The sequence below is a fragment of the Bradyrhizobium sp. USDA3010 genome (assembly GCF_056429065.1).
In genome coordinates, this window is sequence record NZ_JBWJZD010000026.1 from 55313 (window position 1) to 112733 (window position 57421).

50 protein-coding genes and 1 riboswitch (2 of these 51 cut by a window edge) are annotated in these 57421 nt (G+C 65.5%); of the genes, 28 read left to right on the plus strand and 22 right to left on the minus strand.

The annotated features are described in order from the left end of the window. From AC066Y_RS30755 to AC066Y_RS30770, 4 genes are all read left to right on the plus strand, one after another. Nucleotides 1–174 carry the 3' portion of a hypothetical protein gene (locus tag AC066Y_RS30755; protein ID WP_050404118.1) on the plus strand. 54 nt of this gene lie to the left of the window's left edge, so only the last 174 of its 228 coding nucleotides appear in the window; the start codon falls outside the window, past its left edge; it ends in the stop codon at nucleotides 172–174. 219 nt (nucleotides 175–393) lie between these two features. Next, nucleotides 394–1593, plus strand: a complete 1200-nt coding sequence (sorA, locus tag AC066Y_RS30760) for a SorA family sulfite dehydrogenase catalytic subunit (RefSeq protein ID WP_478277140.1) — start codon at nucleotides 394–396, stop codon at nucleotides 1591–1593. Nucleotides 1594–1604: 11 nt separating this feature from the next. Further along, nucleotides 1605–1916, plus strand: coding sequence for a SorB family sulfite dehydrogenase c-type cytochrome subunit (gene sorB / locus AC066Y_RS30765; RefSeq protein WP_478277141.1), 312 nt, complete (start codon nucleotides 1605–1607; stop codon nucleotides 1914–1916). A 287-nt stretch (nucleotides 1917–2203) separates the two neighbouring features. Then, nucleotides 2204–2404 carry a cold-shock protein gene (locus AC066Y_RS30770; RefSeq protein ID WP_021079749.1) on the plus strand — a complete coding sequence of 67 codons (201 nt, stop codon included), beginning with the start codon at nucleotides 2204–2206 and terminating at the stop codon, nucleotides 2402–2404. Between the two features lie 320 nt (nucleotides 2405–2724). On the opposite strand, the gene AC066Y_RS30775 is transcribed toward AC066Y_RS30770, so the two are convergent. Together AC066Y_RS30775 and AC066Y_RS30780 are read right to left on the minus strand one after the other, a co-directional pair. Further along, the gene (locus AC066Y_RS30775) at nucleotides 2725–3375 is read right to left on the minus strand and encodes a hypothetical protein (RefSeq protein WP_092116523.1); all 651 of its coding nucleotides are present in this window, start codon (nucleotides 3373–3375) and stop codon (nucleotides 2725–2727) included. A 113-nt stretch (nucleotides 3376–3488) separates the two neighbouring features. After that, entirely contained in the window at nucleotides 3489–3953 is a 465-nt protein-coding gene (locus AC066Y_RS30780; protein ID WP_478277189.1) for an Lrp/AsnC ligand binding domain-containing protein, read from the minus strand. A gap of 146 nt (nucleotides 3954–4099) precedes the next feature. Between AC066Y_RS30780 and putA the strand changes: the two genes are divergently transcribed. Together putA and AC066Y_RS30790 are read left to right on the plus strand one after the other, a co-directional pair. Then, complete coding sequence (gene putA / locus AC066Y_RS30785; RefSeq protein WP_478277142.1) at nucleotides 4100–7111, plus strand: bifunctional proline dehydrogenase/L-glutamate gamma-semialdehyde dehydrogenase PutA; 3012 nt, start codon at nucleotides 4100–4102, stop codon at nucleotides 7109–7111. Between the two features lie 214 nt (nucleotides 7112–7325). Further along, the gene (locus tag AC066Y_RS30790) at nucleotides 7326–8531 is read left to right on the plus strand and encodes a CaiB/BaiF CoA transferase family protein (protein ID WP_478277143.1); all 1206 of its coding nucleotides are present in this window, start codon (nucleotides 7326–7328) and stop codon (nucleotides 8529–8531) included. Between the two features lie 133 nt (nucleotides 8532–8664). On the opposite strand, the gene AC066Y_RS30795 is transcribed toward AC066Y_RS30790, so the two are convergent. The 3 genes from AC066Y_RS30795 to AC066Y_RS30805 form a co-directional block, all read right to left on the minus strand. Further along, on the minus strand, nucleotides 8665–8829 hold the full coding sequence (locus AC066Y_RS30795) for a hypothetical protein (RefSeq protein WP_171947719.1): 165 nt from the start codon (nucleotides 8827–8829) through the stop codon (nucleotides 8665–8667). A 100-nt stretch (nucleotides 8830–8929) separates the two neighbouring features. After that, nucleotides 8930–10477: a hypothetical protein gene (locus AC066Y_RS30800; RefSeq protein WP_478277144.1), complete on the minus strand. Its 1548-nt coding sequence runs from the start codon at nucleotides 10475–10477 to the stop codon at nucleotides 8930–8932. A 90-nt stretch (nucleotides 10478–10567) separates the two neighbouring features. Beyond that, nucleotides 10568–11626 carry a hypothetical protein gene (locus AC066Y_RS30805; protein ID WP_478277145.1) on the minus strand — a complete coding sequence of 353 codons (1059 nt, stop codon included), beginning with the start codon at nucleotides 11624–11626 and terminating at the stop codon, nucleotides 10568–10570. A 204-nt stretch (nucleotides 11627–11830) separates the two neighbouring features. Between AC066Y_RS30805 and AC066Y_RS30810 the strand changes: the two genes are divergently transcribed. From AC066Y_RS30810 to AC066Y_RS30825, 4 genes are all read left to right on the plus strand, one after another. Beyond that, entirely contained in the window at nucleotides 11831–12205 is a 375-nt protein-coding gene (locus AC066Y_RS30810) for a Crp/Fnr family transcriptional regulator (RefSeq protein WP_478277146.1), read from the plus strand. Further along, a complete protein-coding gene (locus tag AC066Y_RS30815; protein WP_456718623.1) occupies nucleotides 12202–13011 on the plus strand; it encodes an MBL fold metallo-hydrolase in 810 nt (269 codons plus the stop codon). Before AC066Y_RS30810 ends, AC066Y_RS30815 begins: the two co-directional genes overlap by 4 nt. Nucleotides 13012–13135: 124 nt before the next feature. After that, nucleotides 13136–14449 carry an MFS transporter gene (locus AC066Y_RS30820; RefSeq protein WP_478277147.1) on the plus strand — a complete coding sequence of 438 codons (1314 nt, stop codon included), beginning with the start codon at nucleotides 13136–13138 and terminating at the stop codon, nucleotides 14447–14449. A gap of 151 nt (nucleotides 14450–14600) precedes the next feature. Continuing rightward, nucleotides 14601–15215, plus strand: a complete 615-nt coding sequence (locus AC066Y_RS30825; RefSeq protein WP_478277148.1) for a glutathione S-transferase family protein — start codon at nucleotides 14601–14603, stop codon at nucleotides 15213–15215. Between the two features lie 205 nt (nucleotides 15216–15420). On the opposite strand, the gene AC066Y_RS30830 is transcribed toward AC066Y_RS30825, so the two are convergent. From AC066Y_RS30830 to AC066Y_RS30840, 3 genes are read right to left on the minus strand one after another with little or no spacing between them, the layout of a single operon-like run. Next, the gene (locus AC066Y_RS30830) at nucleotides 15421–15918 is read right to left on the minus strand and encodes a TPM domain-containing protein (RefSeq protein WP_478277149.1); all 498 of its coding nucleotides are present in this window, start codon (nucleotides 15916–15918) and stop codon (nucleotides 15421–15423) included. Between the two features lie 4 nt (nucleotides 15919–15922). Further along, complete coding sequence (locus AC066Y_RS30835) at nucleotides 15923–16819, minus strand: TPM domain-containing protein (protein ID WP_478277190.1); 897 nt, start codon at nucleotides 16817–16819, stop codon at nucleotides 15923–15925. Nucleotides 16820–16841: 22 nt separating this feature from the next. Further along, entirely contained in the window at nucleotides 16842–17456 is a 615-nt protein-coding gene (locus AC066Y_RS30840) for a LemA family protein (protein ID WP_375776764.1), read from the minus strand. 157 nt (nucleotides 17457–17613) lie between these two features. Here AC066Y_RS30840 and AC066Y_RS30845 point away from each other — a divergent pair, with 157 nt between their 5' ends. From AC066Y_RS30845 to AC066Y_RS30855, 3 genes are read left to right on the plus strand one after another with little or no spacing between them, the layout of a single operon-like run. Next, complete coding sequence (locus tag AC066Y_RS30845; RefSeq protein WP_478277150.1) at nucleotides 17614–18471, plus strand: enoyl-CoA hydratase; 858 nt, start codon at nucleotides 17614–17616, stop codon at nucleotides 18469–18471. 5 nt (nucleotides 18472–18476) lie between these two features. Further along, complete coding sequence (locus AC066Y_RS30850) at nucleotides 18477–19622, plus strand: acyl-CoA dehydrogenase family protein (RefSeq protein WP_478277151.1); 1146 nt, start codon at nucleotides 18477–18479, stop codon at nucleotides 19620–19622. Between the two features lie 14 nt (nucleotides 19623–19636). After that, nucleotides 19637–20833, plus strand: a complete 1197-nt coding sequence (locus tag AC066Y_RS30855; RefSeq protein ID WP_478277152.1) for an acyl-CoA dehydrogenase family protein — start codon at nucleotides 19637–19639, stop codon at nucleotides 20831–20833. A 246-nt stretch (nucleotides 20834–21079) separates the two neighbouring features. On the opposite strand, the gene AC066Y_RS30860 is transcribed toward AC066Y_RS30855, so the two are convergent. The 6 genes from AC066Y_RS30860 to AC066Y_RS30885 form a co-directional block, all read right to left on the minus strand. Next, nucleotides 21080–23404, minus strand: coding sequence for a xanthine dehydrogenase family protein molybdopterin-binding subunit (locus AC066Y_RS30860; RefSeq protein ID WP_478277153.1), 2325 nt, complete (start codon nucleotides 23402–23404; stop codon nucleotides 21080–21082). Between the two features lie 111 nt (nucleotides 23405–23515). Beyond that, nucleotides 23516–24391: a dihydrodipicolinate synthase family protein gene (locus AC066Y_RS30865; RefSeq protein WP_478277154.1), complete on the minus strand. Its 876-nt coding sequence runs from the start codon at nucleotides 24389–24391 to the stop codon at nucleotides 23516–23518. Continuing rightward, entirely contained in the window at nucleotides 24384–25340 is a 957-nt protein-coding gene (locus AC066Y_RS30870; RefSeq protein ID WP_478277155.1) for an NAD-dependent epimerase/dehydratase family protein, read from the minus strand. The genes AC066Y_RS30865 and AC066Y_RS30870 overlap by 8 nt, the downstream gene beginning before the upstream one ends. A gap of 23 nt (nucleotides 25341–25363) precedes the next feature. Further along, on the minus strand, nucleotides 25364–27004 hold the full coding sequence (gene pgm, locus AC066Y_RS30875; RefSeq protein WP_478277156.1) for a phosphoglucomutase (alpha-D-glucose-1,6-bisphosphate-dependent): 1641 nt from the start codon (nucleotides 27002–27004) through the stop codon (nucleotides 25364–25366). A 138-nt stretch (nucleotides 27005–27142) separates the two neighbouring features. Further along, nucleotides 27143–28795, minus strand: coding sequence for an acetolactate synthase large subunit (locus tag AC066Y_RS30880; RefSeq protein ID WP_478277157.1), 1653 nt, complete (start codon nucleotides 28793–28795; stop codon nucleotides 27143–27145). Nucleotides 28796–28873: 78 nt separating this feature from the next. Further along, nucleotides 28874–31645, minus strand: coding sequence for a M1 family metallopeptidase (locus AC066Y_RS30885; protein WP_478277158.1), 2772 nt, complete (start codon nucleotides 31643–31645; stop codon nucleotides 28874–28876). Between the two features lie 142 nt (nucleotides 31646–31787). On the opposite strand from AC066Y_RS30885, the gene AC066Y_RS30890 reads away from it, so the two are divergent. Next, nucleotides 31788–33242 carry a GH1 family beta-glucosidase gene (locus tag AC066Y_RS30890; RefSeq protein WP_478277159.1) on the plus strand — a complete coding sequence of 485 codons (1455 nt, stop codon included), beginning with the start codon at nucleotides 31788–31790 and terminating at the stop codon, nucleotides 33240–33242. Nucleotide 33243: 1 nt separating this feature from the next. Here AC066Y_RS30890 and AC066Y_RS30895 read toward each other — a convergent pair whose 3' ends face one another. Continuing rightward, entirely contained in the window at nucleotides 33244–34311 is a 1068-nt protein-coding gene (locus AC066Y_RS30895) for a maleylacetate reductase (RefSeq protein ID WP_478277160.1), read from the minus strand. Nucleotides 34312–34332: 21 nt separating this feature from the next. Next, a complete protein-coding gene (locus AC066Y_RS30900; protein WP_478277161.1) occupies nucleotides 34333–35313 on the minus strand; it encodes a helix-turn-helix domain-containing protein in 981 nt (326 codons plus the stop codon). 153 nt (nucleotides 35314–35466) lie between these two features. On the opposite strand from AC066Y_RS30900, the gene AC066Y_RS30905 reads away from it, so the two are divergent. After that, nucleotides 35467–36192 (plus strand): alpha/beta hydrolase, encoded by a 726-nt coding sequence (locus AC066Y_RS30905; RefSeq protein WP_478277162.1) that lies wholly within the window; start codon nucleotides 35467–35469, stop codon nucleotides 36190–36192. A 58-nt stretch (nucleotides 36193–36250) separates the two neighbouring features. Here AC066Y_RS30905 and AC066Y_RS30910 read toward each other — a convergent pair whose 3' ends face one another. Together AC066Y_RS30910 and AC066Y_RS30915 are read right to left on the minus strand one after the other, a co-directional pair. Beyond that, on the minus strand, nucleotides 36251–37744 hold the full coding sequence (locus AC066Y_RS30910; protein WP_478277163.1) for a flavin-containing monooxygenase: 1494 nt from the start codon (nucleotides 37742–37744) through the stop codon (nucleotides 36251–36253). A gap of 118 nt (nucleotides 37745–37862) precedes the next feature. Continuing rightward, nucleotides 37863–38312, minus strand: a complete 450-nt coding sequence (locus AC066Y_RS30915; protein ID WP_298366857.1) for a cupin domain-containing protein — start codon at nucleotides 38310–38312, stop codon at nucleotides 37863–37865. A 263-nt stretch (nucleotides 38313–38575) separates the two neighbouring features. Between AC066Y_RS30915 and AC066Y_RS30920 the strand changes: the two genes are divergently transcribed. The 4 genes from AC066Y_RS30920 (at nucleotide 38576) to AC066Y_RS30935 (ending at nucleotide 41495) form a co-directional block, all read left to right on the plus strand. After that, nucleotides 38576–39604, plus strand: a complete 1029-nt coding sequence (locus tag AC066Y_RS30920) for an AraC family transcriptional regulator (RefSeq protein ID WP_478277164.1) — start codon at nucleotides 38576–38578, stop codon at nucleotides 39602–39604. Nucleotides 39605–39701: 97 nt separating this feature from the next. Then, nucleotides 39702–40568 carry a S1C family serine protease gene (locus tag AC066Y_RS30925; protein ID WP_478277165.1) on the plus strand — a complete coding sequence of 289 codons (867 nt, stop codon included), beginning with the start codon at nucleotides 39702–39704 and terminating at the stop codon, nucleotides 40566–40568. Next, the gene (locus AC066Y_RS30930; RefSeq protein ID WP_478277166.1) at nucleotides 40565–40939 is read left to right on the plus strand and encodes a response regulator transcription factor; all 375 of its coding nucleotides are present in this window, start codon (nucleotides 40565–40567) and stop codon (nucleotides 40937–40939) included. Before AC066Y_RS30925 ends, AC066Y_RS30930 begins: the two co-directional genes overlap by 4 nt. Before the next feature lie 343 nt (nucleotides 40940–41282). Further along, nucleotides 41283–41495, plus strand: a complete 213-nt coding sequence (locus AC066Y_RS30935; protein WP_212319406.1) for a hypothetical protein — start codon at nucleotides 41283–41285, stop codon at nucleotides 41493–41495. Nucleotides 41496–41554: 59 nt separating this feature from the next. Here AC066Y_RS30935 and AC066Y_RS30940 read toward each other — a convergent pair whose 3' ends face one another. Further along, on the minus strand, nucleotides 41555–42916 hold the full coding sequence (locus AC066Y_RS30940; protein ID WP_478277167.1) for a metallophosphoesterase family protein: 1362 nt from the start codon (nucleotides 42914–42916) through the stop codon (nucleotides 41555–41557). Nucleotides 42917–43092: 176 nt separating this feature from the next. On the opposite strand from AC066Y_RS30940, the gene AC066Y_RS30945 reads away from it, so the two are divergent. The 6 genes from AC066Y_RS30945 (at nucleotide 43093) to AC066Y_RS30970 (ending at nucleotide 50738) form a co-directional block, all read left to right on the plus strand. Continuing rightward, the gene (locus AC066Y_RS30945) at nucleotides 43093–44511 is read left to right on the plus strand and encodes a M20 family metallopeptidase (protein WP_478277168.1); all 1419 of its coding nucleotides are present in this window, start codon (nucleotides 43093–43095) and stop codon (nucleotides 44509–44511) included. A 411-nt stretch (nucleotides 44512–44922) separates the two neighbouring features. Next, nucleotides 44923–46713, plus strand: coding sequence for a peptide ABC transporter substrate-binding protein (locus AC066Y_RS30950; protein ID WP_478277169.1), 1791 nt, complete (start codon nucleotides 44923–44925; stop codon nucleotides 46711–46713). 243 nt (nucleotides 46714–46956) lie between these two features. Further along, nucleotides 46957–47913, plus strand: a complete 957-nt coding sequence (locus AC066Y_RS30955; RefSeq protein WP_092116606.1) for an ABC transporter permease — start codon at nucleotides 46957–46959, stop codon at nucleotides 47911–47913. Further along, on the plus strand, nucleotides 47879–48796 hold the full coding sequence (locus tag AC066Y_RS30960) for an ABC transporter permease (RefSeq protein ID WP_478277170.1): 918 nt from the start codon (nucleotides 47879–47881) through the stop codon (nucleotides 48794–48796). The genes AC066Y_RS30955 and AC066Y_RS30960 overlap by 35 nt, the downstream gene beginning before the upstream one ends. Further along, complete coding sequence (locus AC066Y_RS30965; protein WP_092116610.1) at nucleotides 48793–49773, plus strand: ABC transporter ATP-binding protein; 981 nt, start codon at nucleotides 48793–48795, stop codon at nucleotides 49771–49773. The genes AC066Y_RS30960 and AC066Y_RS30965 overlap by 4 nt, the downstream gene beginning before the upstream one ends. Then, entirely contained in the window at nucleotides 49770–50738 is a 969-nt protein-coding gene (locus AC066Y_RS30970; protein WP_342709510.1) for an ABC transporter ATP-binding protein, read from the plus strand. The genes AC066Y_RS30965 and AC066Y_RS30970 overlap by 4 nt, the downstream gene beginning before the upstream one ends. A gap of 155 nt (nucleotides 50739–50893) precedes the next feature. On the opposite strand, the gene AC066Y_RS30975 is transcribed toward AC066Y_RS30970, so the two are convergent. Continuing rightward, complete coding sequence (locus AC066Y_RS30975) at nucleotides 50894–51868, minus strand: LysR substrate-binding domain-containing protein (protein ID WP_478277171.1); 975 nt, start codon at nucleotides 51866–51868, stop codon at nucleotides 50894–50896. A 99-nt stretch (nucleotides 51869–51967) separates the two neighbouring features. Between AC066Y_RS30975 and bla the strand changes: the two genes are divergently transcribed. The 3 genes from bla to AC066Y_RS30990 all read left to right on the plus strand — a co-directional run bounded on the left by bla (nucleotide 51968) and on the right by AC066Y_RS30990 (nucleotide 55585). Further along, a complete protein-coding gene (gene bla, locus AC066Y_RS30980) occupies nucleotides 51968–52885 on the plus strand; it encodes a class A beta-lactamase (protein WP_478277172.1) in 918 nt (305 codons plus the stop codon). A gap of 304 nt (nucleotides 52886–53189) precedes the next feature. Beyond that, nucleotides 53190–54104, plus strand: a complete 915-nt coding sequence (locus AC066Y_RS30985) for an ankyrin repeat domain-containing protein (protein ID WP_478277173.1) — start codon at nucleotides 53190–53192, stop codon at nucleotides 54102–54104. A gap of 83 nt (nucleotides 54105–54187) precedes the next feature. Continuing rightward, a riboswitch (ZMP/ZTP riboswitch) is annotated at nucleotides 54188–54273 on the plus strand. A 34-nt stretch (nucleotides 54274–54307) separates the two neighbouring features. Continuing rightward, a complete protein-coding gene (locus AC066Y_RS30990; RefSeq protein ID WP_478277174.1) occupies nucleotides 54308–55585 on the plus strand; it encodes a serine hydroxymethyltransferase in 1278 nt (425 codons plus the stop codon). A gap of 104 nt (nucleotides 55586–55689) precedes the next feature. Here AC066Y_RS30990 and AC066Y_RS30995 read toward each other — a convergent pair whose 3' ends face one another. Both AC066Y_RS30995 and AC066Y_RS31000 read right to left on the minus strand, forming a co-directional pair. Further along, nucleotides 55690–56256, minus strand: coding sequence for a c-type cytochrome (locus AC066Y_RS30995; protein ID WP_478277175.1), 567 nt, complete (start codon nucleotides 56254–56256; stop codon nucleotides 55690–55692). An 89-nt stretch (nucleotides 56257–56345) separates the two neighbouring features. Continuing rightward, a protein-coding gene (locus AC066Y_RS31000) for an outer membrane protein assembly factor BamB family protein (RefSeq protein ID WP_478277176.1) crosses the window boundary here: on the minus strand, nucleotides 56346–57421 show its 3' portion. It continues 634 nt past the right edge of the window; only the last 1076 of its 1710 coding nucleotides appear in the window; its start codon lies beyond the right edge, outside the window — the gene reads right to left on this strand; it ends in the stop codon at nucleotides 56346–56348.

Here is a 57421-nt window from a genome sequence, read left to right on the forward strand (position 1 = left end):
GCGCTGGCGCCGACCTCGGCTTCGGCCAAACCGTTCTTCTGGCATCCGTATCACCATCACTTCTGGGGCGGCCCGGGCATCTCCGTCGGCTTCGTCGATTCCGGCTGCTACGTCACCCGCCTGGTGCTGACGCCCTACGGCTATCGCTATCGCACCGTGAACGTCTGCTACTGATCGAACCTTCTTCTTGATGGAAATGCCCCGGTCGCCGCATGCGACCGGGGCTTTTCGTTGTTGCGACGCAGCGGCGGTGGACGCTGCGAAAGCTCAATTGACTTGCAGTTGCCCGATGCGACATTGATCGCCGCGCGCATTCCATGATGCGAGGGCGCGCAAGCCAAGGTGAGCCTGGTGATGACCAGTTCACGACAGAACAGCTTCGGAGGAAGCGGAATGCTCGATCGACGAGACTTGATGAAGCGCGCCGGCCTGGCCGCTTTGGTGACGGGGCTGGGATCAAGGGGCGCATTCGCCCTCGACACCGTGACGCTGCCCTTCGGCAACGGCGAACGGCCGCTGGTGCGCTACCCGCAGAAGCGCCCGATGATCGGCCTGACCGCCCGGCCGCCGCAGCTGGAAACACCGTTTGCGGTCTTCAACGACGGACCGCTCACGCCGAACAATGCGTTCTTCGTCCGCTACCACCTCGCCGGCATCCCCTACGATCTGGATCCGGACAAGTTCACGCTGGAGATCAAGGGCAAGGTCGACAAGCCCGTGAGGCTGTCGCTGAAGGAGATCCGGAAGCTGAAGGCTGTCGAGCTCGTCGCTGTCAACCAGTGCTCCGGCAACAGCCGCGGCTTCTTCAACCCGCGCGTCGCCGGCGGCCAGCTCGGCAACGGCGCGATGGGCTGTGCACGCTGGCACGGCGTGCCGCTGAAGACCGTGCTCGACATGGCCGGTGTGCAGGCCGGCGCCAAGCAGGTCACCTTCAATGGCATGGACGGTCCGGTGATGGACACCACGCCTGACTTCGTGAAGGCGCTTGACATCGACCATGCGCGCGACGGCGAGGTGATGCTGGCCTGGGGCATGAACGGCGAGGACCTGCCGTTCCTCAACGGCTTCCCGCTCCGCCTCGTGGTGCCCGGCTATTACGGCACCTATTGGGTGAAGCACCTCAACGAGATCACCGTGATCGACAGTGTGTTCGATGGCTTCTGGATGAAATCCGCCTACCGGATCCCGGATACGCCGAACAACGCGGTCGAGCCCGGCACCACACCAAAGGCGACGATCCCGATCAACCGCTTCACGGTGCGTTCATTCATCACCAGCGTTGCCGACGGCGAGAAGCTGAAGGCCGGCCGCACCATGCTGCGCGGCATCGCCTTCGACGGCGGCAAGGGCATCAAGGAGGTCGCGGTCTCGATCGACGGCGGCAAGAGCTGGACACCGGCCAAGCTCGGCAAGGACCTCGGCAAATACGCCTTCCGCGAATGGAAGCTGAAGGTAGCGCTCCCGGCCGGCGCCTCGGATCTGAAGGTGCGCGCCACCAACAATGCCGGCGACACCCAGCCGATGGATCCGTTGTGGAATCCCGCCGGCTATCTGCGCAACGTCGTCGAAACCGTGCGCGTCACCGCGGCGTGAGGAGAAGCATCATGACCAGCAAGCTGCTTCCCTCCCTCGCCGCGATCGCCATGCTGTCGATCGGCGCTACGATGGCCGCGCCAGTCAATTACACGCTTCCCGAGGAGACTGCGACCTTCAAGCCCGGTCCCAACCTCGACGTGGTGCAGAACAACTGCACCGCCTGCCACTCGGCCGACTACATCAAGACCCAGCCGCAGGGCGAGAAGTTCAAGAAGGACTTCTGGCAGGCCGAGGTGACCAAGATGATCAAGGTCTACGGCGCGCCGATCGACCAGGCCGACGTCGGCAAGATCGTCGAGTATCTTTCCGCGACCTATTGAGACGCGGCCGATCCATCCCCCCGCGCAATGGCAGAAAGCCCGCGCGCGGGGGGCCATTGATCCAATTTCGGTTCAGTGGAACCGATCTTTTTTGCAGCGCAACAATTGACCACGAAACAGGCAATCCGCCACCAAAACCCTGCAAAGCAGGTTGTTTCCGGGCAAAAACACACCGTGGTTTGATCTACCCAGCTTTTTTCAAACTGCTATCCTGTGCGGTACGGACAAGCCGGTTTGTGCGGGGACCGACTGGTCTGTTTTTGATTGATTCCGCGGAGACGACTGGAATGCCCAAAGGTACAGTGAAGTGGTTCAACCCGACCAAGGGTTATGGATTCATCCAGCCCGCTACAGGCGGCAAGGACATTTTCGTTCATATTTCAGCAGTTCAGAAGGCCGGTCTTCAGAGCCTCAACGAAGGCCAGTCTGTTGAATACGAAGAGATTGCCAATCGCGGCAAGACGTCAGCCGAGAACCTCAAGGTCTAGCGCACCGCGCGAGATCCAGCGGCGCACTCTCGGACAAGATCGATCCGGGAGTGAGGGCCGATCCAACATCACACGACGTGACGTTCGGCGGAGCGGGCACGGCGCCCGCGCGCCACGGCGCTGAACTTTTTTCGGCCGCCACCGATCGCGTGCCGCTATTGGCCATTTGACCGTTACATCCGGCACCGCCCAATTGCCGTGGCCCGCCGCACATCAGCCTCACCGACAATCGGGGGATATGTCTCTCTCCATCATGCCCGGGTCGTGACGGAAAATGCTGCGCCGTGAACGGAACGCGCGCGGCAGGAACGTTCAGCCTTTCAATCTTCCGTCACCCATTTGGCGACGGTCATGACGTCAGGCGGTTGCAGATAGCCGCGGGGCCAGAGATCGACGGCCCATTCCACCTTGGTGGCGCGTTCGAGCAGAACAGCGGTGTTGTGCGGCGTTTGTCCCAACGAAAACCCGCGGTAGTGGGGATCCCCGACGTCATGGAACTTGAACAGGTTCCACGATTGCATCACCAGCATCAGGCTGGTCGTGTTGCGCGTCGTGTCCCAGCAATCGTAATTGTGCTTGTCGTCGTTGGCGCGGAAGTCCGCTTTCGCCACGCGCTTGTCGGTGCCGAGGATCGGCCCCATCCGGCGGTCGAACCAGATCACGGCCTTCTGCACGGCCGCGCGTTCGGCGGCGGCGTTGGCGCGGCCCGTGGCCATGATCCTGGTCAGGGCCGCCCGGTCGGCTCCGCTGAAGTCGAGCATCTCGCGGCGCCGGCAGACGAAGCCGTAGCACACCGTCATCGCCGAGGCCGACGGCGGATAGATCGAAACCGATGTATAGAGTTGCATGATGCCTGAGCTGAACTCGGCCGCGCGAGACGGCGTCATCGCGAACAGCGACAAGACGGCTGCGCATAACGCGCCGGCAACCCCGGCTCGCTTCGCACCTATCGGCTGATTGGCATCGTCCATGTCGCGGCCCCCAAATGAGGGCAGAATTATCGCGGGTGCGTCGCGATGCCAAGACATCCTGGGTACATCCTGGGTACATCCTGCGCATGGCTGTGGATCAGATCCGGAGCCTATCAGCCGACCGGCAGCGGCGCGTCGCGCTTGACTTCCTCCATCACGGCGTAGGTTCGCGTCTCGCGCACGCCCGGCAGCGCCAGCAGGGTCTCGCCGAGAAACCTGCGATAGGCGCTCATGTTGGCGACGCGCGCCTTGACCAGGTAGTCGAAGCCGCCGGCCACCATGTGACACTCCAGCACTTCCGGCGCGATCTGGACTGCCTTGGCGAAGCGCTCGAACACATCGGGCGTCGTCTTGTCGAGCAGCACCTCGACGAACACCAGGAGGCCGAGCCCGAGCCGGTGCGGATTGAGCCGCGCGCCATAGCCCTCGACGAAGCCGTCACGCTGCAACCGCTTCAACCGCTCGCCGACCGAGGTCGGCGACAGGCCGATCCTCTCGGCCAGTTCCACATTGGCAATCCGGCCATCCCCTTGCAGGATCGAGAGGATTTTGCGGTCTGTCTTGTCTATCTCTGTCATATCCACGGCAATATCTGGAATAGTCCGGATTTTCTAAGGCAAATCTGCTAATTTGTCTATCGAACTACGGCGCGACCGCGCGTAGGTGTTCCGGTGCAACCCCAAGGAATCGCCAAGGAACCGACAAGGACCGCCAAGGAAACATCATGCCAGCCCCGTCCCCGCTCCCGCCCCCGTTCAGCGCGTCCTACGCCCCCGATGACACCGCGATCGCCGGCCGCCTGCGCCGGGATGCCAGGCTTGGCGCGGACCAGGAGGCCGGGGTCGACCGCACCGCGCGGCGCCTGATCGAGGCGATCAGGGCCAACGACGACCCGCTCGGCGGGGTCGAGGACATGCTGCGCGAGTTCGCGCTATCGACCAAGGAGGGCCTGGCGCTGATGGTGCTGGCGGAGGCGCTGCTGCGGGTGCCCGACGCGCGCACCGCCGACCAGTTCATCGAGGACAAGCTCGGCCAGGGCGACTTCGTCAACCACGAGACCAGATCGAGCGCGTTCATGGTCAACGCCTCGGCCTGGGCGCTCGGCATGTCGGCCCGCGTGATCCAGCCCGGTGAAACACCGCAAGGAACGATAGGCCGGCTGACCAAGCGGCTCGGCGCGCCGGCGGTGCGCGCCGCGACGCGGCAGGCGATGCGGCTGATGGGCAGCCATTTCGTGCTCGGCGAGACCATCGAGGCGGCGCTGGCGCGGGCGCAATCACATACGGCGCGCGGCTCGCGCTATTCCTTCGACATGCTTGGCGAGGGCGCGCGCACCGCCGACGACGCCCGCCGCTATTTCGAGTCCTACGCCCGCGCGATCGATGCGATCGGCAAGGCGGCCGGCGATCAGCCCCTGCCCGACCGGCCCGGCATCTCGGTGAAACTCTCCGCGCTGCATCCGCGCTTCGAGGCGGTCAGCCACGCCCGGGTGATGACCGAGTTGGTGCCGCAACTCATCGATCTGGCGCGCCGCGCCAAGGCGTTCGACCTCAACTTCACCGTCGATGCCGAGGAAGCCGACCGGCTGGAGCTGTCGCTCGACGTCATTGCCGCCGCGTTCGCCGACCCGTCGTTCGCCGGCTGGAGCGGTTTTGGGCTTGCGATCCAGGCCTATCAGAAGCGCGCCGCTGAGGTGATCGATTATATCGATGCACTCACGCGGGCGCTCGACCGCAGGATGATGGTGCGCCTGGTCAAGGGCGCCTATTGGGACACCGAAATCAAGCGTGCGCAGGAGCGCGGGCTCGACGGCTATCCGGTGTTCACCCGCAAGGCGATGACCGATCTGAACTATGTCGCCTGCGCGCGAAAGCTGCTCGCGCTGCGGCCGCGGCTGTTTCCGCAATTCGCCACCCACAACGCGCTGACGGTCGCGACCATCCTCGAACTGTCCGATGATCCCGCGAGCTTCGAATTCCAGCGGCTGCACGGCATGGGCGAAGCGCTCTACGCCCAGCTTGGCGACGACAGGCCGGAGATCGCCCACCGCACCTATGCCCCGGTCGGCAGCCACCGCGACCTGCTCGCCTATCTGGTGCGCCGGCTGCTCGAGAACGGCGCCAACTCGTCCTTCGTGGCGCTGGCGGCGGACAATCGCGTATCCATCGTGGGCCTGCTGCGCCGCCCGGCCGAGATCATCGGTGCCGACACCAACGCTGCGCATTCCGGAATTCCGTTGCCCGCCGATCTCTATCGGCCGCAGCGCGAGAATTCGCACGGCATCGAATTCGGCGAACGAAAGGCGCTCGACGCGCTGACGTCTTCGATTGCCATCGAACCCAAGGTCGCGTCCGGCATGGTCGCGACGTCGACGGTCGAACAGGCGAATGCCGCGGTCGCCGCCGCCCGCGGCGGCTTCAAGGCGTGGGATGGCACGCCGGCCACCCAGCGTGCGACGATCCTCGACAAGGCCGCGGACCTGCTCGAGCAGCGCCGCGCGCACTTCCTCGCCTTGCTGCAGAGCGAAGGCGGCAAGACGCTCGACGACGCACTCTCGGAGGTGCGCGAGGCGATCGACTTCTGCCGCTACTACGCGGCGCTCGGCCGGAGGTTGTTCGGGCAAGGCGAGGCGATGCCCGGGCCGACCGGCGAGAGCAACATGCTGGAGCTGCGCGGCCGCGGTGCATTCGTCGCGATCTCGCCATGGAATTTCCCGCTCGCGATCTTCCTCGGCCAGGTGACGGCGGCGCTGATGGCCGGCAATGCGGTGATCGCAAAGCCGGCCGAGCAGACCCCGCGGATCGCGGCCGAGGCCGTCGCGCTGCTGCACGAAGCGGGCGTGCCGGCATCGGCCCTGCATCTGGTGCAGGGCGATGGCACGGCCGGTGCCGCGCTGGTCAGTCATCCCGGCATCGCCGGCGTGGTCTTCACCGGCTCGACCGAGGTGGCGCGCGCGATCAACCGGACGCTGGCGGCCAAGGACGGGCCGATCGTGCCGTTGATCGCGGAGACCGGCGGCATCAATGCGATGATCGTCGATGCAACCGCACTGCCCGAGCAGGTCGCCGACGATGTCGTCACCTCGGCGTTCCGTTCCGCCGGCCAGCGCTGCTCCGCGCTCCGGCTGCTGTTCGTGCAGGACGACGTTGCCGACCGGATGATCGAGATGATCGCCGGCGCCGCGCGCGAACTGAAGATCGGCGATCCCTCCGCACCGTCGACGCATATCGGACCCGTGATCGATGCGGAGGCCAAGCAGCGGCTCGATGCGCATATCGCGCGGATGAAGCAGGAGGCGCGGGTGCATCTCGCCGGCGAGGCCCCGGCAGGCAATTTCGTCGCGCCACACATCTTCGAACTGGCGACGGCGAGCCAGCTGCGTGAGGAGGTGTTCGGCCCGATCCTGCATGTCGTGCGTTACCGCGCCGAACGGCTCGGCGACGTGCTGGCCGCGATCGAGGCAACTGGATTTGGGCTGACGCTCGGCATCCATTCCCGCATCGACGATACGATCGAGCACGTGATCGACCGTCTCCAGGTCGGCAACATCTACGTCAACCGCAACATGATCGGCGCGGTCGTCGGCGTGCAGCCGTTCGGCGGCAACGGCCTCTCCGGCACCGGCCCCAAGGCCGGCGGCCCGCACTACCTCACACGCTTCGCGACCGAGCAGACGGTGACGATCAACACCGCCGCCGCGGGCGGCAATGCCGCGCTGATGGCGGGGGTGGAGTAGCAGTCGCCGTCATTGCGAGGAGCGAAGCTATGAAGCAATCCATCTATCCCCGAGTTGAGGTATCGATTGCTTCGCTCCGCTCGCAATGACGTCCCAACAAGCCGTTGCATCGTGCCCCTGAGATGGGTCAAATGGCGGTCCGATCGGGATCATCGCACACGATAATTCCAGCTACCGGAAAAACACCAACAAGCGCCATGGGAGCGACGGCACGATGGAAAAAGGCATTTTTGACGGGCTCAAGGTCCTGGACTGCGCGAGCTTCATCGCAGCGCCCGCGGCCGCCACCGTGCTGTCCGACTTCGGCGCCGACGTCATCAAGATCGAGCCGCCGGGCGCCGGCGATCCCTACCGCAATCTGCCCAATTTGCCCGGCTATCCCGCAAGCGAGCACAATTTCGCGTGGATGCTCGAGGCCCGCAACAAGAAGAGCCTCGCGCTCGACCTCACCAAACCAGACGCGCAGCAGGTGCTCTACAAGCTGGTCGCCGAGGCCGACGTGTTCATCACCAACATGCCGCCGCAGGTGCGCCAGAAGCTCGGCATCACCTACGATCATCTTGCGCATCTCAACGACCGGCTGATCTATGCCTCCTTCACCGGCTATGGCGAGAAGGGCGAGGAAGCCAACAAGCCCGGCTTCGACTCCAACGCCTATTGGGCCCGCTCCGGCCTGATGGATCTGGTGCGCGCCGACGAGGACACCACGCCGGCCCGCTCGGTCGCCGGCATGGGCGATCACCCCTGTGCGATGGCGTTCTATGGCGCGATCGTCACCGCGCTGTTCCAGCGCGAGAAGACCGGCAAGGGCTCGCATGTCTCGACCAATTTGATGGCCAACGGGGTCTGGGCCAACGGCGTGCTGGCGCAGGCCAAGCTCGTCGGCGCCAAGTTCAAGAAGCGCAAGCCGCGCGAAGAGGCGCTGAACGCGGTCACCAACCACTACAAGTGCAAGGACGGCCGCTGGCTGATCCTGTCGCTGCTCAACGAAGACCGGCAGTGGCCAACGCTGGCGCGCTGCATGGGCCGCGAGGACCTCCTCGCCGACGCCCGCTTTGCCACCAAGGCGGACCGCCACGCGCGCTCGGTCGAGCTGATCAATATCTTCGACGAGGTGTTCGCCGGCAAGGATCTCGCCGAATGGCGCAATATCCTCGACGGCAACGGCCTGGTGTTCGGCGTCGTCGGCATCCTCGACGACATCCCGAACGACAAGCAGATGATCGAGAACGAGGTGCTGGTGCGCTTCGAGAACGACACCATGCTGACCGTCAACAGCCCGATCTTCATCGACGGCGCCAAGAAGGTGCAGCCGCGCAAGCCGCCCGAGGTCGGCGAGCACTCCGACGAGATCCTGCGCCAGGCCGGCTACGATGAGGCCACGATCCAGAAGCTGCGCGCCTCCGGCGCGGTGGCCTGAGGTCGAACTGATGCTGCTCCTCCCTCGCCGCGCTCTTGCGGGGAGACAGGCTTCCCCCGGGAGCACAGATGCAGGTGAAACCTGTACCCCTCACCCGGATCGCGGCCGCGGCTGAAGCATTACGTGTGAGTGACTATCTTTTCATCCAGGCCCAGACCAGGGCCACGGCGATGACGGCGACGATGACCGCGAGCCCGATCGCCCAGCTGCTGACGCGGACGGCGCTCACCGCCTGACGCTCGGCCTCGTTGGCCGCGATCTCGCGGTTGCGCTGCTTGTCCTGCTCGGGAGCACTCATCCGCCGGTCTCCGCTCAAGGGCTGGGCTGTTCGGGTCGTGGTCGCGAACCGCAATGTAGCATCAAATAATGACGCGCAGCCGCTTCGGTTCCGGCTGGAATTATCGCCCCTTCACGAAGCACATCCCCATCCGCGAGATCTTCCCCGCGACCTGGCAGGCGAGGCCTTCGGCGCAGGTCCAGCCGCGAAAGCTGCGGTCGGTCTCGGCCGGCCTGGCGCCCGGCAGATAGCAATGCGCACCCCAGCCATCGCTGTATTCGGTGCCGGCAAGCTCGGCGCTGGCGCGCAGTTGCGGCCGGTTGGAGAAGCCGCGCGAAAAATCCGGCGCCTTGCCGTCGCGGAAGCTTGCGAGTATGTCGCGGCGCCGAGGCTGGTCACCGAAGAACTGCGGCGAGGCCGGCACCACGGTGGAGTTCGACGGTCTTGCCGCCATCCAGTCGACGCCCGGGAAATGGAAGCCGCCGATGCCGCGGGTCTGGTGGCAGCCGGCGCAGGTAACGTCGTTCAGGCGCCGCTCGAAGCCGGCCAGCGACTGGATGTTTTGCAGTTTTGTTCCGCCCGCCGCGGCCTTCTGCAACGCGCCGACGACGTCACCTTCCGAGAACAGCGCATTGCCTGCCGCACCCTCGCCCTGCACCAGCCCGAACTCCGGCTCCAAGTCGCTGATATCAAAACCGATCGGCGTCGGCGCGACCGCACCGGTTGCGAGGAAGCGATCGGGGATCAGCAAAGTGCCGCGATCGAACTCGGCAAAATGCCTGGGATCGAGCAGCCATGTCTTGAAGTCACGCTTCAGCGCCTCGTCGGCCAGAATGCGATCGCGATCGATCTGGTTCTCCAGCGGCGCCTCGGCAAAGCGTTTCGCCGCGCCGTCATAGTCGAACACTTTCAGGAGATAGTCGGTGCGAAAGTCGCGCACCGCCGATTTCGGCGCGTGGGCGATCTGCAGATTGGTCTCGATCCGATCGATATTCTGTGCATCGATCAGGTCGAGCGGGCCGTCCTTGCCGAACAATTTCTCCATCGCGGGCGGTGCGCTGCCGGTCGCGAGCCAGCGCCGCGCGATCTCGCGGCAGGTCAGCGACGCATCGTTGCCGTCACCCTTCGCCTTCAGCACCAGGTTCAGCGTCATCGGCAGCCGCTGCGACACCGCGTTCTCGCCGATCAGCGGCACGTCGGTGCGGGTCAGCCGGTAGATCAGCCGGATCTCGCCGCAATCTTTCGGCGCCACATAGGCGCGATCCATGCGGTTGACGATGCCGGCCAGCACGAAGCGAACGTCAGGGGATTCAAACAGCGTGCGGTCGAACAGTTGAAACGCAAAGCCGTCGCCGACCCCGATGCTCTCGTTCGGCAGGCTTGCTCTGTGTTTTCCGACATAACGATCGAACTCGCGATCGAGCGCCTCGCGCACCGGCACCATCGCAGGCAATCCGAACAGATCGCGGTTCGACAGCGGCGTGTCGGTGGAGCGTTCCGGCGAGAGCATTCGGCCGAGACTGAGGCGGCCATGATCGAGTTCGCGCAGGATCGCGGGATCGATCACCGCCGTGCCGCGCTCGAGCGCGCGATCCTCCGCGGCGCGTGCATGCACGGCGCCACCGAGCAGAATGGACATCACCAGGAGGCATTTCAGCGCGCGGCTCATGCCCCACTAACACCGCACGGCAAACCCTATTCAAGAAAAAAGGCGCTTCACATCGCGGTGAAGCGCCTTGGTATCGTCGCGTTTGGTCGATCAGCGGGAGACGATCAGGCCCTTGCTGGTGATGACCACCCAACGGCCGTCCTGCTTCCGGATGGCGTCGACGCGGCCGAGACCCGGGACGGGATCGCCGGCATAAACCTCGTAGATGCCGCCGCGGCCCTCGATCAGTGCGCCGCCATTGCCGACGTCGCGCAGCGCCCAGCCGTCGACCACCGGCAGGCGGCCGACCTCGGGCCTCGGGGGGGCCGCAGGTGCTGCCGCGGCAGTCGCCGGCGGGACCGAACCGGTCACCTCGCGGGCCGGCATCGCAGCGGCGACGGTCGTCGGCGGGGCGCGGAGCTTGTCGACGGTCTCGCTGAGCTTGTTGAGCTTGGCAATCGGCTCGGCCTGGGCCTTCTCGACCTTCTCGATCCGGTCACTGGCCTTGCTGAACTGGGCCTGGCCGGCCTTGGCGGTCTGCTCCACATTGGCCTTGAGCGCGGCGATTTCGGATTCGATCCGGGCGAAGGAGGCATCCGCGACTTCCTTGGCGGCGGCGTCCTTTGCAGCATCCTGGGCAGCCACATCTCTGACGGAGGCAGCGGCGGGGGCGGCGAGATGGCCAAGCCCGGCGGTCGCGAGCGCGCCACCGATGGCTCCTGCCACGGTCGCCAGCGCAATTACGGCGGCCATGGCACCGAACCGGCGCGTGCCGGCCGGTTTGGCGGCCTGCTCGGCGCCCGGCTTGGAGGCGGATGCCTCGTGGTCCCAGGTCCGGTCACCGGGCGCCATGATCATCAGCTTGCCCGGGAAACGCGGCTCTTCACGCTTGCCGGTCTCGACCTTGGGCACGTCCATGTTGGTGGGCTCGATCTTCGCGTCGATCTTGGCCTCAATCATGGGATCGAGCCGGGACGGCTCAATCTTCGGGGATTCAACCTTCGCCGCGTCCATCCTGGGCGCGTCGGCCTTTGGCGACGTCTCTTCCTGCTCGGGCGCAAGCCTGACAGCCTCGACACCGGCCGCGGCCATCACGGGCTCGCTCTTCGCCGCCGTCTCGGCGCCGGCTTGACCGTTGACCGGCTCGCTCTGCTGCTCACTCACGTTCAAAGTCTCCAGACTGGGTTGACAATTCGGTAACTTTTATTGCTTGCGAAATGGTTACCCCGCTCCGCCATTACCTAAATTTTAGGGAGTTTTCCGGGCCGGATTTAGGCGATGTTGCCATGCGGCAATCTGCGTCAGCTCCGTTTGCGCGCGGCGGTTTCCCGATTAACATACCGGTGTCTTCCAGCCAGAAGGCAGGAGAGCGCCATGACGATCGAGAAATGCATCAATGAATTTGATGTCGATGACGTCATTTTTGAGGAAGGCTCGACCGGCCGCGAGCTGTTTGTCGTGCTCGACGGCACCGTCGACATCGCCAAGATCAATGGCGGAAACAAGACGGTCATCGTCAGCCTCGGCAAGGGCGAGTTCTTCGGCGAGATGGCCGTGATCGACGGCTCGGCGCGCTCCGCAACCGCGATCGCCTCCGCGCCCGCGACGCGGGTGATGCGGATCAACCACGCCCGCTTCGTCTATCTGGTCAGCCAGCAGCCGGCCTTCGCGCTGATGGTGATGGATGCGCTCTCGAAACGCCTGCGCGCGTCCAACGCCGTCACCTACCGGACGGCGGCCACCCCATGAGCGAGCGCAAGCCAAGCCCGTTCAAGACACTGTTCGAGGCCGACGTCGCCACGCTGATCCAGGCGGCCGACGACGTCTACCAGATCCGCTTCAAGAACCGCGCGGCGAATGCCTATCTCGTGCGCGGCAGCAAGCGGACCATCATGATCGACGTCGGGCTGTCGACCAACTATCCATCGCTGGTCGCCTGTCTGAACCATCTCGGCATCACGCCCGCGATGATCGACATGGTGGTGCTGAGCCACGAGCATCTTGATCATATCGGCGCGGCCTATCATTTCCACGGCAGCGCCTACATGGCGGCGCACCGGCTCGCCGCCAACAAGATCATGCTGCGCGACGACTTCTCGATGCTGCGCAAGATGTTCAACGAACCGAACGTGCCGATCGACATCGACATCTGGCTCGAGGAAGGCAATCTGATCGACCTCGGCAATTTCCGCCTCAACGTGATGTACACGCCGGGCCATACCTCGGCCTGCATCTCGCTGTTCGATCAGGACAAGGGGCTGTTGTTCGCCGCCGACACGCTGATGCCCGGCGGCGTGATGGGCGGCGTGTTCGGCTCCGGCTCGATCGCCGACTACATCCAGTCGCTGGAACGGCTGAAGGGCCTCAATTCGAAGATCCTGCTGTCGGGTCATGGCCGGCTGTCCGACACGCCGCAGGACGACGTGCGGATCGCGCTGCAACGCTCGCATGCCCTGCTCGAGGACACCGCGCAATTGTTCGACGCGCTCGACGCGCGCTCGAATTTTGAGCCGATCATGCAGTCGGTGCGTGACCTCAACAAGCTCGATGACTGACGCACGGACCCAGCCGAGGCGCCCGTTGTGGCCTGCCATGGCTTTGCATTAGGATCGGCGCGCAACGATAAGAATCACGGACTCGGCGATGCAAGCCGTTGCCGACAGCGGGGAGACGAAACGAATGCAGGTTGACACGATGGCGCAGATGCGCCGCCGGGTGGTGATCTCCTCCACGATCGGCAATGCGCTCGAATGGTTCGACTTCACTGTCTTTGGCCTGTTCGCCGGCATCCTGAGCAAGCTGTTCTTTCCGGCGGACAATCCGCATTCCTCGCTGCTGCTGACCTTTGCGACATTCGGGATCGCCTTTGCGGCCCGGCCATTGGGTGGCCTGGTGTTCGGGCTCTATTCCGACAAGCACGGCCGCAAGAAGGCGCTGGTCGTGATGATATCGCTGATGGCTGTCGGCACCGGCCTGCTCGGCCTGCTGCCGACCTACGGCGCGATCGGAATCGCGGCACCGCTGCTATTGCTGCTGGCGCGGCTGATCCAGGGCTTTTCCGCCGGCGGCGAGTTCGGCAGCGCCAGCGCGATGCTGATCGAATTCGCGCCGCCCGGCCGGCGCGGCTTCTACGGCTCGTTCCAGATGGTGTCGCAATCGCTGGCGTTTGGCCTCGGTGCCGCGATGGCGATCGGTCTCAATCTCGGCCTGTCGCCCGACGCCTTCGCGAGCTGGGGTTGGCGCGTGCCGTTCATCCTCGGCATTCTGATCGGGCCGACTGGATGGTACCTGCGCCAAAGGTGCGACGAGTCGCCCGAATTCCAGGCGTATCTCGCAGAGAGGGCCGCGACAGTGCGGCCGAGCAGGCAGACCACGCTCGGCCAGTTGTTCTCCGAACATCCGCGCGAGCTGATTGCCTCGTTCTGCCTGATCGCGGCTGGTACCGCTATCAACTATGTCAATGCGATCTTTCTGCCGACCTACGCGGTCGCCGAGCTGAAGTTGCCGATCCTGAATGCACAGCTCGGCCTGCTCGTCGTCAGCGTGATCAATGCGGCGGTGGCGGTGGCCTGCGGCGCGCTCTCCGACCGGATCGGTCGTCGCGCGGTGCTCGTTCCGGCGCTGATCGTCTACAGCCTGCTGTTCTATGTGATCTTGCAGCGGCTCGTCGCCGCCCCGACCACCGCGAACCTCTGGCAGTTGCAGATCGTCGCGGTCCTGCTCGGGGCCTTGGCCGGGCCGATGCCGGCCTTCATGACCGAGATATTTCCCGTCGGCGTGCGCTCGACCGGCGCATCGCTGATGTACAATCTCGCGGTGATGCTGTTCGGCGGGCTGGCGCCGTTCATCAACACCTGGCTGGTCCAGGTGACGGGCGACAAGGCTGCTCCCGTCTACTACATCCTGTTCGCCGCGGCAGTGGGTCTCGTGGGTCTGGCGGTCTATCGCGGGCGACCGTCCGTGCCGGAAATCGCACCTCAACCGGCGCAATGACGACAAGCAGACCGCGCGGTCGGCGCGCAATCGCTGCAACGACTGATGCCCGCGCGTGCGCGCCCGCACGTGCGGCGCTTCATTTGACAAATCCGCGCATGGCCTGTTCAACAACGGCAACGACAACGCTGAAGAACAGGGAGCGAGGACCATGAAGCTTTACGACTCGATCGGCCCCAATCCGCGCATCGTGCGCATGTTCATGGCTGAGAAGGGCATCGAGATCCCCAAGCAGGCCGTCGACCTGCGCAAGGGCGAGAACCGCGAGGAGGCACATCTGAAGCGCAATCCGCACGGCCAGATGCCGGCGCTCGAGCTCGACTGCGGCAACTACCTCTCGGAGATCACGGCGATCTGCGAGTATCTCGAGGAGAAGCACCCCTCGCCCGCCATGATCGGCAGCACGCCGGAAGAGCGCGCGGAGTGCCGGATGTGGACGCGCCGCGTCGATCTCAACATCGCCGAGCCGCTCGCCAACGGCTATCGCTTCGGCGAGGCGCTGAAATTCTTCGAGAAGCGCATTCCAGTCGCGCCCGAGGCCTCGCCCGGGCTGAAGATGATCGCCGCCAACCGCATCAAGTGGCTTGATAACCAGTTGGCCGACGGCCGCGACTACATCTGCGGCAAGCGCTTCACCCTCGCCGACATGCTGCTGTATTGCTGGCTCGATTTCGGCAACCAGGTCGGCCAGCCGCTGGACCGATCGAACGCCAACATCGTGGCTTGGTTCAATCGCGTGGGTGAGCGGCCGTCGGTGAAGGCGTAGGGGGTCTTCTTATTCTTATCCTCCCCTGGAGGGGGATGATCGGTTTGCATGAAGCGCAGCGCAATGCGAACCGAGGTGGGGTGATCTCTCCACCCGGGCAGCGTTCACGCGGAGAGACCTCACCCCACCTCGCCGCTCATTGCATTCGCGTCGATCCTCCCCCTCCAGGGGAGGATGAAGAGCACGGGACCAAATCGTTGGTCGCTCAAATCACCACCGGCTTGTCCGGCAGCTCGTTCGGGCCTCCGGCGACATGCGGGAAGTACCGCGCCAGCTCCCGCGACACCGCCTCGACGCCCTTGATCACGCCCTGCTCGAACCGGCCTGCCCGAAAGTCCGTTTCCATCGCGCGGCAAATCGCTTCCCAGCCGGCGCGGCCGACCTTCGCGTCAATGCCACGATCGGCGACGATCTCGACGTCGCGGTCGGCGAGCAAAAGATAAATCAGGACGCCATTGTTGTGATGGGTGTCCCAGATCCGCAAGTGCGCGAACACGTCGAGCGCCCGCTCCCGCGCGGGCTGATCGCGGAACAACGGCACGCCGTCGAGCGCCCCCTCGACGACGAAGCGGATCTGGCCGGAATGGGTGGCCTCGCCGGCCTTGATCGCCTGCTCGATCGCATCGAGCACGCGCGGCGGAAACTCACGCCGCACACGCCAGCGGTGTTCGAGCAGATGCTTGCCGATGCGCTTGATGCTCATATGCCTACCAGCTCCCCGAAGCGCCGCCGCCGCCGAAGCTGCCGCCTCCGCCGCTGAAGCCGCCGCTGTCGCTCGAGCTCGAGCCGCTGCTCCAGCCCCCACCGCCGGACCAGCCCCCGGAATAGCCGCCGCCGCGCCGGTATGGTCCCGAGCCGGCCGCCGGACCGCCAAAATTCAATCCGCCGAAGATCAGCGCCGCAACGGCAGCGAACAGCCCGACGACCAGGGCAGTGGCGAGCGAGCCGGCCACCATCCAGGCGAAGACGCCGACGATGCCGCCGGTTGCCGCCGAGCCCAGCAGACGCCCCAGCATCGCACGCAACACGCTCGCCGCGATGATGACGACAAAGATCGTCACCGGGTTGGCGAGATCGACGAGATTGGGACCCTGCCAATGCTCGGGCTCCGGCGACGGCAGGTGCTCGCCATTGATCAGGCGGATCATGCGGTCGATGCCGGCCGAAATGCCGCCGGCGAAATCGCCGGCCTTGAATTTCGGCGTGATGTCCTCGTCGATGATGCGGTGGGTGACGACGTCGCTCAGCACGCCTTCGAGGCCGTAGCCGACCTCGATCCGTAAATGCCGGTCGTCCTTGGCGACCACCAGCAGCGCGCCGTCATCGACCTTCTTGCGTCCGATCTTCCAGGCCTCGGCCACGCGGATCGAGAACTGCTCGATCGTTTCCTCAGCCGTAGTCGGCACGATCAGGACCGCGATCTGGCTGCCCTTGCGGGTCTCCAGATCCTTCAGCCTGTCGTTCAGCGACGCAACGTCACTCGCCGACAGCGTCCCGGTCTGATCGACGACGCGGCCGGTGAGTTGAGGCACCGCGACCTCGGCCCGCGCCGGGCACACGAAGCCCAGCAGGAAGGCGAGCAGGAAGACGCGGGCGGCTGTCATCGCGTTGGTGGGCACGCCGGCGCTATTTCGACGGCGCGGGCGCGGGCGCCGGATTGAAATCGACCTTCGGCGCGGTCGAAATCTCCTTCTCGTTCTCGACCGTGAAGTTGGGCTTCTCCTTGTAGCCGAACACCATCGCGGTCAGATTGTTCGGGAAGGTACGGATGCCGACATTATAGTCCTGCACTGCCTTGATATAGCGGTTGCGTGCCACGGTGATGCGGTTCTCGGTGCCCTCGAGCTGCGCCATCAGGTCGCGGAACAGCGCATCCGATTTCAGCTGCGGGTAGTTCTCCGTCACGACCAGGAGCCGCGACAGCGCGCTGGTCAGTTCACCCTGCGCCTGCGTGAACTTCTGGAACGCAGCCGGATCGTTGAGCACTTCGGGCGTCGCCTGGATGCTGCCGACCTTGGCGCGCGCGTTGGTGACACCGAGCAGCACGTCCTTCTCCTGCTGCGCAAAGCCCTTCACCGAATTGACGAGGTTCGGCACCAGATCGGCGCGCCGCTGGTACTGGTTCACCACCTCCGACCAGCTCGACTTGACCGTCTCGTCATTGGTCTGGATCGCGTTGTAGCCGCAGTTGGTCAGGCTCAATGTCGCCAGCGCTGCCAGCACGGTCCAAAGCTTGCGCATGAAGTTGTTCCTCCCGGTGGATTCTCGATCAGGGTAGCAGATTTTCGCGCGACAATCCCGCGTGGCGGGATTCGCGGGCGGTTTTGCCGATGATGGCCCTTGCCTATCCCTCCCCGCGCCGTTCATCATCCAAGAAAATCGATCCTGGGAGGATCCATTGGCGTCTGAACAATTCGAGACGATTGTCGTCGAACGGCCCGAGCCCGCGGTTGCGCGGATCGTGATGAACCGCCCTGAGGCGCGCAACGCCCAGAACCTGCAGATGACCTACGACCTCAATGCCGCCTTCGACCAGGCGGTGCAGGACGACGCGGTCAAGGTCATCGTCCTCGCCGGCAACGGCCCGCATTTCTCGGCCGGTCACGATCTCAGGCCGGCGGGCAAGAACCAGGCGGGCGTCGATTTCCCGCCAGTCGGAAATTGGGGCGGCTTCGCCGAACCCAACGCGCATGGGCGCTTCGCGCGCGAGCAGGAGATCTACCTGCAGATCACAAGGCGCTGGCGCAATCTGGCCAAGCCGACGATTGCGGAGGTGCATGGCAAGTGCATCGCCGGCGGGCTGATGCTGGCCTGGGCCTGCGATCTGATCGTCGCGAGCAGTGACGCCGAGTTCTGCGATCCCGTGGTGACGATGGGGGTCTGCGGCGTCGAGTGGTTCGTGCATCCCTGGGAACTCGGCGCGCGCAAGGCCAAGGAGATGCTGTTCACCGCCGACGTCTGGAGCGCCGGCGAGGCGCATCGCCTCGGCATGGTCAATCACGTGGTGCCGCGCGGCGATCTCTCCTCCTTCACGCTGGCGCTGGCGCGGCGGATCGCCGCCAAACCTGCCTTCGCGCTGAAGCTGTCCAAGGAGGCGGTCAACCGCTCGATCGACATCATGGGGCAGCCTGCTGCGATCGATCAGGCCTTCGCGCTGCATCAGCTCTGCCACGCGCACAATCTGCAGGAATTCGGAATGGTGGTGGACCCCGCGGGTCTGCATCCCTCCGTCAGAAAAACCGCCAACGTGAAGTAGACCAGATGGACCTTACTCTCAGCGACGAGCAGCGCCTGCTGCGCGAAAGTGCCGACCGCTTCGTGGCGGAGACTTTTACATCAGAGCATCGCAAGAAGGCGGCGAACGATCCGCTGGGCTATTCGCCCGCGATCTGGAAACAGTTCGCCGAGCTCGGCTGGCTGGCGCTGCCGATCGCCGAAGCCCATGGCGGGCTCGGCGGCGGCGCGATCGAGATCGGGCTCTTGATGGAGGCATTCGGCCGCGGCCTGGTGTCCGAGCCATTCCTCTCCACCGTCGTGATTGGTGCTGCGCTGGTCGCCGAATGCGGCACCGAGGCGCAGCAGCAGGCGATCCTGCCCAAGGTCGCCGAGGGCGCGCTCACGCTCGCCTTCGCGCATTCGGAGCGCGCCGCACGGTTCGATCTCGGCCATGTCGACACGACGGCGACGAAAACGGCCGACGGCTGGCTTTTGAGCGGCAGCAAGATCGCGGTGCTCGACGGCGCATCGGCCAACCAGATCATCGTCTCCGCCCGCGTTGCCAATGCCAACGGCGCATCCGGCAAGCTTGGCCTGTTCCTGGTGCCGGATGGCACACCCGGCCTCACCTTGCGCGACTATGCACGGCTCGGTGGCGGGCGCGGCTGCAACCTCGATCTCAGGGATGTGCAACTGCCTGCCGATGCGCTGCTCGGCGACGGCAGCGATGCGCTGCCTGCGATCGAAACCGTGGTCGACCGCGCGATGGCCGCGCTCAGCGCCGAGGCGGTCGGCATCATGCAGACGCTGCTCGACACCACGCTCGAATACACCAAAATTCGAAAACAGTTCGGCCGGCCGCTGTCAGCCAATCAGGTGATCCGCCACCGCCTCGCCGATGTGGCGATGCAGGTCGACGAGGCGCGCTCGATGGCACTGCGCGCTGCACTGATGGCCAATGCCGAGCCGGTGGCCCGCGGCCGCGCGGCGTCCGGCGCCAAGGCGAAGATCGGCAAATGCGCGCGCTTCGTCGCAGAGCAAGCGGTGCAGCTGCACGGCGCCATGGGCGTCACCGAGGAGCTCGACATCGGCGCCTATTTCAAGCGGCTGCTCGCCTTCGACACGCTGTTCGGCGGCAGCGCCCATCATTATCGCCGCCACGCCGCCTTGAGCGGCCGCGCCCACGCGTAAACGGAGAGCGCACCATGGATCTCACCTTCAGTGCCGAGGAACGCGCCTTCGAAAAGGAAGTCCGCGACTTCATTGCCGAGAGCCTGACGCCGGAAATGAAGCGCGCCACCGCGCTGACGCCGTCGGTGTTCTCCGACCCCGACATCGGGATGGCCTGGCAGCGCGCGCTGCACAAGAAGGGCTGGGGCGCGCCGGGCTGGCCGGTGGAGCATGGCGGGCCGGACTGGACGCCGGCGCAGCGCTGGATCTTCGAGGCCGAATGTGCCCGCGCCGGCGTGCCGAATGTCAACGTGATGGGCGTCAAGATGGTCGGCCCCGTCATCATCGGCTTCGGCTCACCCGAGCAGAAGAACTTTTACCTGCCGCGAATCCTCTCCGGCGAGGACTATTGGTGCCAGGGCTATTCCGAACCGGGTTCGGGCTCCGATCTTTCGTCGCTGAAGACCCGCGCGGTGCGCGATGGCGACGATTACATCATCAACGGCACCAAGATCTGGACCACGCATGCGCATCACGCCAACTGCATGTTCGCGCTGGTGCGCACCAATGAGGGCGAGCGGCAGCAGGACGGCATCAGCTTCATCCTGATCGACATGAAGACCCCGGGCATCACCACGCGCCCGATCCTGACCATCGGTGGCGATCACGAGGTCAACCAGGTGTTCTTCGACGACGTTCGCGTGCCCGTCGCCAACCGGGTCGGCGAGGAAGGCAAGGGCTGGACCTACGGCAAATACCTGCTCGAATTCGAGCGCGGCTCCGGCATCGCGTCGGCCAAGCTGCGCGAGGCGTTGAAGACGATCTCCGATCTCGCCGGCTCCGAGGTCACCGGCCACGCCATCGAGGACCCCGACATCGCCATGCGGATGTCGGAGGTCGAGGTCGATATCGATGCGCTCGAGATGACCGAGCTGCGGGTGCTGTCGGCGCTGCAGACCGGGCAGAATCCCGGCGCGGTGTCGTCGCTGATCAAGCTCAGGGTCAGCGAGATCCGCCAGGCCGTGACGCGGCTCGGCGTCGACGTGATCGGCCAGGACGGCCTTGCCGTCGAGCCGGCGCGGCCGTTCTACCGGCTCAACCACGAGCCGGCGATCCCGGAAGAGCTGTTGCCGGTGGTGCCGGAATATCTCAACGGGCGCGCCTACACGATCTTCGGCGGTTCGTCCGAGATCCAGCGCGACATCATCGCGAAGATGGTGCTGGGGTTGTAGCGCGCGCCGGGACGCGCTCGGCTTCCCGTCACCCTCCCCTGGAGAGAGGTGACGGGAAGCAACTCCTCGCCGAGTGCGCGCCGCCAAAATATCGAAAACAACCCCATGCAAAGGAGCTGGCGGCTGCCGGCGTTCGACCAGGCAACTTGACACGTCGGGCAAATCAGGGATACATTTCCAATACTCCGAAATCGTGCAAGCACCGCCTAGTAAGCGCCCCTCGCCCTAGGGGGCGACGCTGGCGGGCTACGCCCCCGCCTTCGCGTCCCTTATCGCCTGCCAGATCTTCACCGGCGTCAGCGGCGTGTTCAGCTGCGTGATCCCGATCTCGCTCAGCGCATCCATCACGCCGTTGGTGATGCAGGGCGGGCCGCCGATCGCGCCCGACTCGCCGCAGCCCTTGGCGCCCAGCGGATTGGTCTTGCAGGGCGCGGAGGGATCGAGCGTCACGGTGATCGGCGGAATGTCCGAGGCGCGCGGGATGCAATAGTCCTGATAGCTTGCGGTCAGAAGCTGACCTTCCTCGCTGTAGGCCACGCCTTCGTACAAGGCCTGGCCGATGCCCTGGACAACGCCGCCATGCACCTGCCCCGTCACCAGCATCGGATTGACCGCAACGCCGACGTCGTCGACCGTGGTGTAGCGCACCACCCGCGTGACGCCGGTCTCGGGATCGATCTCGACCTCGCAGATGTGGGTGCCGTTCGGCCAGCTCGGCCCGTCGACATTGCCCTCGCTCTCGACCGAGAGCTTGGCGCCGCTTTCCTTAGCCGCGATCTCGAACAGGCTGATGCGCCTGTCGGTGCCGACCACGGTGAGGAAGCCGTCGCGATACTCGATGTCCCCGACGGAGGCTTCCAGCAGGTTGGAGGCCTTGTCGCGCGCCTTGTTGATCATGTCATTGGCGGAGACCGCTACCGCGGTGCCGCCGACGAACAGCGAGCGCGAGCCGACGCTGCCGAAACCGGTGGCGAGATCGGTGTCGCCCTGGATGACGTCGATCTTGTCCATGCTGATGCCAAGCGTATCGGCGATCATCTGGGTGTAGGTGGTGGCAAGGCCCTGGCCCATCGCCATGGTGCCGGAATGCAGGACGACGCGGCCTTCGGCGGTCGCATGCAGCGAGACGTTTTCGGTGTGGGCGCGGCCGCCGGTCCATTCGATGTAGCTGGTCAGGCCACGGCCGTAGAGCAGGCCCTTCTTCTTCGCCGCCTTCTTGCGCGCGGCAAAGCCGTTCCAGTCGGCCAAGTCAGACGCGCGCTCCAGCATGTGGGCGAAGGCGCCGGAGTCGTACACCTGCCCGACCGCGTTGGTGTAGGGCAGCTGCGCCGGCTTGATGTAGTTGACCTTGCGGATGGTGCGCGGGTCCATGCCGATCTGGCGCGCTGCGGCATCGAACAGCCGTTCGACGATGAACACCGCCTCGGGCCTGCCGGCGCCGCGATAGGCGCCGACCGGCGCGGTGTTGGTCATCACCGACTTCACCTCGAAATGCACCAGCGGCAGATCGTAGACGCCGGTCTGCACGAACGGGCCGAGCACCAGCGGAATGATGTTGGCGGTGCCCGACGAGTAGGCTCCGGTGCCGCCGATCGAACGCACGCGGTAAGCCAGCACGCGGCCTTTGGCGTCGAGCGCGAACTCGCCGGTCGACGTGAGGTCGCGGCCATGGGTGCCGCCGACGAACTCGTCGGTGCGGTCGCCGCGCCAGCGGATCTTCTCATTCAGCTTGGTCGCTGCATAGGCGACGATGCCGTCTTCGGGATAGAGGCTGGTCTTCTGGCCGAAGCCGCCGCCGATATCGCCGACCAGCACGCGCACGCTGTCCTTCGGCCGCTTCAGGATGGATTCCGCCAGGAGATCACGGGTCGAGCCCGGGGTCTGCGACTGCACATGGAGAATCAGCCGGCCGGTCTTCTTCTCGATCTCGGCAATGGTCGAACGCGGCTCCATCGCCGACGGCACCAGGCGCTGGCTGACCAGATCGAGCGACACCTTGTGCGCGGCGCTGGCGAAGGCCGCCTCGACCTTGGCGGCGTCGCCATAGCTCATCGCGGCCACGATGTTGTCGGGCGCCTCAGGCCAAACCGCCGGCGCGCCTGATTTGATCGCCTCGACCGGATCGACCACCGAGGGCAGCACCTCGTAATCGATCTCGATCGCTTCGGCCGCGGTCTGCGCCAGCAGCCGTGAGGTCGCGACCACAGCCGCAACACCCTCGCCGGCATAGCGCACCACTTCGTGCGCCAGCAGGCGCCGCGGCGGCACGGTCATCGGCGAGCCATCGGGGCGCTTGAAGATCGCAAGCGTCGGCAGCGTGCCGATATCGTCCTTCACGAGGTCCGCGCCGGTATAGACGGCCTTGACGCCGGGCATCTCGAGTGCCGCCTTGGCGTCGATCGACTTGATGTTGGCATGGGCATGCGGCGAGCGCAGCACGTGCAGCCAGAGCGCGCCGTCCTGCGGCTTGTCGTCGATGAAATGCCCCTTCCCGGTGAGCAGCCGCTGGTCTTCCAGACGCTTGACCGGCTGGCCCGCACCAAAACGCATATTGCCGGGAAGAATGTTCATCGGAGGGTCCTTGATTTCAGAAATTTCGGCGGGTTTTAGCGGATTTTCGGCGCGAGACAACACGCCCAAGAAGGACGACGCAATGCGCCTTATGCAACGCGCAAGCCAGGTTCAGTTGAGATCGCGCAACGCGGCCTCGACCACCTTGCGCTGCTCGGCGGTGAGCGGCGCCTGCGGCGGCACGGGGTCGCCGACATCGTAGCCCTGGCTCGAAAGCCCGGCCTTGATGCAGGCGGCGAGGTTGAAGCGGGCGAACGCCTCGTTGATGCGCCAGAGCTTGCGCTGCAGGCCCATCGCCTCGTCCCAGCGGGCGCGGCGGCAGAGATTGTAGAGCTCGACGCTCTGCCGCGGGATGATGCAGGCAGGTCCCGCCATCCAGCCATGGCCGCCGATCAGCATCACCGCGGCCGGAATATGGGCGGAGGCCGAGAACACTTTCAGGCTGTCGCCGCAGCGGTTCATGATCGACAGCAGCCGGCCGGTGTTGGTCGAGGCGTCCTTGATGTAGCCGATGCGCGGATGCTGGGCGAGGCGCGCGATGACGTCGAGCGTGAGGTCGGAGCGCTGGAAATTCGGATTGGTGTAGATCACGACCGGAATGTCGACGGCGTCGGCGATGGCGCGAAAATAGGATTCCACCTGGGCGTCACTGAGCGGAAAATACGCCTCCAAGATCGCGAGAATGCCGGCAGCGCCGCGCTTTTGATAGGCCTTGGCCTGCGCCACCGCATCCGCCGTCGAGGTCGAGGCGACGCCGGCCACCACCGGCACGTGGCCCTGCGCGGCCTCGATCGTGGTCGCCACCACCTGCATGCGCTGCGCATTGTTGAGATAGGCGAACTCGCCGGTCGAGCCGAGCGGCGTCAGCCCGTGGACGCCGGCCTTGATCAGATCGTCGCAGAGCCGGCTCAGCACCTCGGTGCGGACATGGCCGGCGGGATCGATCGGGGACACCAGATAGGGAAAGACGCCGTGGAAATCAGCCATTTGCGAGCCTCGTTGACGGCGAGACATAATCGGGATCGTGCGCAAAGGGAAGCGGCTCGCCCCCGCGCAGGGCGCCGAGCACCGCTGCAAAGTCGGTGACCGCACGGAAACCGAGCAGGCGGTCGGCCTTGCTCGCGTCGTAGATCCGGCCGATCGATTTCGGCAAATGCCAGCCTCGGCGCGCGAACAGCGCCGGTGCATCGGGGAAAATGCGCGCGATCACGCCGGCCGCGTCGGTCTTCAGGTCAGCGACATCGCTGCGCGCAAACGGCGTCGGCGCACTGATCACGAACACCTCGAAGCCGCGGATCTTTTCGAGCGCCACGACATGGGCATCGGCGGCATCCTCGACCGTCAGGCGGCGGTACAGCAGCTCGGTCGCCTTCAGGTTCTCGCCATGGATGTCGCGGATCGTATCGTCGTCTTCGGGGAAGAAGCGGCTGGTGCGCAGCACCGCGCAGTTCAGCCCATGCTCCCGACTATACAGCCGGCACAGACCTTCGGCGGCGAGTTTTGTAACCCCGTAGATGTTGCGCGGCTCGAGCGGCCCTGTCGTCTCGTCGAGCCACACCGCCGCGTGGCCTTCCTCGTCGCGGATCGCTTGCGAGATCATCAGCGACGTCGTCGAGGTGAAGATGAAGCGGTCATGGCCGGCGGCGGCGGCCGCCTGCAGCAGATTGAGCGTACCTGACACGTTGACGTCGACAAAGGCCTGCGGCGCGAACCGCGCGATGTCGGGCTTGTGCAGCGCGCCGCCATGGATCACGGCCTCGATGCCGTGATCGCCGAACACCCGATCGACCACCGACCGGTCGGCCACGGAGCCGACCACATCGGTCGCCTCGCCCGCAACGACGTCGAGGCCAGTCACGTCATGGCCGGCCTGTCGAAGCCGCGGCGCAAGGAAGCGGCCGAGCCAGCCGGAGGAGCCGGTCAACAATACGCGCATGAATTCCGCCCGGCCCCGCGCTCTCAGAACTCCTTGGCGATCGCGGCCTGCGCGTCGCCCTGGATCTGTTTCAGATGATCCGGCCCGCGGAAGCTCTCGGCGTAGATCTTGTAGACATCCTCGGTGCCGGAAGGACGCGCGGCGAACCAGCCGGCCTCGCTCTCGACCTTGATGCCGCCGAACGGCTGATCGTTGCCCGGCGCCTTGGTCCTGACCGCGCGCACGGGATCGCCGGCGAGCTCGGTCATGTTGAGCTGCTCGGGCCCGAGCGCCTTCAGCGCGTTCTTCTGCTTCGGCGTCGCCGCGACATCGATGCGCTCGTAATAGGGAACGCCGAGCTCGGCGGTCAGCTCCTTGAACAACTCGCTCGGATCACGACCGGTTTTGGCGATGATCTCCGCCGCCAGCAGGCCAAGGATGATGCCGTCCTTGTCCGTGGTCCATACCGAGCCGTCACGCTTCAGGAACGACGCGCCGGCGCTCTCCTCACCGGCAAAGCCGAAGCCGCCGCTGCCGAGCCCTTCGACGAACCATTTGAAGCCGACCGGCGTCTCGACCAGCTTCCGGCCGAGCTTCTTCGCCACTCGATCGATGATGGAGCTCGACACGATGGTCTTGCCGATCGCGGCGTCCTTGCTCCATTGCGGCCGGTGCGCGAACAGATAGGCGATCGCGGTGGCGAGGAAGTGGTTCGGGTTCATCAACCCGTTCGAGCGCGTCACGATGCCATGGCGGTCGGCATCGGTATCGTTGGCAAAGGCGACGTCGAACCGGTCGCGCATCCCGATCAGGCTTGCCATCGCGTAAGGCGACGAGCAGTCCATCCGGATCTTGCCGTCCCAATCCGCGGTCATGAAGCGGAAGGTCGGATCGACTGCATTGTTGACGACTGACGCGTTGATGCCGTAGCGCGCGATGATCGGCTGCCAGTAATGCACCGCCGCGCCGCCGAGCGGATCGATGCCGATCTTGACGCCGGCGGACTTGATCAGCGCGAGGTCGACCGTGTTGCCGAGATCGACGACGTAGGGCGTGATGTAGTCGTGCAGATGCGTGGTCGCAGCCTTGCGCGCGCGATCAAACGGCATCCGCGCGACGCCCTTGAGGCCGGCCTCGATGTAACGGTTGGCGTTCTTCTCGACCACGGCCGTGACATCGGTGTCAGCCGGGCCGCCATGCGGCGGATTGTATTTGTAGCCGCCGTCCTCCGGCGGATTGTGTGACGGCGTGATGACGACGCCGTCGGCAAGGCCCGAGCTGCGGCCCTTGTTGTAGCTCAGGATCGCGTGCGAGATCACCGGCGTCGGGGTGTAGCCGCCCTGCGCGTCGATCATGATCTCGACGCCGTTCGCCGCAAACACCTCCACCGCGCTGGCCAATGCCGGCTCGGCCAGCGCATGGGTATCGATGCCGATGAACAGCGGGCCGGTGAGCCCCTTCTCGCGCCGGTAGTCGCAGATCGCCTGCGTGGTGGCGAGGATGTGGTCCTCGTTGAAGGAATTCTTCAGCGACGAGCCGCGGTGGCCCGAGGTGCCGAAAGCAACCCGCTGGCTGGGATCGCCGGCGTCGGGCTTGCCGGCAAAATAGGCCGTGACCAGCCGCGGCACATTGGCAAGCGCGGCGGGATCGATCGGTTTGCCGGCGGCAGGATTTGGTGCAGTCACGTGACCTCTCAGATCTGGTATCGCCGACCATCAGCACAACGAGTGATACTCATTGCGTAACATCCTGGCGTGCTACCATGGCGGCTTACGTTCAATCAAGCCGCGGGCTTTTCGTTCCGTGCCGTCAGCGGCAATCCGCTATTCGACGTCGATCTGCTGCACCCTCTCGCGCAGCTCGTCGACCAGCACCCGCTTGTTCTCGGTATAGTCGATCGGCACCACCACGAGGTGCACGCCGCCGCCGGAGAAGGCGCGCTCCAGGGTCGGGACGATCGCCTCCGTGCTCTCGATCCGCGAACCCTTGGCGCCGTAGCTTTCGGCATATTTGACGAAATCCGGATTGCCGAAGGTGAGGCCGAAATCCGGGAAGTTGTCGACCGCCTGCTTCCAGCGGATCATGCCATAGGCAGAATCCTCCAGGATCAGGATCACCAGATTGAGCTTGAGGCGGACCGCGGTCTCCATCTCCTGCGAGTTCATCATGAAGCCGCCGTCGCCACAGACCGCGAGCACGCGGGCCTTCGGATACAGCATCGCCGCCATCATCGCCGACGGCAGGCCGGCGCCCATGGTGGCGAGCGCGTTGTCGAGCAGCAGCGAGTTCGCAAGCAGCGTGCGGTAGTTGCGCGCGAACCAGATCTTGTACATGCCGTTGTCGAGCGCGACGATGCCGTCCTCGGGAATAACCTGCCGCACATCGTGCACGATGCGCTGCGGCGTCGGCGGCCAGCGGCCTTCGGTGGCGCGATCGGTGATCCTCGCCAGAATTCCCTCGCGCAGGCTGAGCAGCGCGCTGGCAGACGGCAGCTTTCCCGCGACCCGGTCGGCCAGCAGTTCGAGGCTCGGCCCGACGTCGCCGATCACCTCGCATTGCGGGAAGTAGACCTGCTCGACATTCGCCGCCGTGTAGCTGACATGGATCACCTGCGGCCCCTTCGGGCCCATGATGAAGGGCGGCTTCTCGATCGTGTCGTGACCGATCGCGATGATCAGGTCGGCGCGGTCGATCGCCTCATGCACATAGTCGCGCTCGCTCAGCGCGGCAGTTCCCATGTATTGATTGGTGCCGCCGGACACCGTGCCCTTGCCCATCTGGGTGGTGAAGAACGGAATCTTGGTGCGCCGCACGAAGTCGCCGATCCCCGCGGTACTACGCGGCCGTGATGCCGCAGCACCGAGCATGATCAGCGGACGCTGCGCCTTCAGGATCATGTCGGCGGCGCGGTCGAGCGCGGCCGCATGCGCGATCGGAATTTCGATCGGATGCGGCGGCACGATCTCGACCGGCGCGATCTCCTCGCGCGCGATATCCTCCGGCAGTTCGAGCAGCACCGGCCCCGGCCGTTCCTGCGTCGCGATCCGGAAGGCGTCGCGCACCAGCGTCGGAATGGTCGCGCCGCTGACGATCTGCAGCGACAGCTTGGTCAGCGGACGGAATGTGTTGACGATGTCGACGATCTGGAACTTGGCCTGCCGGCTGCTCAAGATGCCCTTCTGGCCCGTGAGCATCACCATCGGCATCGCGCCGAGCAGCGCATAGGCAGCACCCGTGGTGAGGTTCAGCGCGCCCGGACCGAGCGTCGTCATGCAGACACCGGGCTTTCCGGTCAGGCGGCCATAGGTCGCTGCCATGAACGCCGCGGCCTGCTCGTGGCGGGTCACGATCAGCTTGATCGAGGATTTGCGCAGGCTCTCGACGACGTCGAGATTCTCCTCGCCGGGAACGCCGAACACCCGTTCCACGCCCTCATTCTCGAGGGCCGCGACCAGCAAATCGGAACCTTTGACCATGTCAGCCTCGCATCGTTGATTGCATGCCGCGCACGGAGCATAGCCGCATCGCGCGCCGCCGGAAACTCTCTTGCGATCTCACGGCTTGTGCGCCCTGATCCAGGCGTCGGCGGCGGGGAGCACACGCGCGGCGAGATCGGCCGAGATCGCGATCGCCTGCAAGGAGCGCGCCACCGTCACCCGCCCGCCGCTGGTGGATTGCGACGGGGCGAACGCGGCCAGCTCCGCCGCGTGGGCCTGATCGGTAAAATGGATCATGAAGTTCGGCACGAACTGGTCGCGGAAGCTCGGTCCCTGCTTCGCCAGCAACGTCTCGAAATTCGCCTGAACGAAGTCCCAGGCAAGCTGCGGCTGCTCGCCTGCGGATGCAACCGCGTTGATCATCCCGGTGACGATCGTGTCGGGCAATTCGTCGGTCAGCGTCAACGCCAGCGTCGCGCGCGCCAGCTCCGTATCGCGGGCGCTGGCCGCGGCGAAATAATAGCGCAGCCGCTCATTGGTCGCCGTGCTGGTGCGCGCGAGCGCCAGCAGTTGGTCATAGGTTGCCCGATCGGCCGTGATGCCGACGACATGAGTGACCGCGTCGCGCAGCGTGGTCGGCAGCGAGTTGGGATCATCGCGGAACGCCGCAAAGCGCCGCTTCGCCTCGGCGACGATTGCCGCGTCGCCGAGGTCGCCAAGCGTCGAGATCAGGCTCGCGCGCAGCAGCGCGATGTCATCGTCGCCCGAGCCTCCGCCATCCCATCCGATCCGGTCGAACACCGGGCGCAGCTTGGCGCGGGCATAGGCCTGAATCACCGGCCGCTCGCTGCGGTCGCGCGACAGGCGGTTGAGCGCAGCAAATGTCGAGATCACCTGATCCCACACCGCGCGGTGATCGCCGGCATCGAGCGCGTCGAGCAGCGCGAGATAGGATGGCGCTTCAGTGCGGCCGGCCTGCACCAACGCCCAGCTGTCGGTGACGACGTTGAGCCGATCAGCGACCTGCATTTGCGGAAATGCGTTGAGCAATGCCGCGCGGTTCTTCGGGCCGTATTCGACCCTGAAGTAACCGATGTCGCCGAGATTGACCTTGATCGCATCGCCGCAAGCGCCGGCGGGGATATCGGCACTGCCCTTCAACAGTATCTCGTCAAACGGCCTGCCCTGCACCGGCCCGACCGCAACCGGGATCTGCCAGCTGTGGGCCGGCAGCGGCAGATCGTTGGCCGGCGCGATCACGAAACGGTCCTGCCGCAACGTCAGGCGTTGCGCGGCACCATCGCAGGCCGTCTCGGCCATGATCAGCGGCACGCCATCCTGCTCGGTGAAGGAGGCGGCGATGCCGGTGATCGCCTTGCCGCCGGACGTCTCGAGCGCCTGCCAGAGATCGGCGGTGGTGGAATTGCTGTAGGCATGCGCGGCCATGTATTTGCGGATGCCGTCGCGGAACGCCTGCTCACCGAGATAGGTCTCGAGCATGCGGATCAGCGCCTGGCCCTTGTTATAGGTGATGGCATCGAACGCCGTGACCGCTTCGCTGTGGTCGGCGATCGGCTGCTGCACCGGGTGCGAGGTGCGGCGCGCGTCGAGCACCATGGCGAACTGCTTCGCACTGTTGCCGTTCAGCCAGCTCTGCCATTGCGGATAGAACTGCTCCGAGGCCTTGGTCGCCATCCAGCTGGCAAAGCCCTCGTTGAGCCAGAGATTGTCCCACCACGCCATGGTGACGAGATCGCCGAACCACATATGCGCCATCTCGTGCGCGATGATGGCGAAGATGCCGCGCTTGGCGGTCTCCGCATTGGTCGCGGGATCGAACAGCAGCCGGCTCTCGAAGAAGGTGATGCCGCCCCAGTTCTCCATCGCGCCGCCGAACCCGCCGGGAACGGCGATCAAATCGAGCTTCGGCAGCGGATATTTCACGCCGAAATAGTCGTTGTAATAGGCGAGCAGCTTCACTGCGCTGTCGAGCGCGAACCGGCCCTGCCCGCTTTTGCCCTCCGTCGTCACCACGCCGATGGTGACGCCGCCGGCATCCGCGGTCACACGTTCAAGCTCACCGATTGTAAGCTCAAAGAGATAGCTCGACATCTTCGGTGTCGGCGCGAACACGACCTTCTTGAGATCGCCGCCGACAGGTTCCTCGCTCGCAACCGGCATGTTGCCGACCGCGAGCAGGTTGCGCGGGATCACGACGGTCAGCGCGAAGCTCGCCTTGAATGCCGGTTCGTCCCAGCACGGGAAGATCCGCCTCGCATCGGCAGGCTCCAGCTTGCTGGAGATCAGCCGCTTGATTCCGCTCGGGGTCGGGTAATCGACCGAGAACAGGCCGGTGCCGAATTTGTTGATCTGCGCCGAGAAGGCGATGCGGAGCTTGTGCCGGCCCGCCGCAAGCGGCCTGGCGAAGGTCAGCGTCGCGGTTTGCGCGGTGGCGTCGGTCGTCACCTCCGCGCGTTGCGCGCCGTCATCGATCGCAGCCTCGGCAAACGTCGTGTTGATCGCGTTCAGCGTCAGTTGCGCAGTCGGCTCGCGCACCTCGATGTCGACGGTTTCCACACCCGGCAGCGCCAGGCTGGTGATATCGGGCGTCAGCTCGATCGCGTAGCTCAACGGGACGACCGTCTTCGGCAGCTTCCCGGGTGTGCCGTCGAACGAAAATGTCTGCTCGGCCTGCGCGCCTGCGGCCGTCGCCAGCAGCAAGCAGATTGCCGTGGCAAGACGACGCAGCAGCGCGGTTCGGACATGGGCAGAAGGCTTGTTCATCGCGCAGCTCACCGGGATCTCGGAATTTCGGATGTCATTGCGGAAGGACGTAGCAGGCAATCTAGTAGAGAACATGTCGCCATAAAACTGACAACTCCGCGACATCGGACATCGCAACGGTTCGCATCGATTGGTGCGCCGCTCGCTGCGGCGCCTCGGGCACTCGGCCCTTGTTGCTCAACGGCGGGATGGAGGGCTAACTTGTAGCTGGCATTCCAGCCGCGGCATCCGGCCACGGGAGACAATAATGTTCGGTAAGTTCTCGCGCCGGCAGTTTGCGGGCCTTGCAGGCCTCTCGGCGCTCGGCCTGTCGGCCCCGGCTCAGGCCGCAAACCACGCTCCGCGGCCTGACGGCGCGAACTTTCCGGCCGGCTTCGTCTGGGGCACCGCGACCTCGTCCTACCAGGTCGAGGGCGCGGTCAATGAGGATGGCCGCGGCCCGTCGATCTGGGACACATTCACCCACACATCGGGCAAGATCGAGGACGGCTCGACCGGCGATCGCGCCAACGACCACTATCACCGCTACAAGGACGATGTCCGCCTCATCAAGGAGCTCGGCGCGAGGGCCTATCGCTTCTCGATCGCCTGGCCGCGGGTGTTTCCCGACGGCACCGGCACACCGAATCCGAAGGGCCTCGACTTCTACAACCGCCTGGTCGACGAGCTGCTCGCCAACGGCATCGAGCCCTACGCCACGCTCTATCACTGGGACCTGCCGCAGGCGTTGCAGGACCGCGTCGGCGGCTGGCGCTCGCGCGACACGTCGAAGGCGTTCGGCGACTACGCCGGCTACGTGGCGCAACGGCTGACCGACCGGGTCAAGAACATCTTCACCCTCAACGAGGTCGGGCGTTTCCTCCCGTTCGGCTATGCGCTCGGCGTCGACGCGCCGGGGCTGAAGCTGCCGCCGGCCGAGGTGAACCAGGCGCGCCACCATGTCGCGCTGGCGCATGGCCTCGCGGTGCAGGCGATCCGCGCCAAGGGCCGCCCCGGCACGCGGGTCGGCCCCGCCGAAAACATCACCGCCTGCGTGCCCGCGGTCAACACGCCGGAGAACATCCGCGCCACCGAGATCGCGACGCGCGAGCTCAATGCAGGTTTCCTCGGCGTCCTTCTCGAAGGCAAGTACACCGAAGGCTTCCTGCAATATGCCGGCGCCGATGCGCCCAAATTCACCGCCGAGGAGCTGAAGATCATCGCGCAGCCCAACGATTTCGTCGGGCTCAACATCTACGCGCCGCACTGCTATGTCCTCGCCACCGACCAAGCCCCCGGCTGGAAGCCGCTGCCGATGCCGGGCTCCTTCCCGCACATGAGTTCGGATTGGCTGCGCATCGCGCCGGAGACGATCTACTGGGCACCGCGGATTGCCGCCAAGCTCTGGAACATCAAGAGCATCTATATCAGCGAGAACGGCACGTCCGGCGAGGACAAGGTGCAGCCGGACGGGCAAATCTACGACCTCGACCGCATCATGTTCCTGCGCAACTACCTCGCCCAATTGCAGCGCGCGACCGCCGACGGTGTTCCGGTCCACGGCTATTTCCTGTGGAGCCTGATGGACAATTTCGAGTGGATCTTCGGCTACGGGAAGCGCTTCGGCCTCTATCGCGTCGATTTCGAGACCCAGGCGCGCGTGCCGAAACTGAGCGCGGCGTTCTATCGCGATGTGATCGCACGCAACGCCATCGGCGTGTGATCTATCCGGTCTGCGGCCGTGCGCCCGACCACGCGCGCCGGAGCAGATCGCTGATGCCGCGCTCCTCGATCGGCCGCGGATTCCAGTAAGGGTTTTTGGTGGCGAGTGCGGCCGCCTTTGCGATGCCGTCTTCGGGCATGCCGATCTCGGCGAGCGAACGCGGCGCGCCGAGCCTTGCCGACAGATCGAACAGGCCGTCGGCCGCATCAGCAACCCCGAGCGCCCGCGCGGCGCGGCCGATCGCATCGCGCGCGGCCGGCGTGTTGTAGGCGATGGTATGCGGCAGCAGCACCGCATGGGTCTCGGCATGCGGCAGGTCGAACAGCGCGCCGACGGCGTGGCAGAGCTTGTGGTGCAGCGCCATGCCGACGGTGCCGAGACAGACCGCGCACAGCCATGCGCCGTAGAGGGCATCCGAGCGCGCATCGAGATCGCGCGGCCGCGCGATCACGTCCGGCAGCGATGTCGCGAGTTTTGCAATCGCCTCTTCCGCCATCAGCGAGGTGATCGGATTGCCGTCCCGCGCATACAGCGCCTCCGCCGCATGCGCGATCGCGTTGAGGCCTGATATCGCGGAGAACTTTGCCGGCATCGAGAGGGTCAGGTTGACATCGTAGATCGCGGCTTCGGGCAATATCGCGGGCGAGGATTGCGTGGTCTTGACGCCGTCCACGGTTTCGCCGAGCACCGGCGTCATCTCGGAGCCGGCATAGCTGGTGGGGACGATCAGCTGCGGCAGGTCGGTGCGCAGCGCAATCGCCTTGCTCAAGCCGGTCGCGGCGCCGGCGCCGATCGCAACCACGCCGTCGGGCTTCAACTCGCCGACCATCTGCATCGCGCGTTCGGTGACTGCGACCGGCGTGTGCACCACCGCGCCGTCGAACGCGCCAGCCATGCGGCCGCCGGTCAAGCCTCGGAGATCGCCGAGCTCGGCCTGCTGCCGCCGGCTCGCCAGCACCAGCGCACGGCTGATGCCGAGCCGGCCGAGTTCGTCCGCCAGCTGCGCGACGGTGCCGACCCCGAACACGACCCGCATCGGGCTAACCTGGTAGGTGAATGATTGCGCCATGGCGATTTCCAGAACGGTTGGTCAGCCGCGGCGCCAGTCGCGCGGCGTGCAGCCGAAGCGATGCCTGAAGCGCCGCGTGAAATGCGACAGGTCGGAGAAGCCCCAGTCGAACGCGATGTCGCCGATCGCGCGCCCGGCGGTCGCGGGATCCTTCAGGTCGCGCGCCGCACCGTCGAGGCGGCGGTCCATCACGTAGCTCGCGAATGTCGTCCCGGCGCGCTCGAACAGTTTGTGGACGTAGCGCTCGCTGATGCCGATCGCGGCGGCGATGGCGGCAACAGCGAGCCCGGGCTCGCGTAGCCTGCGGTCGACGGCGCGGCGCAATGCGAGCCAGGTTGCATCGGCAAGACCCGCGCTCTCGGCAACGCCCGCGCGACCGGACCGCGACAGGCTGAGCGCGACCAGGTCGAGCAGCACGCCGAACAGCCGGGCATTGTCCGTATCGGACGCCCGGAGCGCCGAATTGTTCAGCACTTGTGCCGTCTCGGCGATGAGATGGCCGACGAAGGGATCGTCGGAGACCCGCGCCGGTGCGACCTCCGGCGCCGACGGCAGCCGTTCATCGAGCGCCTCGGCCGGCACCCAGAACGAGGCGACCTGCAGCGCGGGGCCGCGGTCGTGCAGCAGCGAGAAGCGCTGTCCGCTGTCGAAGATGCCAACCTGTCCCGGCGACAGGCTGATCTCGCGTCCGGCCTGCTGGATACGGCAGCGGCCGGCCAGCTTGAGATTGAGATAGTAGCAGCGCCGGCTGGACGCGGCGATGTCGGCAGCCGAGCGCCGCACGACATGCTCCGGGAAACTGACCCGGTTGACCGCGCCGTCGCCGAGCCCAACGGTCTCGACCCGCGCGACGAAGCCCGGCGTCGCCGGCGGCTCCGGCGTCAGGTTCATGAAGGCCTGGCAGATCGCCTCGCGATAATAGGCGAACTGCTCGCCCGGCCGCGTGTCCGCGGTATTCCAGCTCAGCCTGCGGGAGCGATCCGCGGCGGCGATTTGCTGCATCAGTTCACTCCGAGCCCAGTCCGGTTCGGTTACAGCCAAGCGCGTTCCGTGGCCCCGGGTCAATATCCATCAGGAACCGCATGACGTCGGCGCGTATCCCCGGCCGTCCGAACCGCGCAATCGATCTGACCAAACCACACAGGAAGGTACAACATGTCGACCTATGTTCTCGTCCATGGCGCCTGGCATACCGGCGCCGAGTTCGAGCCGGTTGCGGCTGCCATCCGCAAGGCCGGCCACGTCGTCCACACCCCGACCATCAAGGGCAACCGCCCCGGCGACCGCAAGGACTCCGGCCTTGCCGAGGCCATCCAGTCGATCGTGGATTACCTCGCCGAGCACAATCTGAATGACATCGTGCTGGTCGGCCACAGCTATGGCGGCATGGTCATCACGGGTGTTGCCGATGCCGCCGCCGATCGCATCCGCCGGCTGGTGTACTGGAATGCGTTCGTGCCGAACCATGGCGAGAGCCTCAACGACATGGTGCCGCCGCACTATGTCGGCCTGTTCGATGCCATCCATGCCGAGCGCGGCGACGGCTCGGTGGTGCTGCCGTTCCCGATCTGGCGCGAGGCCTTCATCAACGACGCCGATCTCGATACGGCGCAGCGGGCCTATGACAGGCTCAACCCGCATCCGCTCAAGACCTTCCAGGACAAGATCGCGCTGCGCAGCAATCCGGCCGAGATGCCGATCGCAAAATCCTACGTCAACTGCACCGAGGATACGGCAATGCCGCACGGCCTGCCCTGGCACCCGCGGCTGTCGGAGAAGCTCGGGCTGTTCCGCCTGGTCCAGGTGCCGGGCAGCCATGAGCTGTGCTTCTCGAATCCGGAGCGCCTGGCGCAAGCCTTCCTCGACGCCGGCCGCGACTGATCGGTTGTTTGAGCATGATCTTTTCGGAAAACCGCTTCGCACTTTTCCGGATCATGCTCTACGCCACCGCCTTGTATTCAGGCGCGGTCGCAAGGAAGCGCGCATAGGCGTCCGCGTCCGGCGGCGTGAACTTTTCGACGAGCGGGTTGCGGCGCGACGCCTTGGTGCCGATGTCCGCCAGCAGCTCGTCGAAATGCTTGAAGTGATACGGCGCGACGCACAACCCGCCATAGACGCCCGCCGCCGGCCGCTCGACGCGCTTGAAGTTCAGCATCATCGCGATGTTGTCATGCATCTCGGTCGCGCTCGGCTGCCGCGCGAGCTGGCCGTCGGCATAACGCACCAGCCAGTTCGCCGCGAGATCCGCGCACAGCACGGTGCAGAAGCTCGAATTGAAGCCGACAAAGCCCATGTCGGGCAGATCGGGATTGGCGATCAGCCGATAGAGCCGGTATTGCCCGTCGGGCTCGACCAGCTTGTTCTGATACTCCTTAGGGAGGAACGGTACGCCGAGCTTGTAGCCGATCGCGAGCACCGCGACATCGGCCGCGACGCGCTGGCCGCCGCTCATCACGATGGTCTTGCCGTCATAGTGATCGAAGGTGCCCTGCACCGCCTTGATCCGGCCGTCGGCAACCATCGGATAGAAGCCGGGGGTCGCGATCGGCACCGAGCAGTTGACGCCGTCCTCGATCCGCTCCTTCGGCACCATGCCGCATTGCTTCAGCTTGAGCTGCATCTTCAGCATGCTCTCGAGCCCGCGCCAGTTCGCCCAGACGAACGGCTTTGCGACGACATGCGCGAGGCGTGCCATCGGCCCGATGCCCCAGCTCGCAAACATCTGCTCCTGGGCGCGGATGTAGAGGATGCGCTTGAAGTTGACGAGGCCACCGATGAAATAGGGAATCCGCCAGACCGGCTCGCGAAACACGATGGTGACTTCGCTGGCGCCTGAATTGACCGCATTCACCGCGATGTCGGTTGCCGATTTCGAACCGCCGAGCACGACCACCTTGCGGCCCTTGGCAAGATCGGGGTCGCCGTATTGCGACGAATGCAGGATCTGGCCGCCCTGCGCCTTGAAGCCGTCCTCGCCGGGCAGCGGCAGCGTCTGCGGCTCGTTGAATTGCCCGGTACAGACCGCGACGAAGTCGAAATCCTCATGGCCGGTCGCGCCGACGGTCGAGCGCAGTTCGAGCGTCCAGCCCGGTCTGCCGTCGGCGCGGCGCATCATGCTCTCGACCCTGGTGTTGAACCGCATCGCACCGTCGAGCCCATGACTGCGGGCATAGTCACGCAGATAAGCATGGACCTGCGGACCCTTCGGCCATTCCGGATAGGATTGCGGCATCGCCTTGTCGGTGTAGCGATAGAGCTCCTTCGGGCTCTGGGTCTGCACGTCGGGATAGGAGCGCGCCGGCTCCCAGACCCCGCCGAGATCGCCGCTGCGCTCGATGATGGTCACCTTGTGACCGCGACCGGCAAAGGCCTTGCCGGCGGCGAGCCCGGAAATGCCGGCGCCGATGACGCACACATGCTTCTGCTTGACCATGAAACGTCTCCGCGATGAATGAACAGGTGCAATTTCGTAAGTGCGCGCATCCCCGCCATCGCCGGCGCCTGCTCCGGCGATTGCCGCCTCGCGTGCGTATTGTCTGCTGGCCGCCGGCCTACTCGTTGGCTTCGGGCGGCAGGAAGTCCACCTCGTGCTCGGCGGAAATGCGCACCACCTCGACGGGGTCCTGCAGATTGTGCAGCTTGTCGAACAGCGCCTCGAGCTTCTGCATCGGCGACACCCAGAACAGCGCCCGCGCCGGCTTGTCCGACTTGTTGAAATAGCCGTGCGGAATGCCGCGCGGCATGCGCACCAGGTCGCCGGCCTTGGCCTGCACCCAGACGCCGTCGAGCTTGAGGTCGAGCACGCCCTCCTGCACCAGGATGAACTCGTCCTGGGTCGGGTGGACGTGCACCGGCACGAACTGGCCGGGATCGCTGTTGGTCTCGAACGCGAAGGTCGAGTCGGTGACCGCCTTCGGATAGTAGACCTGGCCCAGGATATTCCAGGTCTTGCCGCCGTAGCCGGTGCCGGTTCGGGTAATGCCTTTTTCGAGCGTGCCCATGTCAGCCTCTCCAGTTTTGATGCGTATTGCCGACACCGAGCCTGTCGCCAGCCGGTGCGGCTGTCTAGCCGATAAACGAATCCGCCGCCGGCGCGATCATGCTGCAATGCGGGAGCGTCGAGCCCGGCGGCGTCTGCCCAAGGCCGCCGCATCCGCCTGCGCGCCGATCGGGCAGTTTGCGCGACGAAACGGCGTTCCCCTTTGCCGACGGATGCACTAGGCTGCATGATGTTTTAGACCTCAAACAACTCCGGACGGCCGGCGTGATTGCTGTTGGCAACGAGGTTTCGGCAAGGGCCAGTTCGACAAGCGCAAGGCTCAAGGATTTCGCGCGCGTCGCGACCGCGCGCGTCGACGACGCGGCTGAAGCCATCGGCCGCATCTTCTGTCCGCACGAGCTGACGCCGGTCGATCGTTCGGAGCGCGATTTCTCGGCGCACCACAATTGCGCCGGGTTCGACGGGTTCTCGGTCAACTATGTCGCCTATGGTGGATCGGTCGCGATCAATCCCGGCTGCCTCGACCGCTTCTTCCTGTTGCAGATGCCGCTGTCCGGCTCGGCCGTGGTGCGGACCGCCGCGCGCGAGCTCACCACTGGGCCGCAACACTGTGCCTCGCTGCTGTCGCCGACCATTCCGACCGAGATGACCTGGCGCGACGACTGCGCCCAGCTCATTGTGCTGCTCGACCGCAAGCTGGTCGAGCATCGCGCCGCCGCGCTTGGCGGGGTGGCGGTCCGGCCGGTCGAGTTCGATCCGGCCGTCGCACTGAGCGGGCCACTCGGCGAGATGCTCTCGGCCAGGATCGAGCAACTCGTGACGACCGCCGAGCAGCTCGGGCCGCACAAATCCTTGTCCGCGGTCGCGGCGGCCGATTGGCGCGAGTCGTTTCTCAATGTTTTGCTCAACGAGCAGCGGCACAGCCTGAGCTCGGCGATCGATGTCTTCAACGGCCGCGCCGAGGCTCAGCCGGCAGCGCTGAAGCGCGTGCGAGCCTATCTGGAGACCCGCGCGACCGAGCCGCTGGATCTCGCCGAGCTCGCGGAGATCGCAGGCACCGGTGTCCGCGCGCTGCAACTCGGCTTCCGCCGTCACTTCGGCACCACCGTCTCCGAGATGCTGCTCGACATCCGCCTCGCCCATCTCAACGCCCGCCTCAAGACGGCGCGGCCGGGCGAACGCATCGTCGATATTGCGTTCGATCTCGGCTTTACCCATTTGAGCCGGATGGCGAGCGCCTACCGCGCCAAGTTCGGCGAAAGCCCGAAGGCGACCCTGCACCGGTTGAGCTGAGCGGCAGTTCCGATCGGCCCGGCCGCGCCCTGCCCATCCGGCCAGTTTCACCGCCGGCCGCGACATCCCAGATTGGGGGAAGCCAACGGAGTTTCCCATGACCGAACCGACCACTCTCGCCTCGCTGTCGTCAGCCCTTTCCGAGACCATTGCGCGCGCTGCGCCTGCGATCGTCTCCGTGCATTCGCATCGTGCGCGCGCCTCCGGCTTTGTCTGGAAGACCGGCCTGATCGTCACTGCGGACGAAGCGCTCGCCGACGAGGGCGAGATCGAAATCCAGTTTGCCGACGGCAGCCGCAGGCAAGCCACCGTCGCCGGACGCGACCACACTACCGACATCGCGCTGCTGCGCGTCGACGGCGACGTCGCGCCGATCAAGCTGTCGGCCGAAATCCCGGCGCTCGGATCGCTCGCGGTGATCGTCGCGGCCGACCGCGGCGCGCCGATCGCGCGGCTCGGCATGGTCTCGCGGTCCGGCGCCGCCTGGCGCAGCCTGCGCGGCGGCGAGATCGACGCGCGGGTCGAGCTCGACGTCCGGCTGCGGCACAGCCAGCAGGGCGGGTTGGCGCTGAATGCCGCGGGCGTGCCGTTCGGCATGGCGGTGCTCGGCCCGCGCCGCGTGCTGACGATCCCGTCTGCGACCATCGAGCGGGTCGCAGCCCAACTCGAGAAGAACGGCCGCATCGCGCGCGGATATCTCGGCGTCGGACTGCAGCCGGTCCGTCTCGACGACGGCCTCGGCGCAATGGTGATGAATGTCGACAAGGCCGGCCCGTCAGCTGCCGCCGGCATCCGCCAGGGCGACGTGATCATTGCCGTCAACGGCGAGAAGCTGTCGGGCGTGCGGGCGCTGTCGCGTGGCCTCGGGCCGCAGAGCGTCGGCAGCGTGGTCGAGCTGACCGTACATCGCGGCGGCGAGCCGTTGAACTTCAAGGTGACGGTCGGCGAAAGGCCCGAGACGTGAGCAGTGAGCCCACTTCCGACATCATCATCGCACTCGAGATCGACGACCCCGTCCTCGCCGACCGGCTGGCGACGCTGCTCGGCAGCGTCGCCGGCCTGCGGCTTGCCGCGCCAGGCGAACAGGCGACGGCAACGCTCGTCGCGCGCAACCGGGAGACCACGGGCGGCGGCGACTTCGAGCTGACGCCGCGCGAGCTGGACGTGCTGGCGCTGCTCGCCGAAGGCGCATCCAACAAGATGATCGCGCAGCGGCTCGGAATTTCGGTCCACACCGCCAAGTTTCATGTCGGCTCCCTGCTCGACAAGCTCGACGCCACCGGCCGCACCGACGCCGTCGCGCATGCGGCGCGGCGCGGGGTGATCAATTTGTGAGGGCGGGACGTACAAGGTTGATGCTGGCGGATTGAGACCTATCCCTCGGTCGTCCTGGCGAAAGCCAGGACCCATAACCGCCGCATTCGACGCTGAACCGAACTGTGGCCCCAGCGTCGCGCGCCAATTGAGATTTGGGGTAATGGGTCCTGGCTTTCGCCAGGACGACGATGAGGATGGTTCTCGATTCAAGGATCGCGCAATCACTGGACAACGCCCCCATCTCAGTGATTGCGGAAAATTCCGTGATGCGGACGCCTGGACCAATTATGTAGGTAGTCGTCCGGATACAGACGCCTCCCCGATCTGGTTATGCAATCTTCAGCCAACAAGAAGAAGCGGCATGAAGAAGTTGATCGATCGTCATCGGGACATTCAATACACGCTCACCAACATCGAACCCGACCTCTGGAGCTGGTCATTCGAAATCAACGGCAAGATCAGGCAAGGTACCACGCGCGCGCGGCTCGGCCTGCTGGCGCAGCGGCGGGTTTGCACGCTGATCGACCGCGAATTGAAAAGCGCGGAACGCGACAAGCCGAAGAAGCCTGACTAGGCCCCCCGCGCCCTGGCTCCGCTTCTCGGCCCGGCGGTCGCGGGCGGCTTGGCTTTGGTTCATGACAATGCGAACACGGCCGCAGCGACGTCGAGCCGTGGTCCGGCATATCGCCTGTCGTCCGGTCCATGCTGTCCGCACCCGACGCTCCAGAGCGCGGGCCACGAGAACCGCTCGAGCCCTGTCGCCGATATCGCCGCGAACGACGTCCAGCTGATGTCACCGCTGCGTCGCCACAGCACGCCGCCCGGTCCCATATCCGGATAGAAGGCGATGTCGAGGTCGAAATCCCGCTCATCGCCGAGATCGGGTCCGACCCAGTAATGCGGACTACGCCCGGGCTCGCGCCCGAGGATCAGGGTGAGCGTCTGGTTCGGCCCGCGCAGGCCGAGCCAGAGCGGCGCGATCATGTCAGGCACGGGCGTGCATAGCAGGGTTTGCGGCGCCACGCTTGCCGCGGCGGTGCGGCCCGACAATTTGAGGGCGACCACCGTCGCGGGCGCCGGCGTTCCGGACAGCGGCGCAGGGCTGGTCCCGTGCGGCAATGGCGACCACGCGGCGCGGTCGAGAGATGGCAGCGGCCATGCGAGCTGCTCGCGCACGGCGCCTTCGGTGTCGAGCACCTGATAGCGAAGACCATCCTGATCGAGCGCCGCCTGCACGCAATGCAGATACTCCACGCCTTCGGGCATCCGGTGCGCGGTGCCCGCGCCCGCCGTGCAGATCTGCAGCACGCCGCGATGGACCTGAACATCGAATGCGAGGATGTGGCTGCACAGATAGGCGGTCACGCCGGCGCCGACCAGGATCTCCCAGAAGCGCGCGCTGTATTCGTGGCCGATCTCGCGCTGATAGCTGCCGCTGAAGCCATTGATGGGGTACACGGGGTGATGACCCAGCACCAGTTTGTGCCGGGCATCGCTGTGCTGTTCGAGTACCGCTTGCAGCCAGTCGGTCTCGACATGGCCCTCGCCGCCCAGCCCGCTCCACAGCGTATGCACGAACACCATCAACAGATCGTCGCGGCGGACCCAGTAGGACAGCCCCTCCTGACCGGGCGGACCATTGCGCGGCAGCTGCAGCACCTCGCGAAACACCGCTTCGCTCATCTCGTCATAGGTGGTGTGGTTGCCGGTCGTGTGCCACAGCGGCACCGCGCGCCGGTCGAGCCAGCCCATTTCGGTATCGAGCCAATGCCGCCACTGTGCACGCAACGCGTCGGCAACGGCGGTGAGGCCGATGATCTCGTCGCCGGGGAAGAGAATGAATTCGGGCGCAGGGTGCAGCCGGCGGACCACATTGTTCACCGACGCGAAGGTCCGCTCATGCAGCGCGCCTGCTACTCCCGAGCAGGCGTCGGCATAGATCACGAACCGGTGGCCCGAATTTCTCGGCAACAGAGACGGAATTGCATCACTCATGGCCGGATTGTAACGCGAGGCGGCGCGTCATGCGATGACCATGCCATGATCGAGAGAAAACCACACCGAGACGTGACGTTGCGGAACAGCTGATCTGCCGGCCGGCGCTAGGCGGCATCATGCCAAGCTGCTAGCCTTTCGCGCTTCAGATTGCCTTAGTTAAGGGACCGAAGCAAATGGACAACCGTAATGATGTTTGGCGCGGCGTCGACACGATCAAGCCGCGCTTCATCGAATTGAGCGACCGGGTCTGGGCGATGCCCGAGGTCTGCTACACCGAGGCACGCTCCTCCGCCGAACATCTGGCCGAACTGCGCCATCAGGGCTTCCGCATCACCGAGAACCTCGCCGACATTCCGACCGCGGTGATGGGCGAATGGGGCGAGGGCGGTCCGGTCATCGCCTTCCTCGGCGAATATGACGCCCTGCCCGGCCTGAGCCAGGAGGCCGGGGTCGCCGAACCTCGTCCGGTCGAGAGCGGCGGCCACGGCCACGGCTGCGGCCATAATCTGCTCGGCTCCTCCGCGCTGCTCGCGGCGACCGCGGTGAAGGACTGGCTCGCCGCCAACAAGGTGCCGGGCCGGGTGCGCTACTACGGCTGTCCCGCCGAGGAAGGCGGCGCGGCAAAGGCCTTCATGGTGCGCAGTGGCGCGTTCGAGGACGCCGACATCGCCATCACCTGGCATCCGCACAGTTTCTGGGAGGTGGCGGTGACGCCGTCGCTCGCCAACACCCGTGCCGATTTCATCTTCACCGGCCGGACCTCGCATGCGGCCGCCTCGCCGCATCTCGGCCGCAGCGCGCTCGATGCGGTGGAATTGATGAATGTCGGCGTCAATTACATGCGCGAGCACATGCCGAGCGATGCCCGGGTGCATTACGCGCTGCTCGACACCGGCGGCATTGCGCCCAATGTGGTGCAGGCCCATGCCCGCGTGCGCTATTCGATCCGTGCCCGCGACCTGCCGGGCATGAACGAGCTGGTCGAGCGCGTGCACAAGATCGCGCAGGGCGCAGCGCTGATGACCGAGACCAAGATGGAGATGAAGATCATCTCCGCGGTCTCCAACATCCTGCCCAACACCCCGCTGGAGCAGACCCTGCACCGGATCATGGAGGATCTCGGCCCGCCGCATTTCGACGATGCCGACAAGGATTTCGCCGGCAAGATCCGCGCGACCCTGACCGACAAGGACATCGCCTCGGTCTATTACGCGATCGGCATGGAGCCGACCGACCGGCCGCTGGCCGATTTCCTGGTGCCGATCGACGCCAAGCGCAATCCGCTGATCGGCTCGACCGATGTCGGTGACGTCAGCTGGGTGGTGCCGATGGTGCAGGTCCATGCACCGACGGTTGCAATCGGCACGCCGTTCCACACCTGGCAGGTTGTGGCGCAGGGCAAGACGCCGGCCGCGCACAAGGCGATGGTGCAGGCCGCCAAGGCGATGGCCGGCCTCGGTGTCAAGGCGCTGATGGAGCCGGAACTGATCGCGGCCGCCAAGGCCGACCTCAAGAAGCGGACCACCCGGACGCCTTATATCAGTCCGCTGCCGGCGAATGTTGCACCGCCGTTGGACATGTCGGTCGCCTGAGCACCGCATTTGCGGCCGGGCCTGCGCTTCGATGCGCGGCCCGGCTAGCGCCTATCCTGATCCGATTGGATCGGAGCGGGGGCTCTGGATTTTTGCTTTGATGCGTTTTCGTCACGCGGCCTGGCATCCGCTCCGCTCGAAAACGCGCGCGCGTGACAAAAAAGCATCTCGGAACAAAGGATAACGAACAAATTTTCTGCACTGCGAGGTGCGTGCAGGCGCGCTTTGGCACCGAAATGCCGAACCGATGTGCGGCGCGGAACGGTTCTGCACAAGCGATAGCCAAAAGACCTAGTCGCTGAACCTCGGGAGGCGTTGACCTTCGCGGTCATTCGGTGTGCCATCTGCCGCCAGCACGGCGGCCGGTTCCAAGGCCCGCCGCAATCACACGTGAGCCGGACCGAGGGGACAATGTTCGACAACAATCTGCGCGGGATGATCGACGACGTAAGGGACGGACGGATGGACCGCCGCGCCTTCGTCAAGCGAATGATTGCCGTCGGCCTCACCGCGCCGTTGGCGAACCAGATTCTGGCGATCGGCGGCGTCGCGATGGCGCAGAGCCCCAACCCCTACAAGCCGACCAAGCGCGGCGGCGGCGGTCCGCTGAAGCTGTTGTGGTGGCAGGGCCCGACCCTGCTCAATCCGCATTTCGCCACCGGCACCAAGGACCAGGACGGCTCGCGCATCTTCTACGAGCCGCTGGCCAGCTGGGACGTCGACGGCCATCTCAACCCGATCCTCGCCGCCGAGATCCCCTCGATCCAGAATGGCGGGCTAGCCGCCGACGCCAAATCGGTGGTCTGGAAACTCAAACCCGGCGTCAAATGGCATGACGGGAAACCGTTCAGCGCCGACGACGTCGTCTTCACCTGGGAATATGCCAGCGACCCCGCGACGGCCGCGGTCTCGAGCGCGACTTACGCCGGCATGACCGTGGAGAAGGTCGACGACCTCACGATCCGCATCAAGTTCAAAGATCCGACGCCGTTCTGGGCCAACGCGTTCGTCGGCGCCTATGGCTGCATCATTCCGAAACACCTGTTCGCGGAATTCAAGGGCGGCAAGTCGCGCGAGGCGTCGACCAATCTGAAGCCGGTCGGCACCGGCCCCTACAAGTTCATCGAGTTCAAGCCGGGCGACCTGATCCGCGGCGAGATCAATCAAGACTACCACATGGCGAACAGGCCCTATTTCGACACGATCGAGATGAAGGGCGGCGGTGACGCGGTCTCGGCGGCCCGCGCGGTGATCCAGACCGGCGAATATGATTTCGCCTGGAACATCCAGGTCGAGGACGAGGTGCTGCTGCGGCTGGAGAAGGGCGGCAAGGGCAAGACGCTCTATGCCGTCGGCGGCGACATCGAATTCATCGCCATCAACTTCACCGACCCCAACACCGAGGTCGACGGCGAGCGCTCGTCGATGAAGACCAAGCATCCGATCCTGTCCGACCCGCGCGTGCGCCAGGCGCTCGCGCTGCTGGTCGACCGCGACTCCATCAAGAAGGTGATCTACGGCCGCGCCGGCCGCGCCACCGCCAACTATCTCAACGGTCCCGAGGAGTTCGTCTCCAAGAACACCAAATGGGAGTTCTCGGTCGAGAAGGCGAGCGCGCTGCTCGAGCAGGCCGGCTGGAAGGCGGGCTCCGACGGCATCCGCGAGAAGGACGGCAAGAAGCTGAAGCTGCTGTACCAGACCTCGATCAACGGGCCGCGGCAGAAGACCCAGGCGATCGTCAAGCAGGCCTGCCAGAAGGCCGGCATCGACGTCGAGCTGAAATCGGTGGTCGCCTCGGTATTCTTCTCCTCCGACGTCGCCAACCCTGACACCTACTCCCATTTCTATGCCGATATCGAGATGTTCCAGATCCCGATGACGCAACCCGATCCGGCCCTGCATATGCGCCGCTATCATTCGCGCAACGTCGCCACCAAGGAGAACAAGTGGCAGGGACCGAACTTCCCGCGCTGGGTCAACAAGGATTTCGACGCCGCGGTCGATGCCGCCGATACCGAGACCGATCCGATCAAGCGCGCGGATCTCTACATCAAGTGCAACGATCTGATGTGGCAGGACACGGTGATGATCCCCGTGATGCATCGGCTCGCGGTGGAAGCCTGCTCCAACACGGTGCGGCCCGCGCTCTCCGGCTGGGCCAACCAAACCGACAATCTGCAAGACTGGTATCGTGAAACCTGAGACACGGGGACGGGTTCGGAGTTGAACGGGTGCATCTTCTCCCTCTCCCCGTTCTTACGGGGAGAGGGGCTCCGACCGCAAATACCGTGAGAGATGAGTTCTTGGAGAGTCCCCCTCGCCCGGAATTCAAGCTGTGCTTGAATTCCGACCTCTCCCCGCACGCGGGGCGAGGTGAAGCTCGCCTTTCGACTGAAAGCAAGATCAACGTGCTCAAGGTGCGAGCGTTAGCTAGATGATCTCTCGATGAGTCAATATATCCTGCGCCGTCTGATGATCGCGATCCCGAGCCTGCTCGGGATTTCGGTCGTGCTGTTCGTGGTGCTGGCGCTCGCGCCGGGCGATCCGTTCAGCGAGCTCGCGACCAATCCGAACGTGCCGCCCGAGGTACAGGCCGCGCTGCGCACCAAGTTCGGCCTCGACGATCCGATCTACCTCCGCTATCTGCACTGGCTTGCGGCGATGGCGCAGGGCGACTGGGGCTTCTCCTTTGTCAGCCGGATCAACGTCGACACGCTGATCCTGCAGCGGCTGCCGACCACGCTCTACGTGATCGGTTCGGCGCAGCTGCTGGCGCTGCTGATCGCGATCCCGGTCGGCGTCTATGCCGCCACCCGGCCCTATTCGCTGTTCGACCAGCTCGCCAACACCTTCGCCTTCATCGGCTTCTCGCTGCCGACCTTCTTCACCGGCATCCTGTTCATCCTGGTGTTCTCGGTGAAGCTGGACTGGCTGCCCTTCGTCTACACCGACGTGCCCGGCAGCGGCATCCCCTGGCTGCTGGAGATGATCCGTCAGGCTATCATGCCGGTGATGGTGCTCGGCCTGTTCCAGGCGGCGTCGATGACCCGCTTCGTGCGCTCGGCGATGCTCGACGTGATCCGGCTCGACTATGTCACCACCGCGCGCGCGAAGGGGCTGGGGCAGGCCAAGGTGATCGTCAAGCACGTGATGCGCAATGCGATGATCCCGGTCGTCACGCTGATCGCACTCCAGATGCCTGCCGTGTTCGGCGGCGCCATCGTCACCGAGCAGATCTTCCGGATTCCCGGCATCGGCTCGCTTTTGATTTCGTCCATCCTCGCCAACGATACGCCGGTCGTGATGGCCGTGACCTTCGTCTTCGCGTGTCTCGTGGTGCTCTTCAACCTGATTGCAGATGTCCTCTATGGCTGGCTTGACCCTCGCATCTCCTTCCGCTGAGCGGCGCGGCTACTCGCCCTGGCGCGAAACCTGGCGGCGCTACCGCCGGCACCGGCCCGCCGTGGTCAGCGCCGTGCTGCTGCTGCTTTTGATCGCGGCCGTCGTGATCGGCCCGTTCGTCTGGCGGGTCTCGATGAGCGACATTGACGTCGTGGCGGGCATGCAGGGCCCCTCGCTGGCGCATCCGTTCGGCACCGACGATCTCGGCCAGGACCTGCTCGCCCGCATGATCTATGGCGGCCGCATCTCGCTCGCGGTCGGCCTCGCCGCGATGCTGGTCTCGGTGTTCGTCGGCACGCTGATCGGCGCGCTCGCCGGCATGTCGCGCGGCGCGCTCGGCTATGCGCTGATGTGGCTGACCGACCTGTTCCTGTCGCTGCCGCAACTGCCGCTGCTCCTGATGCTGATCTATCTGTTCCGCGACGGGCTCAAGGCCGTGTTCGGCCCGGAGGGCGGCATCTTCATCCTGATCGTGCTTGTCATCGGCGGCCTGCGCTGGATGCCGGTCGCCCGCCTGGTGCGCGCCCAGTTCCTCTCTCTGCGCGAAAAGGAATTCGTCGAGGCGGCGCGCGCGCTCGGCGCGAGCCCGGTGCGGCAGGTGGTGCGCCACATCCTGCCCAATGCGCTGGGACCCGTGATCATCGCCGGCACGATCGACGTCGCCGCCGCGATCATCGCGGAATCGACGCTCTCGTTCCTCGGCCTCGGCTTCCCGCCGGATACGCCGACCTGGGGCCGTATCCTCTATGACGCCAAGGACTTTCTCGATATCGGCCCGCACTGGGCGCTGTTTCCGGGCGGCGCGATCTTCATCGCGGTCGTCGCTATCAACTTCATCGGCGACGGGCTGCGCGACGCGCTCGATGCGCGCAAGGTGATCTGATGGCGCTGCTCGACATCAAGGGTCTGAAAACCCATTTCACCACCGACGACGGCATCGTCCAGGCGGTCGACGGCGTCGACATCAGCATCAACCGCGGCGAGACGCTCTGCGTGGTCGGCGAATCCGGCTGCGGCAAGACCGTCACGGCGATGTCGATCCTGAAGCTGATCGCGATGCCGCCGGGCAAGATCGTCGCAGGCGAGATCATGTTCGAGGGCCGCGATCTGGCGCCGCTGACCAGCCATCAGCTCGACGAGATCCGGGCCAAGGAGATCGGCTTCATCTTCCAGGAGCCGATGACCTCGCTCAACCCGGTGCTGACCATCGGCGAGCAGATCGCCGAGAGCCTGCGCCGCCACGAGGCGGTGACCAGGAAGCAGGCGCTCGAGCGCACCATCGAGATGCTGCAGCTGGTGCAGATCCCCAATGCCGCGGGCCGCGTGCATCACTATCCGCACCAGTTCTCCGGCGGCATGCGCCAGCGCGTGATGATCGCGATGGCGCTGGCCTGCCGGCCCAAGCTCGTGATCGCGGACGAGCCGACCACCGCGCTCGACGTCACCATCCAGGCGCAGATCCTCGACCTGCTGCAGGACATGAAGGAACGCCTCGGCATGGCGGTGATGCTGATCACCCACGCGATGGGCGTGGTCGCGGAGACCGCGCAGCGCGTCGTCGTGATGTATGCCGGCAAGGTGGTGGAAGAGGCGCCGGTCGACGAATTGTTCGGCAATCCGAGCCATCCCTACACCCAGGGCCTGATCCGCTCGATCCCGCGCATCGATCTCGACGCCGAGCACAAGACCCGGCTGGAAGCGATCGGCGGCTCGGTGCCGATCCTGATCAACCCGCCGCCCGGCTGCCGTTTTGCCTCCCGCTGCAAACACGCCATGAGCATCTGCACCGAGCAGGAGCCGCGGCTGCGCGAGATCGCGCCCGGCCATCGCATGGCCTGCCACCTCGGAGACGCGTCATGAGCGAGCCGCTGCTGCGCGTCAGCAATCTGAAGAAGCACTTTCCTGTGCTCGGCGGCCTGCTGTCGCGCGAGGTCGGCCAGGTCTATGCGGTCGATGGCGTGTCGTTTGCGGTCAACCGTGGCGAGACGCTGGGGCTGGTCGGCGAATCCGGTTGCGGCAAGTCGACCACCGGGCGTTGCGTGCTGCGGCTGATCGAGCCGACCTCCGGCGAAGTCGTGTTCGACGGCCAGAACGTGATCGGGCTCGGCGGCGGCGATCTGCGCGCCATGCGGCGCAACATGCAGCTGGTGTTCCAGGACCCGTTCGCCTCGCTCAACCCGCGCATGACGGTCGGCGCGATCCTCGCCGAACCCTTCATCATTCATAACCTCGTGACCTCGGCCAGCGAGCGCGAGGACCGCGTCGCGCGCCTTCTGGTCAAGGTCGGGCTGAAGGCCGAGCACATGCGGCGCTATCCGCATGAATTCTCCGGCGGCCAGCGCCAGCGCATCGCGATCGCCCGCGCGCTGACGCTGGAGCCGAAGCTGATCGTGTGCGACGAGCCGGTCTCGGCACTCGACGTCTCGATCCAGGCTCAGGTCATCAACCTGCTCGAGGATCTGCAGGCCGAGCTGAACCTGACCTATCTGTTCGTGGCCCACGATCTCTCCGTCGTCGAGCACATCTCCGACCGCGTCGCGGTGATGTATCTCGGCCGCATCGTCGAGCTCGCCAAGGCCAGCGATCTCTACCGCAATCCGCAGCATCCCTACACCAAGGCGCTGCTCTCGGCGGTGCCGGTGGCGGATCCCAAGGCGAAAAAGCTGCGCATCCGCCTGAAGGGCGACGTGCCGAGCCCGATGAATCCGCCGAAGGGCTGCCACTTCCATACCCGCTGCCCGATCGCCGAAGAGCGCTGCCGGCAAACCGCGCCCGAGCTACGCGAAGGCAGCAACGGGCATTCTGTGGCGTGCCATCTGGCGTAGGGCTGATTGCTCCACGGCGCGCTATTCCCGGACCGTCATCCTGAGGAGCGCGTAGCGCGTCTCGAAGGGTCGACGGCCACCAGCCGGGCCGTACATCCTTCGAGACGCCGCTTCGCGCTCCTCAGGATGACGGTGTAAGGAGCCTTGCTCGAAGATTAGCGCCTCGGCTTCTTCACGGCGTTCGCCTTGGCGCTTGGTTTGGCCTTGGTGTTTGCCGTCGGCCGTGAAGCGGGCGCATCCCTCACCTCCTCCGCCTCGCTCGCCTCCGCCCGCAGCGTATCGAGCAGCCAGTCGCGGAAGGCGCGCATGCCGGGCGTCACCTCGCGCGACTTCAGCCAGGTCAGCCAATAAGACCCCGCCGGAACTTCGGCCGCGAATGGCCGCACCAGCCGGCCGGATGCCAGCTCATTGCCAAACATCGCCGTCGGCACCAGCCCGACGCCGACGCCGCGCGCAGCCGCCTCGGCCATCGCAACCGAACTGTCGAAGATCGGTCCCTGAATTTTCGGGCACGGCGCGCCGGCCACCGCAAACCACAATGGCCATTCCTCGGCCCGGTAGGAGCGCAGCAAGAACTCCTGCGCGAGATCGGACGGCTTGCGCAGCCGGCCCGCCACGTCAGCGCAGCACACCGGCGAGAGCGGCGCGGACAAGAGATGGATCGCCTCGGTGCCGTGCCAGGAGCCGTCGCCGAAGCGCAGCGCAAGATCGAGCCCGTCGCCCGCGATATCGACGCGGTTGTTGTTGGTGAGCAGGCGCAGGTCGATGTAGGGATGCGCGCGCTTGAAGCGATCGATCCGTTGCAACAGCCATCCGGTCGCAAACGTCGTGACGCAGCCGACGGTGACGACCTCGCGCGTGCCTTTGGCTTCGATGCGATCGATCGCGGCACCGATCCGGTCGAGCGCATCGGTCAGCACCGGCAACAGCGCCAGCCCCTCGTCGGTGAGCACCAGCCCGCGCGGCAGCCGGCGGAACAGACTCGCTCCCAGCAGTTCCTCGAGCTGCTTGACCTGGTGGCTGATCGCGGTCTGCGTCACGCGCAGCTCCATCCCCGCGCGGGTGAAGCTCAACAGCCGCGCGGAGGCCTCGAAGGCGCGCAGCGCGTTCAGCGGGAGATGCCGGCGCACGGCGTCATGACCAAGTTTTCCTCATGCCTCGTTGTATAAATGATTGTTTGTGCGCCGTCACGCCGCCCGGCAGTTTCGCGCCGCCAACGGAGACGAGACATGCTGACCAGACGGACATTCGGATTGCGCGCGCTGGGCCTTGCGGTGACTTGCACGCTGCCGCGGCCAAGCGCCGCGGCAGGACAGAGCGCCGCGGCGGGACCAGGCGAACCGGCGCGGCGGCTGCAGGAGGAATTTGCACGCATCGAGCTTGCGACCAGCGGCCGGCTCGGCGTCGCCGCGCTCGACATGGAGACCGGATTGCGCGCGAGCCAGCGCGGCGACGAGCGGTTCCCGATGTGCAGCACCTTCAAGGCACTGGCGTCAGCCGCGGTGCTGCACCGGGTCGACCGCGGCGAATCCAGCCTCGACCAGCGCGTGCAGGTCGAGGCCAAGGACATCTTGGCCTATGCGCCGGTGGCCAAGCAACACGTCGGATCGAGCATGACGCTGTCCGAACTCTGCGAGGCCGCCATTACCCTAAGCGACAATACCGCTGCCAACCTGCTGCTGCGCGAGATCGGCGGGCCTGCCGGCTTCACCAGCTTCTTCCGTACCATCGGCGACAATGTCAGCCGGCTCGATCGCTGGGAGGTGGCGCTGAATGAAGCGGTGCCGGGCGATCCGCGCGACACGACGAGCCCTGTCGCGATGCTGAAGAGTCTGCAGCGCGTGGTGATCGGCGACGTCCTGCAGGCCGCCTCGCGCCAGAAGCTCGTGGACTGGATGGTCGCCAACAAGACCGGCGACACGAGGCTGCGCGCCGGCGTGCCGCGCGATTGGCGGGTCGGCGACAAGACCGGCACCGGCGAGCGCGGCACCTATAACGATATCGGCGTGTTCTGGCCGCCCGGCCGCAAGCCGATCGTGGTGACGGTCTACCTGACCGGGGCAAGTGCTCCGATGGAGAAGTGCAACGAGGTGATCGCCAATGTCGCGCGCGCCGTTGCGAATGCGAGCACCGGACAGACCGGCTAGAGCAGGCACCGGGCTCTGCTGCACCTCGCCCCGCACGCGGGGAGAGCTCGGAACGCATCGCTAGATGCGTTCCGGGTGAGGGGGAGTCTCCGCGCATCCGTCTGGCTTCGCATGCGCTGAGAGACCCCTCACCCCAACCCTCTCCCCGTAAGAACGGGGCGAGGGAGCGCAGCGCGGTCGCGCTCGCTATTCCACATAATGTCATCGTGTTCTCGCGCAGCTGCGCAGCTTGGCAGAAACCAGGGATCATGCGACGCTCAATCCGAATGGCGATGCTGATAGCAGGCCATACGGAGGACACGTCTTGTATCGCCGCATCGCCCTCGCCGCGCTGCTTGTTGCAGGCCACGTTGACAGCAGTCGCGCGGCGGCTGACCCGGCGCGGTGTCGCGAGCTGATCTGCAAATACGAAACCGACAAGGCGCAGCTCAGCGCGATCGAGATCTCGCTGAGCTTGTTTGCGGCAGCCAATGCCGATTGCATCAATCTCGCCACCGCGCTGCTCGATAGCGGCGCCTCGGTCGATGCGCGGGACCGGCTCGGCGCAAGGCCGCTGAGCCACGCCGCCCGCTCCGGCCATCTCGACATGGTCGACCTGCTGCTGGCGCGCGGCGCGCCGGTCGATGCGCGCAACCTCGCGGGATCGACCGCGCTGTATCTTGCCGCCGAGCGCGGCCATGTCGCAATCGTGCAACGCCTGATCGACCGCGGCGCCGACGTCAATCTCACCGGACGCAGCGGCGCTTCGGCGGTCGCGGCCGCCGCCTATGCCGGCCGGGACATGGTGGTGCGCATGCTGCTGGCGCACGGCGCCGACGGCCGCAAGGCTGACGACACCGGCAAGCCGCCGGTGGTGTATGCGGCCGCCGGCGGTCAGCTCGGCATCGTCAAACAGCTGCTCGCGCTCGAGATCGACATCAACGCGCGCTATGCCAACGATCTGACGCTCTTGATGTGGGCGGCCGGACCCGATGAGACCGTGCCGGAGGCGCAAGCGCTCGAGGTCGTCTCCTATCTCCTGGACGCAGGCGCCAGGGTCGACGAACGCGACGCCCGCGGACGCACGGCGCTGATGATCGCCGCCGAGGGCAACCATCCGGCGATTGCGAAAGCGCTGCTCGCCCACGGCGCCGATGCGGCGCTGGCCGACAAGGCCGGCAAGCACGCCGCCGATCTCACCATTCTGTCGGCGCTGCGCGAGGAGCTGACGCCGCGCTGAGGCATGACGCGATCGACTCATTGGTTGCGAAAGGTCCGCGGGTCGGCTAGATTTTTCTCTACGAAGAGTCTCCGTGCTCATTCGTCCTACCGCGCGACTGGCGAGCTAACGTGGAATCGACCACGGGGAAGCGCGAAGGGTTCCAACGCCGATCGCCTGGGCAACCAATCTGCTGGAAAAACAGCGTGTTGAGGAGCCCGAGCATGCCGTCATTTTACAACGAACTGTTCATCAACGATCAAGAGATCGCTGCCGCCCTTAGAGGGGAAGAGCGCCGTCAACAGGACGGTGTCGAACTGATTCCGTCCGAGAATTACACGTACCCGGAGGTGCTTGAGCTGCTCGGATCGGTCTTCACCAACAAATACTCCGAGGGATATCCGGGACGCAGATACTACGGCGGCCAGCAGTATACCGACAGCATCGAGAACCTCGCACGCCAGCGGGCCTGCTCGCTTTTTCGTGCCGAGCACGCCAACGTTCAGCCGCTTTCCGGATCACCGATGAATCAGGCCGTCTATCTCGGCCTATTGCAGCCCGGCGACACGATTCTCGCCATGGACCTGTCCCACGGCGGTCATCTCACCCACGGCGCGCCGGTGTCCCACATGGGGCGCTTGTTCAATTTCGTTCGCTACAAGACGGCCCCGTCAAACGGCGCGATCGATTTCGATGAATTGCGCGCGATTGCGCGTGAAGCGCGTCCGAAGATGGTGTTGTGCGGCTACAGCTCCTATCCGCGCGACCTGGACTATGCGGCATTCAAGAGTATCGCCGACGAAGTTGGCGCGCTCACGATGGCTGACGTGAGCCACTATGGCGGATTGGTTGCCGCGAATGTCATGCGCAATCCGCTTGATGCCGGCTTCGACGTCATGACGACGACATCCCACAAGACACTGCGCGGCCCCCGCGGCGGGATCATCCTGTGCCGGAAGGAAAATGCCGGTCGGATCGATGCTTCCGTCTTTCCGGGTTTGCAGGGCGGACCTCACATGAACGTCGTGGCCGGGATTGCCGTGACGCTCAAGAAGGCGGCCACCTCGGATTTCCAGGTTTACGCGCGGCAGGTTCTGCACAACGCGAAGGTTCTTGCCGGCGCGCTGATGGAACGCGGGATGAAGCTGGTCACGGACGGGACGGACAATCACATGATGGTCGGCGATACAATAGCGTCCGTCGGATTGGACGGGCGAGCGGCCGAGGACGTGCTCGATGCCATCGCCATCACCACAAACAAGCAGGTTATTCCAGACGATCCGCGCCCGCCGCTCAGGCCAAGCGGTATCCGCCTTGGGACACCGGCGGCGACCACGCGTGGCATGGGAGACCCCGAAATGCGCCGTATCGGCGAGTTCATTGCGACGGCTCTGCAGCCGAACGGAGACGATGCGGTCGTCGCGCGTCTCAGGTCGGAGTGCATCGAGATGTGCCGGGCCTTTCCTGTTCCAGGCGTGGTGTCCAGGTCTCGACCGAACTGATCGGTTGTACGGCAACCGGAACTTGACGCGCAGATATGCAGAACGGGGTCGGGCACGGCGCCCACCCTCGATCGCCAAAGACGCATATGCGACAGCCCTGCCCGCTACAGCCCCGCCAGATAGTCCACCAGGGCGGCAAGGTCGTCGGGCGACGTCGCCAGCATCAGGTCGGACATGCCGGGATTGTTGCCGCGCGCGCGGGTGCGGAAATCGGCGATGGTTTTCGCGAGGTAGTCGCGTCCCATCCCGGCAAGCCGCGGCACCGTGCCGTCGCCCTGGAAGCGATCGAGATGGCAGGCCGGGCAACCGACCGAAGCGCTGGCGCTGAGCGCCTTCGCTGCGACGTCCTTGGGCGCGCTGGGCTGGCCGAGATTCGGCCATGGCTTCTGCGAAAAATATTCCGCGATCGCCAGCATGTCGTCGCGCTCGAATTGCGTCGCGATCGGCTGCATGATCTCGCTCTTGCGATCGCCGCGCTTGAAATCGCGGAGCTGGATATAGAGATAGCCGGCCTGCTGGCCCCAGATCGTCGGAATGGTCTTGTCGACGGGCTTGCCGTCCTCGCCGTGGCAACCGGTGCAGACCTGCACCTTCTCCTCGATCGTCTCCGCGCGCGCTTGCCCCGCAATCAGCAGCAGCGCGGCGCTGCACATCATCAATTTACCGAACATTGGCTCATCCGAAGAAAACAGAGGCGGGACCGGACCGGTCCCGCCTCGCCGTCAATGCTTGCACGCGCGATGATGCATCCCGTCCTGGCTCAGTCGAGCGTGAAGGCGATGATGTTGTTGCCACGCTTGTAATCGAGCTGGGTGTTACCACCCGCGCCGACCACGACATATTGTTTGCCGCCGATCATGTAGCTCGACGGCGGCGCGTTGACGCCGGCGCCGGCGCGGAAGCTCCACAGCTCCTTGCCGCTCGACGAATTATAGGCCGCGAACTTGCCGTTGCCTTCGCCGGTGAACACCAGGCCGCCGGCCGTGGCGAGGATGCCGCCGATCATCGGTTCGGGCGTCTTGACCTGCCATTTGATCTTGCCGGTGTTGTAGTTCACCGCGGTGATGTTGCCCGACTGCTTCTCGCTCGGGATCACCTTGAAGGCGCCGCCCAGCCACAGCTTGCCGTTCGGATAGGCCGAACTCTCGACGTGGTAGGTCATCGGCTGGTGCAGGTTGATGGCGTAGGCCAGCTCCTGTCCCGGGTCGGTCGCGATCGGCGACCATTCGACGCCGCCATTGGCGCCGGGCAGCATGCGCGCGCCTTCCTTGGTCGGGAGCACCCACATGTTCTCCTGCGGCACCATCGCCTCGGAGAAGCGGATCAGGCTGCAGTCCTTGCGATCGTGCACATAGATGTGCCCGGTCTTGCCGGCATGAATGACGCCGGGAATGGTCTTGCCCTCCTTGTCCTTGACGTTGACCAGCACCGTGGGGCTGACCGCGTCGAGATCCCAGACGTCATGGGCGATGTACTGGAAGTGGCAGACATACTTGCCGGTGTCGAGATCGAGCGCAACCAGCGAGTTGGTGTAGAGGTTGTCGCCAGGCCGGTTCGAACCGTCGAGGTCGGGCGACGGATTGCCGACGACGAAGTAGATCCGGTTGGTCGCGAGATCGACCGACGGGTTCTGCCACACGCCGCCGCCGAGCTTGGCATAGGGATCGCCGATCTTGGCGAGCATGTCCTTCTCGGCCTGGATATTGCGATGCATGTCGCGGCCGGTGGCGTCCTTGGTCGCCCAGACGCCGACGGAGTTCTCCGGAATGGTGTTGAAATTCCAGAGCTGCTTGCCGGTCTTGGCGTCATAGGCGCGCACGAAGCCGCGGATGCCGT

Bases quoted from the DNA above. Each gene is read 5' to 3' on its own strand.
- AC066Y_RS30900 (WP_478277161.1), bottom strand. From the start codon at position 35,313: ATGCAGCAAATCGCCGCCGCGGATCGCTCCCGCAGGCTGAGCTGGAAT.
- AC066Y_RS30865 (WP_478277154.1), bottom strand. From the start codon at position 24,391: ATGGCTGATTTCCACGGCGTCTTTCCCTATCTGGTGTCCCCGATCGAT.
- AC066Y_RS30970 (WP_342709510.1), top strand. From the start codon at position 49,770: ATGAGCGAGCCGCTGCTGCGCGTCAGCAATCTGAAGAAGCACTTTCCT.
- AC066Y_RS30830 (WP_478277149.1), bottom strand. From the start codon at position 15,918: ATGAGCATCAAGCGCATCGGCAAGCATCTGCTCGAACACCGCTGGCGT.
- AC066Y_RS30995 (WP_478277175.1), bottom strand. From the start codon at position 56,256: ATGTTCGGTAAATTGATGATGTGCAGCGCCGCGCTGCTGCTGATTGCG.
- AC066Y_RS30895 (WP_478277160.1), bottom strand. From the start codon at position 34,311: ATGGCGCAATCATTCACCTACCAGGTTAGCCCGATGCGGGTCGTGTTC.
- AC066Y_RS30960 (WP_478277170.1), top strand. From the start codon at position 47,879: ATGGCTGGCTTGACCCTCGCATCTCCTTCCGCTGAGCGGCGCGGCTAC.
- AC066Y_RS30795 (WP_171947719.1), bottom strand. From the start codon at position 8,829: ATGAGTGCTCCCGAGCAGGACAAGCAGCGCAACCGCGAGATCGCGGCC.
- sorA (WP_478277140.1), top strand. From the start codon at position 394: ATGCTCGATCGACGAGACTTGATGAAGCGCGCCGGCCTGGCCGCTTTG.
- AC066Y_RS30945 (WP_478277168.1), top strand. From the start codon at position 43,093: ATGGACAACCGTAATGATGTTTGGCGCGGCGTCGACACGATCAAGCCG.
- AC066Y_RS30775 (WP_092116523.1), bottom strand. From the start codon at position 3,375: ATGGACGATGCCAATCAGCCGATAGGTGCGAAGCGAGCCGGGGTTGCC.
- AC066Y_RS30835 (WP_478277190.1), bottom strand. From the start codon at position 16,819: ATGACAGCCGCCCGCGTCTTCCTGCTCGCCTTCCTGCTGGGCTTCGTG.
- AC066Y_RS30790 (WP_478277143.1), top strand. From the start codon at position 7,326: ATGGAAAAAGGCATTTTTGACGGGCTCAAGGTCCTGGACTGCGCGAGC.
- AC066Y_RS30925 (WP_478277165.1), top strand. From the start codon at position 39,702: ATGACCGAACCGACCACTCTCGCCTCGCTGTCGTCAGCCCTTTCCGAG.
- AC066Y_RS30940 (WP_478277167.1), bottom strand. From the start codon at position 42,916: ATGAGTGATGCAATTCCGTCTCTGTTGCCGAGAAATTCGGGCCACCGG.
- AC066Y_RS30815 (WP_456718623.1), top strand. From the start codon at position 12,202: ATGAGCGAGCGCAAGCCAAGCCCGTTCAAGACACTGTTCGAGGCCGAC.
- AC066Y_RS30850 (WP_478277151.1), top strand. From the start codon at position 18,477: ATGGACCTTACTCTCAGCGACGAGCAGCGCCTGCTGCGCGAAAGTGCC.
- bla (WP_478277172.1), top strand. From the start codon at position 51,968: ATGCTGACCAGACGGACATTCGGATTGCGCGCGCTGGGCCTTGCGGTG.
- AC066Y_RS30820 (WP_478277147.1), top strand. From the start codon at position 13,136: ATGCAGGTTGACACGATGGCGCAGATGCGCCGCCGGGTGGTGATCTCC.
- AC066Y_RS30855 (WP_478277152.1), top strand. From the start codon at position 19,637: ATGGATCTCACCTTCAGTGCCGAGGAACGCGCCTTCGAAAAGGAAGTC.
- AC066Y_RS30800 (WP_478277144.1), bottom strand. From the start codon at position 10,477: ATGAGCCGCGCGCTGAAATGCCTCCTGGTGATGTCCATTCTGCTCGGT.
- putA (WP_478277142.1), top strand. From the start codon at position 4,100: ATGCCAGCCCCGTCCCCGCTCCCGCCCCCGTTCAGCGCGTCCTACGCC.
- AC066Y_RS30880 (WP_478277157.1), bottom strand. From the start codon at position 28,795: ATGGTCAAAGGTTCCGATTTGCTGGTCGCGGCCCTCGAGAATGAGGGC.
- AC066Y_RS30825 (WP_478277148.1), top strand. From the start codon at position 14,601: ATGAAGCTTTACGACTCGATCGGCCCCAATCCGCGCATCGTGCGCATG.
- AC066Y_RS30780 (WP_478277189.1), bottom strand. From the start codon at position 3,953: ATGACAGAGATAGACAAGACAGACCGCAAAATCCTCTCGATCCTGCAA.
- AC066Y_RS30770 (WP_021079749.1), top strand. From the start codon at position 2,204: ATGCCCAAAGGTACAGTGAAGTGGTTCAACCCGACCAAGGGTTATGGA.
- AC066Y_RS30955 (WP_092116606.1), top strand. From the start codon at position 46,957: ATGAGTCAATATATCCTGCGCCGTCTGATGATCGCGATCCCGAGCCTG.
- AC066Y_RS30915 (WP_298366857.1), bottom strand. From the start codon at position 38,312: ATGGGCACGCTCGAAAAAGGCATTACCCGAACCGGCACCGGCTACGGC.
- AC066Y_RS30890 (WP_478277159.1), top strand. From the start codon at position 31,788: ATGTTCGGTAAGTTCTCGCGCCGGCAGTTTGCGGGCCTTGCAGGCCTC.
- AC066Y_RS30870 (WP_478277155.1), bottom strand. From the start codon at position 25,340: ATGCGCGTATTGTTGACCGGCTCCTCCGGCTGGCTCGGCCGCTTCCTT.
- sorB (WP_478277141.1), top strand. From the start codon at position 1,605: ATGACCAGCAAGCTGCTTCCCTCCCTCGCCGCGATCGCCATGCTGTCG.
- AC066Y_RS30885 (WP_478277158.1), bottom strand. From the start codon at position 31,645: ATGTCGCGGAGTTGTCAGTTTTATGGCGACATGTTCTCTACTAGATTG.
- AC066Y_RS30905 (WP_478277162.1), top strand. From the start codon at position 35,467: ATGTCGACCTATGTTCTCGTCCATGGCGCCTGGCATACCGGCGCCGAG.
- AC066Y_RS30935 (WP_212319406.1), top strand. From the start codon at position 41,283: ATGAAGAAGTTGATCGATCGTCATCGGGACATTCAATACACGCTCACC.
- AC066Y_RS30910 (WP_478277163.1), bottom strand. From the start codon at position 37,744: ATGGTCAAGCAGAAGCATGTGTGCGTCATCGGCGCCGGCATTTCCGGG.
- AC066Y_RS30990 (WP_478277174.1), top strand. From the start codon at position 54,308: ATGCCGTCATTTTACAACGAACTGTTCATCAACGATCAAGAGATCGCT.
- AC066Y_RS30860 (WP_478277153.1), bottom strand. From the start codon at position 23,404: ATGAACATTCTTCCCGGCAATATGCGTTTTGGTGCGGGCCAGCCGGTC.
- AC066Y_RS30810 (WP_478277146.1), top strand. From the start codon at position 11,831: ATGACGATCGAGAAATGCATCAATGAATTTGATGTCGATGACGTCATT.
- AC066Y_RS30840 (WP_375776764.1), bottom strand. From the start codon at position 17,456: ATGCGCAAGCTTTGGACCGTGCTGGCAGCGCTGGCGACATTGAGCCTG.
- AC066Y_RS30950 (WP_478277169.1), top strand. From the start codon at position 44,923: ATGTTCGACAACAATCTGCGCGGGATGATCGACGACGTAAGGGACGGA.